Raw genomic sequence first — 57,671 nt, 5'->3', positions numbered from 1 at the left:
CGGGTTCGAATCCCGCCAGGTCCATCCCTTCAAGCCTTATTTTCACTCAAACTCATACAATACCTTGGCATTTACCAGGGAATCGTCAATAAGGCTATCAACATCCAGTTTTGCTTCCTCTTCAACTACCGCATCATACATGGCCCTTACCTCCGGACGTCAGGAACTGCTCCACACTCTGCAGAACTCAGAGTAGAAATATCAAAAGTACCTATTTTTCTGGCCAGATCGATTATTTCAGTTTTGTCAAAACTTATGAGGGGATGATATATCGGAAATCCCAGACCATAAATTTCAGCATGCAGGTTGAAGTTGTCTGGGAAGCCACCTGACCCAGGGATGACCCGGTAATAATACCTGATGCTTTTTCTTTTTCCATAACTTCAAAAGCAATCCTGTACATCATCCTCTTGCATAATATACAGGTATTTTTGAGAGAACAGTTGTCCTGAATTGCCTGTAAATTTTTTCCGTTGGGAACTTCATACATTTTCATGGGGTTGCCGGCAGACCACTCGTTAAGCACTTTCACACATTTGATGGCTTTCTTTCGGGTTGCTTCATCAGAAAAGGGTGCATTATTGCAGAATACAGGAATGATTTTTACACCCCTTCTCATCAGCAACCAGGCAGCAACCGGGGAATCTATTCCTCCAGATACCAGAACTACCATTTTACCCTGAGTACCCACTGGCAGACCACCCACACCTTTGGAAATTCCCGTAAACACATAAGCGGCGTTTTGCCTCATTTCCACAAATATCTCTTTATCAGGATTATCAAGATTCACCGAAGGATTCCTTCCCAGGGACTCAAGTTTCTCATACACCGCATCGCCACAAATCCTTCCTAAATCCGCGGAGGTAAAAGAGTGATTCCCCGAGCGACGTGGACGGATTGCAAACGATTCGGATTCTGCGATGAAATCACCAGCGATTGCAGCACATTCCTCTGCGGCTGATTTCAAATTTGGATCGACTTACGGGCAAAAGAGGTAGATACCACCCCGAAAACATTCGAACACACTTCTGCAGCTGCCGGGTCATCGGATTCGATAAAAATACGCCCCCTGTCCCTAATAACTTCATTATATGAAACTGCCTGCTGCTCAAGCATTGCTTTAAGATTATTAACCAGTGTACGTTCGAAAAAATTACGCACACCCGGACTTTTCAGGGACAGTTCGCCGTATCTTACAATGACTATATTGTTCATGGGAAGAAATATTCACATTTGTTAATTAAACCTATTCCACAAAATATAACAATACATATTTAATAAGGAAAATGCAAAAACGGGTTGATGCTAAAAAAGGTTCGCAGATATCTGGAAATTCTCAGGATTTCTACAAAATATAATCTTTTCAGTCTTCTATATAAAGAAATAAATCGCAACTACATACCCGGTAGACGTGGTACCTGTTATCTCGATGTTGAGAACCAGCACAATGCCCGCAGAATGCGACTTGCTTTTTAGGAATTGGGACCTACTTTTGTTAAATTGGGCCAAATAATGAGTAAAAGGTCCGATATCCTGCCCCCAGAGTTACATAAGGGAACTGGCAAATCTGCAGGACCGCGTAAAACCCCTTGAGTTTGAACAGATGCTGCCTTCCTTTTCAAGCCTGCAATGTGCAATACCGGGCACCCAGAACGGTGAACCTGAAATATCAATGGAACAGGTGCTGGGATATTTTGATGAAATTGATACAAAGCCTATAGCAAGTGCATCAATTGCCCAGGTATACATGGAAATAACAATTGAGGAAAAACAAGTTGAATTGTTCCACTACATTTAAATACAAAAATAATCCTATAAGTACAAACGGGATTTACTAAAAAGTGGGGTACGAATAATTTACTTTTAGCACTAATCCTATTTCAAAGATATCTGGGGAGAATAATATGACAAGACTGAAAAGATGTCCGGAATGCCATTCCGAAATGGAAGTCAACGAAAATGGAATAGAATACTGCAATGTGTGCGATTACTGGACAGTAGAGGGAACAGCACGCCTTGATTCCATAACTATGCTTGCTTGAGGGGTAGTATGATGCAAGCATCCTCCTGTAAGATATGCACTCAATGCAGGGAAAAGTTAAAAGTAATGAAGATGAAATCCAATGTCCTTTACTACTGCCGCAAGTGTGGCAGGACAACTTCCCGAGAATTACTTCAATAATACTGTTGTAAAACAGTATGTTTCATTTTTTTCATGTGACTAACAAGACTTTCTACATCTTTTATCTCTTTTTGAACAAGAGACACCAATCTATTTCTGATAGAAGTATCCACATCGACATCCATATATTCCAGATCGGTAGAAATTTTGTCTGCAAGTATGTTTCCCCTTCTGTCCCAATCAGTCAGAACAATAACACAGCGATCCATTTCCCGCAGTTTTTCGGATAGATCAAGCAGAGGAATATGAGTTACTTTTTTAATAATACCATGTATACCGAGACTGCGCAATGAAGAAACATCCCTTTTTCCTTCAACCAGAATAATGTCACCTTCATCAGAACATTTGATGAGCTCTTTCAGCAATTCATCAAGCAGTCCATATCTTCTCTTAATTTCATACATAGAAGAAGGGGTCAAGGAACTATTGTTCAAAAAAGAAGACATCAATAGCCATAGAAAGGGAGAACTTATAAAAATAACCCTTCTGTTAAGGGTCGAAAGTAATATATACAAATCTTTTCAAATATAATAAGAAGGAGGGGGTTTCTTGAGCTGTATATTTTGTGGAAAAGAATGTATGGATTACGATATTGAGGGCGGATCCGAAAAAGATGCAGAACCGGGAAAAATAATAGGGAAAGTCCATATATGTATGGACTGTATCGAAGAATTGCGAGATGTACTGGGAATCACCTCTCTTGAGAGGGAAGTTTCTTCCGTAGAATATGAGATAGTTGAAGAAACTATCCGTTGATAAATAAGGAGGACGATTTATCCCTTATTTTAACCCGGAAATGGAAAATCTCGGAAGAGAAGAACTGGATAACCTTGTTGATGAAAGGATTAAATCCTGAAAGGGAAGCCGAGACATTCTGGGTGGAAGGAACACCCTTCAACCGTGTGAATGTTGAAAAAGGAGTCTTCCAGAGAGATAACATGGAATACCTGACCGGTGAATATGAGGCATTCCTTTACGGCGAAACCGGAAACACCACTTTACGGGTAAGTCTTGAATGTGAAGAACCTGAAAAATGTGACCGCGAGATGGTTCAGGAAAACTTCCTGAAGAGTTTCCTGCAATACAAACCTGGCCTGCAGGATGCCTATAATGAGGAAGCCTTTGAGATATTATTCAATTTCCTTCCTGAAGGAGATATGGAATTCTATAAAGTCAAGGGACGCCCCAAAAGAGTAGTTGACAGGAGATGAATTATCTCCTGATACTGAAATCATTAAATTCGCCTGTTGGTGACTCCCAAACTATTTCGACATCTCTGACCTGGGATGCCGGAGGGCCCTATTTGAGAGCATTCAACAGGGCATCTATTTTTCCCTTGCTACCTTCGACAACAGCTTTAACCCTGCCGTCCGTGAGGTTTACCACATAACCGGTAAGTCCGATGTCGGATGCTTTCTGCATGGTAAAGGAGCGAAAGAAAACACCTTGCACAACACCGGATACATGTATTATTGCGCGTTCCATATCCATAAATTAATTTTCGAGATGATATTATATGAATCTTGGTCTCATGCTAAGTTTTTGTGCAAGAGGCAGGTGACCCTGAGGCATCCCGGCAGTCTCTGCAAGAATGCGGCTGTTGAGTTCATCCACGGACATCTCAATCTTGGAAGGCTTCTTTGGTTTAGATTCTTCCCTCACAGTGACATTGACATTACCGCTTTCGACTTCCCTGTCCCCGACAACTACCACATAGGGAACCCATTCCTGTCCTGCATTACGTATCTTCTTGCCAACTGTTTCTTCCCTGTCATCTATATCCGCCCGACACTGAAGACGTGATGCAATCTCTTCGGCAAATTCCATATGTCGCTCTGCAATGGGTATGATCCTGACCTGTGTGGGTGATAACCAGACCGGAAGCATCGGGACTTCTCCACCTTCAGCCTTCATCGAGGCTTTTTCCAGCAGGGCATAAATACAGCGTTCAATTGCTCCGCTGGGTGAACAATGCAATACGACAGGTCTTTTAGCTTCCCCTGCCTGGTCGATATACTTAATGTCGTATCGTTCTGCATTTTCCACATCTATCTGGACTGTGGAAAGCGCACTTGCCTTTTTCAGGGCATCCACAAAATTGAACTCGAACTTGAGCACAAAGTAGAAGAAACGTTTCTCCCACATTTCCACAAGAACAGGTTTATTGACTTTCTTTGCAAGAGCAGTGATAAATTCCTTGTTCTCCTCATAAAAGTCCCGGGTTAGCCTGATTGCAACTTCATAATCGGAAACATCGATTCCGACATCTTTCAACACATCTATTGACATCTGGTACTGACGACCGAACTGTTCAACAGCCTGGTCCATATCGCCACACATTGTATGCATATCCGGCATGGTAAAAGCCCGCAACCTGCGCAGGCCCACCAGTTCACCCCTCTGTTCCTTACGGAAACTGTAACGTGTAAGTTCCACCATTTTCATCGGGAGGTTGTGGTGGGAGATGGTCATATCATGACTCATCAGGAACTGGCCAAAGCATGCAGCAAATCTCAAAAACATCTGGCGTTTGTCGGATTCGATTGAATACTGACGTGCAGGGAACCTGTCCAGGTATTTTTTGAGTGTAGGGTGGTTCATATCGTACATCAAAGGTGTTTCTACTTCCATTGCTCCTTCCCTGGCAGAAGAATCCAGCACATACCGCTCAAGCAGGGATTTGATCAGCCTGCCTTTGGGATAATAACGCATGTTACCGGAGTCAGACCCGGGTTCATAATCAGCAATCTCAAGCCTGCGCATCAATTCAACATGAGGAGGAACCTTTTCCACAGCCCTGCTTTTGGAGATTTCATGATCTACAAAGGTACCTAAATTCTCATGATCATTGAAATTGAAATCATCAACATCATGTAGAACACCGTCCGGAGACAGGACCTTCCAGTAAGATTTGGCCGTACTTTCGGCTTTCAGGGCTTCAGATACAACTTCTTCCTCTGTATCTACGCCTTCGCCACATGATTCGCTTTCCGGGTTGATAGTTCGGGAAAGTTCTGAGAGAGGATGCCCTTTGCAACTGATTTTGAATGCTTTGTACCACCCAAAAGGAGCACGTTTGACATTAAATGAATCAATAAGGCTATTTTCAATATCCTTCATTACAGAAACCGCCATCTTAGGGGAAGAAAGGTCGGAACTTAAATGGGCATAAGGATACAGCATTACATTGTCTGTATTTACCTGGGATGCAGTCTTTTTGATCTCAGCAACTGCCTTTTCAGCCACATCTTTCGGGTTTGCTTCATCAGTACTTTCCACCGCTATAAAAACGGTCAAAGCTTCATCTAGTCTACCTTTTTTGAATGAATCCTCTATTTGCTCTGCAACAGGAGTACTTTTTTTTCACTTCGTATTCAATATAATCGGAATGGATAAGCAATAATTGCATGAACTCACCTCGGGTCTTCTGGATAAATTGGAACAATCCTTATTAACCTTTTTCAAATGGAATCATCCTTAAGACACGCTTCATCCAAATCATTGCCGGAATCTTCGGTATCCTGACTGTTCGAATTGTCAATATATACCCGGTAAGCCGCCACCAAAGCCCCCAGGAGTACCGGTGCGGCAAAGAATCCCGCTATTCCCCCTACAAAACCTCCACCCAGAAATACAACGACAAGTACTACCGGATGTATCTGGGATTTCATGCTCACAAAATATGGACGCAGGAAAAGCTCAGGCGGGACGTAGATTACTATAGATGACACAATGAAAAAGACAATTGCAGCCTCTGCACCCATTTCTATGTACCTGATAACAGACAGTGCCAGAAGTACCATATAACCGGCAAAAAGGGGTATCACAGAAGCAATAAATATCAGGGTCGCAAGTGCCGGTATATGAGATAAACCAAAGGCATAAAACACAATTACTGAAATCGTACTTACAGTAAGAGCAGCGTAGGCATTACCTATAAATATACCACTCAAAATCCGGTCCAGCTCCCGCAGGTAGCGGCCTGCATTTAATTGGGTTCCCGTTGGAGCGATACATACCGCGGAAGCATACAGTTTCTCACCTTCAAGCAGCAGGAAATAGCAAACAAAGATTGCCACAATCAGATTGATCATAAACATACCCAGACTTTTGGCATACGAAACAAAACCCAGGCTACCTGCAAAAGAAAGAATCGAAAGCGATGAGTCCCAAACAAGCTGGTTGATATGTTCAAAATATGTACCCGGCACTATTGCCCTTATAAAATCAAATATGATCTCCAGGACCTGTGACTGGTTTTCGAGAACCCAGATAAGCTGTCTGAATATCTCTACAAAACCTGTGCCTATTATGATAACGAGAGGCGTTACGATAAACATCGTCGCAATGAATGCCCCATAATGGTTTTTCCTGTTTATCTTGTCATATATAGGCCTGCAGATATAGGCAAAAACCAGACCCAACACGATACCGTCTGCAAGAGGAAGAAGAATTTTCACAAGAGCCAGGAATACAATGAAAAAAGCAATAAAAGCAAGTATTTTCCACCTGTTTTCGATAATTACGGATACACCGTCTATATCTTTTAACTCCATGAAACTCCCTTACATTACTGACAATATTCTCTCAATAAACTACCTCATATTACTATTTCATTATATTAAAAGCAGCGCATCAAAGGTCAGGAATGATTCGATCAGCATAGCGGACTACCACACAGGATTCATTGCATTTTCCACAGCCTGAGCATGAGTCATGTATTTTTATTTTCCCGTTTTTCAATTCAATGGAACCTCTGGCACATGCATTGAGACATACCCCACAGCCACTGCAACGGGCAATACGTAGCAACTGCAAACATGTATTCCTGTACATCCTGTCTGCAATCTTCCTGTCAGAAGCTGTTACTTTCAAGTTACCCGATGCAAAGAATTTAACCGTATATGAGCGGCCCTTTGCGAGGACAACACCTATCTCAGGGGAATATACGACATTACCCAGCATTCTCATTACATCCGCTGCTTCTAAAAGTGACACCCCACGTATCCGGGCCTCAACGGAAAAATCGCCTCCACTACAGACAGAATGTCCGGAAACTGCACTTATGCTGAAATCTTCTGTTTCAACAGGTGTGATAGATATTCCCAGCTGTTTTGCCAGGGCAAGCATTTTAGGAGGATGTTGCTGCCAGCGCCAGAAACCATATTCAGCATATTCCGAGGACAGACCCTTTGAAGCCGTCCAATTTTGAAGGTATGCAATCCATCTTTCATACAAGTCGGGAAACAATTGCCTGACCCTCTCAAATTCACATTCAGGGGCCGAAGGGCAAAGATAGCAACCCACCCTTTCAAAACCCATGTCATAAAGGGGATTATAAGCAAGTTTTTTCCAGTAGATGTACAGCCAGACCTCAATAGCCCTCCACTGCCTGATTGGAAAAACGTTCAGCTGGCCCGGCACAAAGGGATTGGCCTCGGTTGCGGCAGTCTCCTGCCTGGAAAAAGACTCATATTTGCGTTTACCGTCAACTGCAAGACAGGGATTCTTCGCACTGCAGGATTCAAAAGCCGAATTCGCAGGACCCAGTTTACAGACTTTGCAACACCAGCGGAAATCCTTTCCGGGTGGACCGAAACTCTCCACATTATCCCAGAAAGCATTCTCTGCCCTTTTTTCAATAAGTTCTATACCATTGGCATTGCAAAACTCATGTGCAAATTGCACTGTCTCAGGAAATTCTATCCCCGTATTGAGGAAAATTGCCCTGAGACGGCTGGCATCCAGTGCCCTTCGGGCAAGGTCCAGCACAACCAGACTATCCTTGCCCCCACTGAATGATACATTGACGGGAAAAGAAGAATAGGCAGGATCATTGCCAATCCCTTTTATCATGTTTATCGCATTGGATTCTATTCTTTTGAGAGAAGATTGGTTGGCCCTAATGACAGAATCCATGGAAGGCGCTGATTGTTTCAGATTTGCAGAAACCTTTTTGATTTTTTTGACCCGAAGCAACGGTTTGCCCGGCCTGTAATTAGCTGAATCCTCAAGAGATATGCCAATACCCACCAGTTTTCCACATCGCAGCAATACCGGGTCGCCTTTTTCGATATCCGGTGAAAAATGATCGATACCTTCCAGAGAGATTTTTTTACCGTTCAGATGGCGACCGGTATAATGAAGATGTGCCGTTTTTGAATGTGTATGGTTTAGCAGGACGCTGGCACCAATGTCAGTGGGTTCAAACCTGAATTGTTTTTGCAGGATATCAAAATACATATGCCCGATACATATGCCATCAACCAGCACCTCATCATTGCGGTCATCCCCTGCAACCTTGTTCAACAGTATGACTCTGTCAACAAAAGGATTACAATCATAAAGTTGCCGTAGCAGGCCATCAAGTAAGTCTCTTTCATAAACAGAAGCAAATCTCACATCACAAGGAGAGGTCAGGGGTAATTTCGTACCTTCACTGCCACAAATATCACAGACAGGATCTATTAAAGGTAAATTGCAGGAAGCACACCAGAAAATATGGTCGGCTAACACCTGTTTATCGGATTGTTTTCGGGCCTTCCTGGCCTTGGGACGATTCTTTTTGCCTGCAGAAGCAAAAGTAAATGTAGAGCGTTTTTTTTGCATTTTATAGTGATATGAATCCTTTCTTCAATTAACCTTTTGTCAGGACTGATTACCCAGATACCGGCTAATGGTTGAAGCTGCCTGTTTCCCTGCACCCATTGCACTGATTACGGTTGCAGCACCGGTAACCACATCGCCCCCTGCGCATAATCCTGCCAGGGATGACATCGCATCCTCATCGACAACTATTGTGCCCTTCGAAGTGGTTTCAAGTTCTTCAGAGCCTGCAAAGATGACCGGATTTGGAGATGTTCCGATAGCAACTATTACTATATCCGCATCAATCACATGCTCAGAACCCTCAATTGGTATAGGGCGCCTTCTGCCGGATTCATCGGGTTCACCGAGTTCCATATTTACGCATTCCACACCTGTAGCAGTCTTATTTTCACCTTCAAGGATACGGACCGGATTGGTAAGCAGGTTGAAAATCACACCTTCTTCCTTTGCATGTTCAACCTCTTCAATACGGGCAGACATCTCCGCCTCGCTGCGCCGGTACACAACTGTTACTTCTTCTGCACCCAGCCGGAGGGCACAGCGGGCAGCATCCATCGCAACGTTGCCGGCCCCTACCACAACAATCTTATTTCCGCATTTGATGGGTGTGTCATAATCCGGGAAACGATAGGCTTTCATCAGATTGACCCTTGTAAGGAACTCATTTGCAGAATAAACACCGTTGAGGTTCTCCCCTTCAATACGCATAAATCTGGGAAGACCGGCACCTGTACCTACAAAGACCGCATCGAATTCATCGCGGAGTTCATCAAGGGTTTTTATCCTTCCTATAACATAATCCACTTTTATGTCAACACCAAGGTTACGGATATAATCTACTTCTTGCCTGACAATGTCCTTGGGTAGCCTGAATTCGGGTATACCGTAGGTCAAGACCCCTCCCGGTTCATGGAGGGCTTCATAAATAGTTACACCATGCCCTGCTTTTGCAAGTTCTGCTGCTGCAGTAAGTCCAGCAGGACCTGCACCAATGACAGCCACATTTTTCCCGCTGGATTTTGCTTTTGCAGGGGATTTTACTCCTGCATCCCTTTCATAATCCGCACAGAAACGCTCAAGCCTTCCGATAGCAAGCGGTTCACCCTTTTTGCCAAGTACACAGAGTTTCTCACACTGCTCTTCCTGAGGACAAACACGTCCACAGATTGCCGGCAGGGCATTGGATTTCTTGAGTATACCTATAGCCTTATCAAAGTCTTTGTTCTTGATCCTTGAAACAAACCCGGGGATATCAATATTAACAGGACATCCTGCCACACATTGGGGATCACTGCACTCAAGACAGCGTTCCGCCTCAATTACAGCCTGCTGTTCTGTGTACCCCAATGCGACTTCATCGAAGTTTCCAATTCTTTCCTCTGGCTTTTGCTCAGACATTTGCTGTTTCAGTGACACTTGCAATCCCCTCCGCATTTTTTGCTGTAACTTTCAAGGGCTTCCTTTTCCTGCGGCCTGTAAAAGGATAGCCTGCTCATCATAAGGTCAAAATCCACACCGGAGGCATCAAACTCCGGCCCATCCACACATGCAAATTTGGTTTCCCCGCCAACAGATACACGACAACCACCACACATCCCGGTACCATCGATCATAATTGGATTGAGGCTTACAAGGGTTTCCACGCCATAGGGGGCAGTTACACCGGCCCCTACTTTCATCATTATAGGCGGACCGATTATGACAATACGGTCAACCTGCTGGTCACTATCAAGAATATCTTTGACAATATCTGTTACAAAACCGTGATGACCTTTGCTCCCATCATCTGTTGCCACATAGAGTTCATCACTCACCTCTGCCATTTCATCTTCAAGAATGAGCATTTCTTCATTGCGGGCACCGATTATAGATATTACATGGTTACCTGCCTCGCGATAGGCACGTGCCTGTGGGTACACAGGAGCCACACCGATACCCCCCCCAACCATTACTACTGTACCAAGTTTGCGGATATCCGAGGGAGTGCCCAGAGGACCGACAAAATCCTGCAGTGTGTCACCTGTTTTGAGGGTTGTTAATTGTTTGGTAGTCTTGCCCATTACCTGATAGATTACAGTTATAGAACCCTCTTCAACATCAAAGTCGGCTATTGTAAGAGGAATGCGTTCACCACTTTCATCAATACGTAATATCACAAATTGGCCTGCTTTTGCTGCTTTTGCTATATCCGGAGCTTCGACCTTCATGAGATCCACATCCGGAACAAGATTGCGTGTTTCAATTATATTGTAAGACATATGATCACATCAACGATTATTGGATAAGAGGGAGAGATGTACGTATAAAAGTCTATCCGATGGTTTCAATTTACTAATGATATTTGTAGCTTTTCAATTGTTCTAAAAGCCAGAAATTACAATATTATTAATTTTGCGACGAAGCAATAGTAAACCCACTATTGCAAAAGCAAAAAGAGGACTGGCAAAACCAACAAATAAAGACCCTGAAGGTGATTCTGATCGTGGGATGTAGGAATTTAAAGAGAGAGGATAATTATCATCCCATATCCCATCTTCAACATATTCATCCGTGATGCGGGGAGTTACAACAATAGAAGATTGCTCAATAGTTAAATCTGAAGAGTTTGCCGGGTTGATTGAATAGTTGAATCCAACCGGAACCGCACCACATGCCGTATTTGCTGCCTCCCTGATTACCCACTTATAGGTAAATGTTTCATTGGGGGCAAACTCACGTGAATGAGTTGAATTGAATGCACATGGCCCTTTCTGTATTTCCAGAGATGTGCCAGGATCCAAAATATGTTGGTCGATAGTGACATCGACAACACTTGCCTGTTTTACTGTCATATCAACCGCCAATGTGAAAGACTCATTTGCATCCAGAACAGGAGAAGGGGTGAAATGTTCCGGATATAATTCACCATTACAATAGACCTCAGTCACTGCATAGGAATCATTGGCAAGCACGCCTGTAGAAAAACATACTGTGAAAATGAAAAAGACACAGAGCAATCTGAGTATGTAGCGATCTGTGTTCCTGATCCGTGGTAATATTTTATCCGACATTCTGAAACAAATAAGGATGAAAACTATATAAAAATTATCTTCTTATACCTAATTAATTGTATATACACATTTGCAGGCGTGGTTTTAAAACAGCAAAGATACTACTCTGTGACAACATTATAGAAAACAAAATTAGATGTGAGTTTCGACCCCGGCAAAACCGGGGCCATTCGGAAAAGTTTTGTACGCCCGAACCGGGATTCGAACCCGGGTCGGGGCCTCGACAGGGCCCCATGATAGGCCTCTACACTATTCGGACAATGTCCGGGCACACTTTTCCGCTCACAAGAGCAGCACCCAAATACATTTAATTGTATATAAGGGTTTTGTTTGCACCCCTTTAGAAGAGGTGTTTGGTCCCGCCTCCCAGACTCGAACCGGGGGCATCGCGGTAACCGCGCGGTATGTGGATAAACCACACAAACCATACTACAGCCGCGCACTCTACCAACTGAGTTAAGGCGGGACATTACTCAGCGAGATATTTCCATCCTCACAATCTTATATAGACTTTTCGCCGATTTCCCATTTCAAAGTCATATAAATCCAATGTCCGCAGGAAATTTCACCAGCGCTTAAAAGCAAAAATAAAAAAGACAGAATTGAAAACCACTGAAAAGAATAAAAAGAGGGAGATTCCCTCAGAAAGTGTCAATTGCGCCGTTGATAACAAGATCGGTAATTTTGGTAATATTACCAAGCCATTCATCGGCAACCGCCTCGGCATCATCCTGAACCGTAGCAAAATTTGCCCCATCTTCGGGAATTACCTGGATACTGGCAGCCATGGGCTGATCAATAGGTTTACCTATCTGAGACAGTAACCTCACGTATACTTCATCCACTTGCGGCACGGCTTCCACGATATCCCAGGCCATCTGAGTGGAAAGCAAATTGTAGATCTTACCTACATGATTGATAGGGTTCTTACCGCTTGTAGCCTCCATACTCATGGGCCTGTTCGGGGTTATCAAACCATTACACCGGTTACCCCGACCAACAGAACCATCATCACCCATTTCCGCAGAGGTGCCTGTTACAGTCAGGAATATACAGCCACAACCACCCTCGGTATTATCGGCAGCATTGATATATGCGTTCACATCCCTGTCAGTGTATTTGCCCGCAAGATCCAGAATATAATCCTTCATCTGTTCCTTGAAACTAACATAAGCATCCATATCATCAACATATTTGTCAACCATTCCACAGCAAACAGTCAGGGAAATATCATCTTTCTCCCGCAATCCCATGACCTTGATATCCTCACCGATTGCAGGCATTTTTTCCTTCAGGTCACCTATAAGCTGCTTCTCGGTATCATACACGATACGCTCAAGTTCGGAAAAGGGCGCATGCCCTACCCCAAAGGACGTGTCATTAGCAGTAGGAATTTTTTCCCTTCCAAAAACATCCCTCAGATCAGAAGAACCCGTACCGAGTTTGCAGTCAAGAATAATATCCCTCTCAAGATCAAGATTTACAATATTCTTCCTCAGGTAATCACGTGCTGCTGAAAGAGCCACTGTTTCAGCCGGGATTTCCACACCGTTAAATTCCTTTGTAGCCCGCCCCACAAGAAGAGTATAGATTGGCTTGAGGACTTGCCCACCTCCAAAAGCAGGGGAGGAACGACCTGCAACAATCTGGGTCTCGTCCGTATTATGATGAAGTACTGCACCGCATTTTTCGATATATTCAGCACAAAGGGCACGGCTTACAGCCTCTGCAATTCCATCAGATATACTATCAGGATGTCCCACACCCTTACGTTCAACAAGCTCTATCTCCTGATTTTCCACAGGTGTCTGGACAAGTTGTTCAACTTTTATATTCCGCATAACCAAACCTCATGAAAACACTGAAATATGAATTAAATAAGGCTCCAGTATCAAATCTGTATTGATATGAAAAATCCATTCTATATAAATTGGGTACTATATGAAGATGAATTAATTACTAGAGGTAATAGATATCATGGGTACTTTTTCTTCATCAAACCTTTATATGCAATGAAAGTATTGGAAATGTTGACCCAGATTCCAGAGGTAACCAGGATGATACGCATTGCAATACCAAATAAAGGCAGACTCCACGATCCGACCGTGAAACTCTTCAAAGAAGCAGGTCTCCCGGTACATGAAGGATCAAGCCGGAAACTTTTTGCAAAAACAACAGACCCAGAAATGACCTTTTTATTCGCAAGAGCGGCGGATATTCCCGAATATGTGCAGGACGGAGCTGCAGACGTGGGAATTACCGGGCTTGATCTTATAGATGAAACTGATTCAGAAGTTGAAGTTATGCTGGACCTGCAGTTTGGGAGGGCAAAACTGGTACTTGCAGTCCCTGAAGAATCAGGAATTAAAACTCCTGAAGACCTGAAAAACATGCGGGTTGCTACTGAGTTCCCAAATATTACAGAGAAATATTTTGAAAATATTGACATCCCAATTGAAGTAATCAAAGTAAGTGGTGCCTGCGAGATGACACCCCATGTGGGAATTGCGGATGCGATTGTTGATATATCCAGTTCCGGCACAACTCTTGTGACAAACCATCTCAGGAAAATTGCAGATGTGTTCAGCTCATCTGTTTACCTTATTTCAAATGCCGAAAGTTCCCAAAGAGAAGAAAAAATCCAGCACATCAAAACAGCCCTTGAAAGCGTACTCCATGCAAAACAAAAGCGCTACCTTATGATGAATGTGCCATCGGGCAAACTGGAAACTATCAAAGACATCCTGCCCGGTCTTGCGGGCCCGACTGTAATGAAAGTAGAATCAAAAAATTCCACCCATGCAGTACATGCCGTTATTGATGCAGACCAGGTCTTTGCAATAGTCAGCGAACTGAAAAAAGCAGGTGCATCAGACATACTGGTTGTACCCATTGAAAGAATGATACCCTGAGGAGAACAAAGAATGGAATTTGAGGTCATCCCCGCTGTAGATATGAAAAACGGGAAATGTGTCCAGTTAATACAGGGACTACCAGATAAGGAACGTATTTCACTTGATGATCCCGAAGCAGTTGCGATTAAGTGGATCGGACAGGGAGCAAAAACCCTGCATCTGATAGACCTTGACGGGGCCATCGAAGGTAAAAGGAAGAACGCCCCGATTATAGAAAAAATCATTATGCAATGTGAAAAGGAAGGAGTCGAAGTACAGGTAGGCGGTGGAATTCGCTCTTTTGAGGATGCTGCAAATCTCCTGCACATGGGGGCTGACAGGGTGATACTAAGCACCGCAGCTGTCCAAAATCCGGACCTGGTTGAAAAACTTGCCAGAGAATTCAAGCCCGAAAATATTAATGTTGCCCTGGACTCAAAAAATGGGAAAGTTTCTACAAAGGGATGGACCGAGCAATCCGAATATACTGCAGTACAACTCGGGAAAATGTTCGAAGAAAAAGGTGCAGGAAGCATCCTGTTCACCAACATCGACAAAGAAGGATTAATGGAAGGTGTGGACACAGAACCCACAACAGAGCTGGTTAATGAACTTACAATACCGGTGATTGCTTCAGGAGGAGTTACCACCCTGGAAGACATAATGACCCTGAAAATGACCGGTGCCTGCGGTGTTGTGGTGGGGAGTGCTCTTTATGCAGGAAATTTTACCCTTACAGAAGCAATAAATACGATCAGAGAGGAAACTTCTGGTGGAGAGTAAGTATGCCAAGAACTTCCACTGTATCCCGGACTACCAGAGAAACCAGCATAGAACTTACGATTAACATCGATGGCAAAGGGGATTCACAGATAAATACAGGCATCGGTTTTTTTGACCACATGCTGGTATGTTTTGCACGACATTCAGGTTTTGACCTTACAATCGATGCTAAAGGTGATCTGGAAGTAGACGGTCACCACCTGATTGAGGACATTGGGATCGTAATGGGGCAGGCATTTGATCGGATAATGGCAGAAAAGTCAGGAATTGCCCGTTTCGGAGAAGCAAGAATACCAATGGATGAAGCCCTTGCCAGTGTAGTAGTGGATATAGGAGGGCGCAGTTATCTCGTGATGGACACTACTTTTGAATCCGAAAAGTAGGGGAATTCAACACCCAGCTTACAAGGCACTTTTTTGAATCATTCGTCTCCAATGCAAAAATTACCCTACATGCAACTGTATATGGTTACAATGACCATCACAAAATCGAAGCCCTTTTCAAGGCATTTGCTCATGCAATGGAAAAAGCAACGGTTATCGAGGGTAAAGAGGTCAAAAGTACAAAGGGATGCCTCTGATTAGCATCCTTTTTCGAATTTATTTTTCAAACGTCTGTAAAACTCCCTTTCAACTTCCCCCCCACTTCTGAAAAGACGCTCCACGATTAACTCCGGAGTACTCTTTGCAATATGATTGTAAATCGGATTGCGATCAACAATCAGGTTCAATTCATTATCAAGTCCTTTTGCTTCAATTCCATCTACCCTGATGGAGGCATCGGTATTTTCCAGTATCTGGTCGGCAAGATGGGAAACAAAAATAGCCATTGTATTGGATTCTTCAGAAAGGGTCTCAAGGATCCCGGCTATGATTTTTGCAGAAGCTCCAGGTTCGGTAATGGATTCAAGTTCATCGACAAGCACAAGTTTGGATCCCGCCCCTGCCAGAGCTGAAAATGAGCGTAAGGTTGTTTCAAAGGCCCCCGCATCAAGAGTACCCCTGGATTTGCTGAAATAATACAAACTATCAACCGGCCCGATCTTTAATTCATCTGCCGGCACAGGGAAACCCATATTGGAAAGAATTGTACATTGAGCCACTAACTCCAGCATGGATGTTTTTCCTCCGGAATTCACACCGCTCAACAGGACTACCGCAGAAGTGGGAACTTGCGAAGGAGACATTATCGAGCCCAGGGAATAATCTATAGGTTCCACATCAACGCCCTTTTCGCAAAGGAAAATATTTCTTCCATTCTTGATTCCCATACCACATTCATCTTCAAAGCCGGCAAGTTGCATCTTCAGAGAATGACCAAAACGGGCCACTGCCAAACCCACATCCAGATCAAGTAACCTCATAACAAGTTGTTTCAGGTGTTGCCTGAATTCGTGTAGCTCATATGCAATATCCCTTTTATGAGTCACTTCCCTGCGGAATATCTGCTGTTTGATCTGTTCTTTGAATTTTTGTAACTGGGACGTGTCGGCTTCTACAGGATAACAAAGTTCAGAGGGGAAAAAATAATCCACAAATAGGCATTCATTTTGCTTCAGTGAAAGGGTTTCGATGAATTCTTTCCTGGCATCATTAATTATCTGGCTGAAAGATGCCGATATATTGCGTGAAAGAATATCCTTTAACTCCACCTCATCCCTGATAACACCCAACATATCATTCCCGCTGAGTGTAATACTACTTTTCTGGAGGAGATCATTTATTTCCCGGTTGCACTGGTCTACATATTTTGTAAGTTCCGAATCCACATTGTCCAGAATATGATGTAAGCGGTCTATTTCCCCGTCCCTGCCCTCAACAATATTTCCTTCAGGATTAATGGCAGCCATGAGATTGCAAAGAGCCGAAAGATCCGCATTGACTATTGAAGGTATGCCCGCTTTATCCAGTGTTATTGCAAGATCCAATGCATTCATTATCCGTTCATGATTGAAAGCAAAGAAAGAAATTTGTTTTTCGGGTAAAATATGCCATTCCTCAATTTCCCGGGCATTTGTTATTATTTCGGGATTCGTGCCCTCTGGAAAATCATACTCCAGGAAGGGTTCTCCTATGGCAATTACATGGGGATAACTGCGTGCAACATCTGCAAATTCCAGAGGATCTTCCACCAGCTGGACCTCAATGCTTTTACCATATTTTTCCTTTAAAGTGCTGTAATCATCGGTATTTGAAGTGACAATTGCCCTATCCCTGATCCGGGGAATTGAAGGAGAGTTTTTCAGGGGTTTTATTCTGGAAAGACTTGCTGAAACCCCATTCATATCATCGAGCATGGAGAGATATTCCATATGGTTTTCAACCCAGTCCCGGTTTATGCCAATAAGGTCTTTCCTGCTTGAAGGATATGGGATATAGGTGTGCAACTTATCCCTTGCATAAGGAGTAGAAGCATAATTTTTGATAGAATCGATTACCCGCTCATAAATATCGACTGAATCCCGGGTTTTCAAAAAAGAGGAGATATCAATACCATCCTGTGTAGACCTCACATCGTGTACGAGGGATATGGCATATCTTCTACCTACTCCTTCGATCTCCGATATACTGGCTATATCACCTCTGAGAATTGCCGCCATGGCATCCTCTTCACATCCAAAATGAGATATAAAGCGCTGTGCCATCTTTTCCCCTATACGCGGAGCATCAACCAGTGACTGCATATTATTGACCACCTTGTTTCTCATTCACAAAATCAAGTAGTGTAGATGTGGGAATACCCCGCTCTACAAAATACCGGTCTTTTTTAGACATTGTACTATAGCCGGAATCCCCGCGGGGCTGTAATTTTATTGAAAGTGAATGGTTGCGTCTGTTGTCTATCATCTGGCTTTTGTAGTAAGTATCCCACAATTCTTCCAGATTAGCAGAATCTTCAGAAGGAATCAAATGTTGTATTAAATCCACAGATGTTTTCAGGAAGTGCTGCATCTTCAGGATTTCACCATTGCATACATAAGCAAACATTCCATCAACAACAATTACCGCCCTATCTGGATTGCGTACTGCAAGCCACCTGCAAAGCATATCAGACACACGGTTTTTGGGAGTTACATTTGCATAAAGGACTGTTTCTCCGCAAACTGGCCGCACAAACATGCAAGTCTGTGATAATTGTTCTTGACCTCACGCATGTACCGGTAATATCGCTTGCAAAGTCTTTCTTTACCACAATAAAGACCATCTACCACCCCTTCACACCCATGCAATAGCCTCACAAACTCTGCAGGATTGCATTTCCTGTGCCTGAGCACCAATTCTATATAATTTAATGGAGGGGAATCAAAATTGGTTATTCTGTGCCACCCATCGGGAAAAACTCTTTCGACCAACTGCTGCTTATCAACCTTACTATTGAATCCAACCCGAATTACTTCAGCTGCCGGGTTGGACATTTTCAATTTCGTTTCCCCTTCTCCGGGATCACAGGCAAAAACCAGATCTGCCTCAGGCCTTTTCCTCAATTCCAGACAGGCCAGTAAGACACCTGTCACAGTGGCCTCAAAAAGAATAATCATGTGCATTCTCCTGCAAACTGTATAAGGTTAGTTTGCCCGGAACCACCAATTTTGATAAAGGAGCGTGCACGACCTATAACAACACCCACACGTGCAAGTTCATCCTCCCCATAAATTGGCCTGGATATCAGGATACGGGAAGCACTTATAGGCCCTATACCCGGCACCCTGAGCAAAGTAGAGTAATCGGCACTGTTTATTTCTACAGGAAACATTTCCGGGTTAAGCCGGGCAAGTTCTAGTTTTGGATCCTCATTCAAAAGGAAACCATCATCATTATAGATTTGATCAATATGCCCGGAATCCAGGCCATAATCCTTCAAAAGATAGGATACCTGATAGAGCCTCTGTTCCCTCCATTTCGGAGATGTTGAACCATTCTCAAGCGGCGTATCAGGAACCGGGTCAAAACTCATAAAATAAGGCCTGCGCAACTGGAATTTTTCCATGAAATCATGCACGGTATTCACAATATCCCTGTCGGGTTCGTCAAGGGCACCCACCACAAACTGGGTATCGTTGGCACCTATGATCTTACTATCATATCTGTGCAATTTCCTCTGTTTTCTTATCAATTTACAGGTCCAGTTCAAACGCTGAAGGACATCATTCTTGTAATCGAAATTGGGACATATTTCCGAATAGTTCACAGAACCCGCTGTTTCTGCATTTACCCCGAATTTGTTGACAACCCCGGCTACCTCCTGCAGCAAATGCAAAGGTGTACCGGGCATGAGTCGAAGGTGGATATAGCCATTAAACCCCTGACTTCTCAATAGACGGGCCACATGAAGTTGTTTTTCGGTTGTTGTTTCAGGATCCCCGATAACACCGGAGGAAAGGAACAGGCCTTCAATCGCATTTTTCCTGTAAAAATCCCAGGTAATCTTCACAATTTCTTCCGGGGACAGGGAAACCCTGCGCACATCCCTATGGCAGCGATTCGGGCAATAGGTACATTCTCCGGCACAGTAGTTGGTCAGCAATGTCTTGTATAATTGTATACAGCGCCCGTCAGGCCCGAAAGCGTGGCATACTGCACTCTGGTTACAGCTGTCATACTTTGTACCCGAGGAAAGGTATCGCATTCTCTCATGCAAAGTGAAATGATAGCCGTCTGAAGGAATACTCATTACATGTAACTAAGTTCATCGCCTATATAAGAGACAAGAAAGTGGATTGAAAGTATTCATTGGGCACCTTCATTCCCTGACATGAATGTCCAGCCGAATCCTTGTGACCGGTTCCAGCTTTTTCCAGTCCACGATTGTATTATCTTCCAGCACGCAGTCATTCACGTTTTTATCCCCGAACTGGCCATCAATCTCATAAACAAAAAGACCTTCCTCCCCATCAGTAGAAACAATCATCTCCCTATCTCCCTTTTTCCTGACATCAATATCTGCCACATTGCGCAGGGCTTCCATAAGGGAGGCACCTTTCTCGACTTCCACATGCCTGGTGGGAGCAAACGAATCAACGGCCAGATGAATATTTTTCCTGTTGGGTTTTAATACATGGGATTTACCGAAAATATGTCTTTCAAGGAGTTCGGATTCTTCAAGTACCTTTACATGCTTGGAAATTACCGGTACTGAAATATCCAGCTCCCGGGCAATTTCAGATATATGCATTTCGTTGCTGCTTAAGAGTTCCAGTATTTTAATCCGGGTTTCACTACCAAGTGCATGAAAAATCCTGCATCCCATCGAACTCATACATAAGTCAAGTGAATTGTAAATATATAAATTTAACTGGATTTGTTTATTTGACACCCATATTTTTCAGAGCAAAAATACTCTGAAGGGCATCTTCAGCTGATTTGTTCTCAATTATCTTAATAGAGTTGTTTTGGCGGAGTAATCCCTGTATGGCCGAAAAATCAATGTTTCCCTCACCAGGAGGCAAATGTTCATCGTTATTCCCGTGGTTATCATGAATATGAAAATGGGAAATCTCACGTTCAAGAAAAGCCTCCAGATTGCCCATTGTGTTGGCATGACCAATATCCAGTACAAAATCATTTGCCCCTATCTCAAATCCGGTTCCCTGAAAAGGAAACATTCCCATTTGGGCATATTTTCCACACATATCCGTACACCGGCATCCTCACCAATCCTTTCCAGTACAGGCAACGATTTTTGGAATGCATTAAATGCAAAATCCCTATCATAAGCAAAGGGGAAATAACCAGGATGGACAACCATGACTTCAGCATCAATTTCATTACAAATATCTGCCATGTCTTCCACAAGTTGAAGAGCTGCATTCCTTATAGGCTCACGAATACTTGCAAGATTGAGGTCTGTACTGGGAGCATGAACCGTATATTCCAGGTCATAGGAAAAAGCGATTTCATCCTGCCTGAAGAGGTCATGTTTTCCTTCGGAAAAGATTTCTGCACAATTGACAACGTGTTCAATATTTTGTAAAGCTTCACCAAGAGATAAGTCGTGATAAGCAAACGAAGAGATACCGATCATAAGAAAATACTCCTGAGTTACAAATAAGAACCCTAATTATTTTAACTTATGGCAAGTGTACTTGAGACTATATTAAACTTATCTCGAATCCAATAAAACTAATATGAGAATCTAACACAGAAGGAATAGTCTAAAATTTTAGGTGTTGTTGCGTAATTCAAGCAAGCGTAGAAAAGAAGATGCAGTAAATGTATCTCCCAATCCAACTGTCACTGCCGGCTCATTGACCACAAGTGTGGGAATTGCACAAAAATAATACTCATTGAAGATACCATAGATTCCAAAACCGTAATGCTTGGCTCCAGTAATAGACTTTATTCTCTTGACCTGCAGGCTACCATATTCACTGCGCTTGAATTGGCTGCACTTTTCCTCCAGATTGGACCTGTCAGGCAATGAGCCTGAAGAAGCAAAGTATGCCGCACACTTCAAACCAAAATCAATAGCATCTATTTTCTTTCCATCCAGGTTATCTGAAGCAGAGAGGCAAAAGACAAAATCCCTGGTATGGACTACAAGGGCCCTGGCCAAACAACTTTTAATGCAATTGTGGGCCGCTTGAAACATTGCAGAAATATCCATTTCATGTATGCCTTCAATCCTAAAACCCATCTTCTGCGCTAGGGTTGCAAGTTCGTCTTCATTCAAACCCATAGAATCAACCCTTCCTGCAAGTTCAACGAAGACATGTTTGGCTATATCCGATGTCGCAAAATGACCCAACTCAGCATGGATGAACATATCAGACATCAAATTCCATTCATCGATCTGTGCAAGGACAGGAGATAACTTTTCCTCGAAAGAAGAGCCATCCGGATAGGAGGGTTGGAGCATATGAAAACCGGATACAACTGCACCATCCATTTCCCCAATATGTGCGGTTGCATATTGCTTGAAGAAGGAAGAAATCGTCATTTGAGGGTTGAATTCATCAAATGTCGCAATGAACCTGTTTTCCCGGGATACAGTTATCCTGCGGCCGTATAAGTCGAAACTGTCTCCCTGACGGAAATCAAAAACAAAATGTACCGGTTCCTCATCGCCACTCTGGCTTTCGAATTTTGGAGGCAGCACCATTCCCTTTTTTGAAAAAAGAGCCTCCTGTGTCCCGGAAAGATAAACAACATTGGGAAGAATCATATCTACATTGAGCCCGGAGAGGACATTGGCCATTATACCCATATTCCCCCCTATCCTTATCTCTGCCTCTTCAAAAAAACGTTTTTGAGAAAATCAAGAACATCCCGGGAATAAATGAACCATTCTGCACCCCTGCCATATTCCATACAATGGATAAGTCCGGCAAGGAAATCTTCGAGGGAATTGATGATATGCGGTTGGTTTTCGATCTTCATCAGCAGTTCATTTTTATCCACCTCATCAAGGATGGATTCCACCTCCCTGCCGGTTATCCTGTAAACTGCATCGATATTAGCGTTGTAACCGCAAAGGATATTCATTCAATCCTCCCGCAGACTGCACATACCTGCCAGCACAGCTGCAAAGGCACTTGCTGAAATAGTATCTCCTATACCTACCGTATCAACGGGATGATCCACCACCCTGGCCGGAATGATCAATACATCATGATTGCGGGTGCAGATACAACCTTTTTCAAAATATTCCAGATTACATTTTCCCTGCCTGACAAGATAGGCACCCAGTTTGTCAATTTGGTCCATTCCCTGTGTGGATATAGGTACATCAAGACCTGCTTTTATGTCCTCAAAATCTTTTATCCCTCCCTGAAGGGCCCTGGAAGCGGCTGTAGTGGATGCAAAAAGCAGGGAATCAAGATGTTGTTCAACATCAATAGGACAATCTTTGGAAACAACACATATATAAAAGCCCAAAGAGTGTACATGAATCCTCTGCAACTTGAGCTCATGAAGCAGCCGGACAGCTCCTTCATAAAGGGCTACTATAGCATCTTCTTCCTTTTTGATTACCGAATATGCAAGTTCTTCATAACCTAAAACATTCAATGCATTGGCAACTTCCACAGTATCAAGACCCAGTGATTGGACATGATTGCGCACAATATCATTCAGAATTGCTGAGCGAATGAATTTATTCTGTATGGAAGTGAATTCCACATGTATGCAAATATCAGGATTGGCTTTTTTTAACTGGCCTATTGCCCCCACCGCACGTTCTACATAATCCCTGTAAGTCTTGCCATCCTCATATTCTTCTTTTATCATCTGGTAACCAGAGAGAATTGCCCCATCAACGGTTTTACCCATCTCGGGAAGATGCTCATAGACATCATCAGACATATCTATACGGATCCAGGGCGGACGTGATGAAATGATCAGGCGGTTATTGCGAGGAACTATTATCCTGTCCTCGGCATATTTAACAGAAAGTCCTTTATTGAATTCAATAATCCAGTTGACCTTGGCTTTATAATCGGGATTAGAGGCCTCTGCAGGAGAAAGCAATTCCATCCTGCCTTCCCTGACAAAAGGATGTAAAAGATTAGGTGAAGATACAAAATAATCCGCCTGTTCAGGGGAAAGCCAGGGGATATAAGCAATTACTTTATTCAGGTCCATGTTGGCAAGCAGATTGGATATTATCCCGGCTTGCCCCCCCATCCTGGCTTCATCAAAAACAAGATTATCGGTCAACCATTCATGGATATCAGTTGAATAGGTGGGAATTTCCGCAGCTTTACCGTCCTTCATAGCAATCAGGAGTCGTGCAAGGAAATCTACAGGAGAATCTATATGTCGGGGATAGGAAAATATTCTCTGCTGGACAGTATCCACATCCACTTTTCTCAGCAGGTTTTCCACATCACCGGGGCCAATATGCTTGATGGCGTCCACATTACTGTTATAGGCAACAAATATTCCGTTTACACAGGAAATATTTCGTGCAACCGACTCATAACCTTCAATGTATCTCTTATCCCACTCAGATATATCCATTAAAATTCCCCTGAAACAATATCATGTAGTATATTCCGCATTAATACGCACATAATCATAGGTAAGATCACAACCCCAGGCAACCGCAAAAGCTTCACCAAGTGAAAGGTCCACTGAAATTATGACAGTATCGCTTTCCATTATGGATTTTAGTTGTTTGTTGGCAGAGGTATCCGCCACCTGACCGTGATCCACCAGAGTAACTGCATTTTCCCCATCCGAAAATTTCAGGGAAATTGTATCCTGATCAAGAGAGGCACCTGAGTATCCAGCTGCGGCAACAACCCTACCCCAGTTGGGATCATGCCCGTATATCGCGGATTTCACAAGAGGTGATCGTACAATGGTTTTGGCAGCCTTGCGTGCATCGGCCAGGTCAGAAGCACCATTTACCTGTACTTCAATAAGTTTGGTAGCACCTTCCCCATCGCGGGCGATTTTCTTTGCAAGTTCCACAAGGACATAATCAAGTCCTCTCTGGAAATTTGCTACATCAGGAGCTATTGAAGAAGCACCTGTTGCGGTTAACAGAGCCATGTCATTGGTACTGGTATCACCATCGACTACCATCATATTGAAACTGGAATCGTTGGCTTTTACAAGACATGCTTTCAGTGTATCGGCAGAAAGAATAGCATCAGTATAGATAAAAGCAAGCATTGTTCCCATGTTGGGCTCGATCATACCGGAACCCTTGGTAATGCCTCCGATACGTACACCACATTCCAGTTCTACAGCCACTTCCTTTTCGATCAGGTCAGTGGTCATGATGGCTTTTGTAGCATTGCGACAGCCCTGGGGATCTGCAGAAAGTGTCCCGTAAACTTCATCCAGATGGTCTTTTATCCAACCTACATCAAGAAAACGGCCAATCACACCGGTAGATGCAACTGCGATGTGGGACTCCTGAACTCCCAGTTTATCGGCAGCAAGCCTTGCCATCTCACGGGCATCAGCCATTCCCTGTTCACCGGTGAAGGCATTGGCATTTCCGCTGTTTATAATTGTGCCTGCAACATATTTATGATTCTCAAGATTGTCCCTGGTAAACACCACCGGCGCCGCTACAACCTTATTGCGTGTAAAAACACCTGCGCAAGGACCTGCACCTTCAATCAGAGCAAGGCCCATGTAATCATCCTTCAAACCGGCAGCATGGACACCACGTACTGCACATATACCACCGTCAATTGATCTCATGAACGTAAACCTCACTGACTACCTAAACCCCTGATGATATCTCCCCTGGTAATGATGCCTGTAAGCTTATCATTTTCAACAACTGGCAGGCGGTTTATCTTGTGTCTGGACATCAGGTGGGAAGCATCCTCAATTGAATCTTCAGGAGAGACAGTGAATACACCGGAGCGCATTATTTTGCTAACCGGCATTGAACCTACATCAGAAAGCATTTTTTTGGTATCTTCCCAGCTGATAAATTCCCGGATAGGAATTTCTATTACCTCAAAGGGACTGGGGAGCCAGAAATCACCATGTTTGGGAGATTCAAGCAAAGCAAGCAAATCAACCTCTGAAAGTATACCTACAATCTTGCCGTTTTCCACTACAGGCATACCACTTATGTCATTATCCTTCAACGACCTGGCAGCATCACTTACTTTGTCTTCGGGACTGCAATAAATCACATCACTGTTCATAATTTCTTTTACAAGCATAAATCCACCTCCAAATAAATCAGGGCGCAAGCCCTGCGTTCCATAGACCATCGGTTTCCCTGAAACCACACATGAGATTCATGTTCTGTATAGCCTGTCCTGAAGCTCCTTTTACGAGATTGTCAATTGCCGAGATAACTACAAGCCTGTTACTGTTTGCGTCAATCTCAAAACCAATATCACAGAAATTGGAGCCACGTACATTACCCAGCGCAGGTATATCATCGACCAGTCTTACAAAGGGACAGTCAGAGTAAAAAGAATCGTATAGTTGCCGGATATCTTCTTCTGAGCATTCTTCATTAAGAAAGAGATGAGCTGTAGTCAGTATCCCGCGGATAGCAGGGATTACATGAGGAGTGAAATTAACACTATCAAGGCCACCAAGGCCATTCAATTCCTGCCAGATCTCCGCCTGGTGGCGATGGGTTGTGAGCTTGTAGGGCTGGATGTTTTCCGCCATGTTGGGGTAATGGGATGCCTGGCTTGGATTCACACCGGCGCCTGTTATGCCGGATTTGGAATCAAAAACTGCAATATCTGCAAGCCCTGCATTAACAACAGGAGCAGCCGCCAGGGTAGCTCCTGTGGGATAACAACCCGGATTGGCAACAAAAGTTTCCCCCTTTACCTCGGGATGCAGCTCCACCAAGCCAAATACTGCTTTGCGGGGGTCATGGTGTTTAATGCCATAGACCTTTTCAAATTCGTCCACACCCAGACGATAATCCGCACTCAAATCCACAATACGCAGGCCACTGTCAATAAGTTGAGGTACAATATCCATCGCACTGCCATGAGGTACCGCCAGGAATACCACGTCACACCTCTGCCTTACAGCAACCGGATCAAGTTCTTCAAATTCAAGATCTGTCAAACCGGCCAGATGAGCATGTTTTTTGGATACATTTTGTCCGGCAAGTTTTCTTGAAGTTGCCATTTCAAGATTTACATGAGGATGATTGAGAAGAAGGCGCATCAATTCTCCCCCGGTATAGCCGGTGGCACCGATTATGCCTGCATTAACCTTATCTTTCATGCCTTAGTGTTATGTTTTACCACTAATTAAAGTTATTACCATACAGGCAGGCAAGGGACACAATGAATTACGAAAAAATATACCTGGCGGGCCCTCTTTTTTCCGAGGCTGAGAAGAATTTCAATGAACAACTCACAGAGAGAATCGAAAGTGCAGGATATGACGTGTTCCTGCCACAAAGGGATTCAGCAGATACGAAAAATATGCGCAAAGAACAGGATGCTGCAGAATTGTTCCGGAAAAATTCAGAAGCTATAGATAGAGCCGATCTTATAATTGCTATACTGGATGGAGGCAGCGATGTGGATTCCGGTACAGCCTGGGAAATCGGCTATGCTTATGCTAAAAACATCCCGGTAATGGGGCTGAGGACTGATTTCCGCACACTTGGAATCGAAGGTACGGTCAACCTGATGATAGAAAAAACCCTAATTAAACTCGTGTATTCAACCGATAAGCTGCTTACAGAACTTGAAAATATGAAAAGATAAGCAGTTTAGAACTGCTTTTCCACGATTTGCCCCTCAGGAGATTCTTCGGAAAAGACCTGTCCTTCAAACCAGTACACTTCGGCACCTGTAAGCCATGCATCCGGTGCAAGTCCGGCTTTTATGCAGGTATGACTCAAAAAATCCAAAGAATTAAATCCCTGCTCAGGGGCCACCTGTGGCAGGAGTAAACCCTGATAGAAACCCTGTTTGACTATAAGCCCATGCCTGCCTATCTCTATAAGACCGGGCAAATCTTCAGGAGCCGCATCAATCTTTTCAGGCGGGGTCAGGACGGTAACTTCGACCGTGATTACAGACATCTCCTGTAACTTTACAGGAGGAAAACGCGGATCCCTTGTTGATGCTGAGATGGCAGAATCAACAATTGCATCCTTCAGGGATGAATCTGGATAGGGATGACCAATACAGCCTCTCAAATCTCCTTCCATGGAGAGGGTTACGAAAACGCCGCGCTCCTCTTCAAAGACCGGAGAGAGGGTTATAGAATTCGGGTCCATCTTAGTACCGCTCTCAAGAAATTCAGTGATCGTATTGCGGGCAAGGTTTACCGCCATCTTGCCTTCATCCAGGCCAAGCATAATATTACCTCCACTTAATCGTGTTTTGAAATTAGGACAGCAGCTTTTTTAAGGGCTTCGATTGCCGGCAGGGGGGTTCCTGCAAGATAGTCGATACATGAGCCGCCTCCTGTACTTATATGGGAAAAACTGTGATCGAAACCCATATCCCGCACCTCGGCAGAAATATGGCCACCTCCTGCAATGGAATAATCGGCTTCTGTGGCAGCTTTTACAATTTCATAGGTCCCCAGTTCAAATCCATCCTGTTCGGAAACCCCGGCGGGTCCATTGAGAATCACAGTGCCTGCCTGACTGATTTCTCTGGAATAAGCAACAATCGTTTCAATTCCTATATCATTGATTGGTAGTATCGAATCCCCAACTTCTTCGACCGATACTTCGATCCTGCTGCCGTTATCATTCAATGCTACATCTACGGGTAAACCCACTTTTCCGTCAAAATCGTCAAGAATTTTCTTTGACCTATCTATCTGTTCAAGATAGCCCTGGGATTCAATGAGATCCTTATTTGCTTTCCCGATATCAAAACCTGATGCAGCCAGCATTACATTTGCAACAACACCTGTCACAAGTACGCGGTCAGCGCCACCATTTGAAAGTACATTTTCAGCAACCGTAAGGGAATCGTCAACCTTGGCACCACCCAGTACGAAAATACAGGGTCTTCCCCCTCCCTTTATCCCTCTGTCCAGTGAGGTAATCTCTTTTTCCATTAAACGGCCTGCACCACAGGGAAGGAGATGTGTAAACCCCATTAAAGAAAGATGAGAACGATGGGATACGGCAAAAGCATCATTCAAAAAGATGTCCGCAAGGGGAGCCAGGTTTTTCACCATATGTGTGCTTGCATGCTCTTTGGCAGATCGTGAAATGGTTTCCTCAGAATAGAAACGTACATTTTCCAGCAAAAGCACATCCCCTTTTTCCATTGCTGCAATCCTTGAACGTGCATGAGAGCCGAAAATATCATCTACGTATTCCACTTCCCTACCCAGATAGTAACTTAGTATTTCTGCATGAGGCTGCATAGTTGTGAAATCACTTTTTCCCGCCCGGCTTTGATGGGCAAGCAATACTACCCGTGAATCTTCAAGATCCTTTATTGTGGGAATGTGGCTGCTTATCCTCAGGTCATCCAGAATACTGCCCTCGGGGTCCATCGGGGTATTGATATCAACTCGCACCAGAATTGTTTTGTCGTCAACATCAAAATCATCAATAGTGAAATAATCCTTGTCCTGCACGGTATCCATCACCAGTCAACCTTTCCATTAACATAGGCTACTTCAGCCAGGCCCCTATATACATATCCATATTATATATGTTCTCACAAACCTGCTGAATCCAGTATAGAGTCAACATCCACATTCTCTTCAATCAGTCTAACGATTGTTTCAATCTTGGTCTTCTGCTGAATCCGGGAGTGTCCGATTAGGTTCTCCATTCTTTCTATCGTGGAAAGAGTGTCACCCCTTACAAGCACAACAACCACGCCTGCTTCATCAGCACTTCCAAGTACAGCTTCGCTGGGACGGAGATTGCCCGTCAGGATCAATGCCTTTGCTCCGACCTCTATAGCCGCCATCTGTATATCCGCGCGTCCCCCCCTGTCACTACAACATTGTTTGGAGAGCGCCGGAAATACTTGATCGCCGAATTAACTTCCATAGCACCCACAAGATAATGTTCAACAAGATTGCCCATTTCCTGTCTACCTGTCAGGACATCTCCTCTCAAATCTTCCACAATTTCTGCTATAGAAACCGCTCCAAGAGTATGATCGCGGGGAATTACACCAAATACCTTCACCCCCTTCTTTTCAAGGAAGGGTACAACCATGTCCCTTACCATTCCTATTTTGTCTTCTTCAACTTCGTTGAGAATAACACCTGAAAGCATATTCCTGTCAGCTATTAATTCGATGTCACAGAGAATCCTGTCCACTGCACTAACCGAATCAAAACGGGTAATCAGCAGGATCTTACTGTCCAGTATGGAAGCTACCTGGGGATCTGACAAATTGTACATGGCCCCGCTTCCGATACCTCCTTCCCCCTCTATGATCACCATATCTTTATCCCTGGAAACTTCCGAATAAGCCTGTTTCAGGGTTTCGTCCAGATGTTTTTCCACTCCCAGTAGAGCATCATTGGTAAGATTCTCGGTAAGCATAATTGGAGTGATGCAACTGCGTGGGGTTTCAAGAGCCAGCAGATCCCGCATTTGTTCTGCATCCTCATCGGAGAGAACACCATCAACATCAACCAGCAGGTTACCCACCGGTTTCATGTAGCCCACACTTTTCCCACGTTCTTTAAGTATCAGGCCAAGGCCACTGCATATCGAACTTTTCCCGGAATAATTTTCAGAAGAACTTACAAGTATTGAAGCCATACAAACCCTCCCTGTTATCAATTTGATTCTTTCAATGTAAGACGCATATCCATAGCAAAACAACCTTCACCTTCCGGAAGGACCATCAACGGATTTATTTCAAACTCAAGGACCTGCGGGAAATCTTCCACAAGCCTGGAAACACGCACGAGAACATCCGCCACCGCATTCACATCATATGCTTTTTCTCCCCTCACACCTGTAAGTAAAGGATAGGAACGGATGGAAGAAATCATTGAGTGAGCATCCTTTTCATTGAGGGGAGCGAGCCTGAAAGACACATCTTTAAGGATCTCTACATATGTCCCCCCCAGACCAAATATAAGAAGCGGGCCGAACTGCACATCCCTGTTCATACCTATTATCACTTCCCGGCCACCTTCAATCATTCTCTGCAATTGCACACCTGTAATTCGTGCAGAAGGCATGTAGCGGCCTACATCCGACATCATTGTATGATAGGCACGCCTGATATCCTCTTTACTCATCAGTGAAAGCCGGATACCTCCGACATCGGTCTTATGTGAAATGTCAGGGGAAAGGACTTTCATAACTACAGGGTAACCAATCCTTTCGCTTTCCTCCACCGCTTCTTCCACAGTGGAAGCCTTCCCGATTTCCACAACTGGAATGCCATAGGCTTTCAGAAGATCAAATGATTCAAGCCCCAGGATTTTTTTATCCTTTGCTGCTGCTTCATCGAGCAGTGCAGATGCCATTTTCCTGTCCGAATGAACCGGTTTGGGTAAAGGATAAACCATGTTTCGCCTTTTTCCGTAATCACACAGGGCACCCATACTGGCCACTGCTCTTTCGGGGAAGGTGTAATTGGGCACTCCCCCCGCTACAAGAATGGAATTGCCTTCCATAACCCGTGTACCCCCCACAAAACTGCAAAGTACCGGTTTATCAGAATTTTCCATTTTTTGAATTACAATCCTTGCGATGCTTCCCACATCAGTCATAGCCTGGGGAGAAGTCAACAGGATAACACCATCCACATTAGGATCTTTTAACACAATTTCAAGGGCATCACCGTAGAGTTTTGCACTTGCATCCCCCAGTACATCCACAGGATTGTAAAAACTGGCAGCACCGGGTAGAAACTCACGTAACCCTTCAATTGTTTCAGCAGAGAACGAAGCCAGCTCCAGACCTTCATAATAACATGCATCTGCCGTAAGAATTCCCAGGCCCCCGGCATTGGTGAGTATGGCTATCCGCCTGCCTGCAGGGATTGGCTGGGTTGAAAAAGCCCTTATGTAATCCAGCATGTCTTCCAGTGTATCCGCACGTACCACACCGGATTTATCAAAAGCGGCATTATAGGCCTGGTCCGAGCCGGCAAGTGTACCGGTGTGAGAGGATACGGCCCGGGAACCGGCAGCAGTACGGCCTGATTTGACCAAAACCACAGGTTTTTTCCTGGAAACATCCCTGGCAATTTCAATGAATTGTGACCCATTTTTGATACCTTCCAGATAGGCTGCAATAACCGAGGTTGACGAATCGTCCCGGAATTCGGCCAGGAATTCGTTTTCCCCCAGATCAGCCTTATTCCCAAGGCTTACGAATTTGGAAAAACCCATTCCATTGGCTTCTGCCCAATCAAGGGTAGAAGTACATATGGCACCGGACTGTGACATCATTGCAATATTGCCCTCATATGCCATCGATGCGGCAAAAGAGGCGTTCAGACCTGCAACCGGATCCATGATTCCCAGACAGTTGGGACCTACCATGTGCATTCCGTATTCCTTACAAATCTCCATGGACCTGCGTTCAAGTTTAGCTCCCTCAACACCTGCCTCCTTGAAACCCGCAGAGATTACCACCACGTACTTCACCCCTGCCCTGCCGCATTCTTCCAGCGTAGGAGGCACTACTTTTGCAGGTACGACTACAACAGCAAGATCCACTTCATCAGCCACATCAAGAATGGAGGCATAGCATGTAAGGTCCTCAATCTTTTCCTCGCCGGGATTGACAGGGTAGATATTTCCTCTGAAATCCTTTACCAGGTTGGACAGGACTGCATTTCCCACTTTACCTTTTTTCCTTGATGCACCGATCACAGCCACTGAATCAGGATTAAAAAGACTGGATAACATGAGTATTCCCGGCTCCCTCTTTACAATAAGGAGAAGGGCCTATGATTAATAAATTTATACCAAAGTCACCCAAAAGCTAATATTAACATAAACCTATACGGCAGACAGGTGATCTTATGAAAATTCTGGGCATATCAGGCAGTCCTAAAAAGAACGGAAACAGTGAACAGATGATAAACAGGGCCCTCGCAATGGCTGAAAAAAGAGGATTTACCACCGACAGCGTATTCCTCTCAGAGATGGAAGTCAAACCCTGTATTGCATGCGGCAATTGCAGGGAAAGCGAGGAATGTCCTATCAAAGACGATATGGAAATGATCTATCCAAAACTGGATGAAGCGGATGCAATTATCGTGGCTTCACCGGTCTATTTCGGAAGTCCAACTGCCCAGCTGAAGGCCCTATTTGACAGAAGCGTCCTGCTCAGGAGACATAATTTCAAGCTCAGTAATAAGATTGGTGCAGGTATTGCTATTGGTGGCTCCAGGAACGGAGGACAGGAAAAGACCATACAGGTAATCCAGGACTGGATGCACATTCATGGAATGGTTGTTGTGGGAGATGGCGGACACTTCGGCGGGATTGTGAAAAAGCCCTTTGAAGAAGATAAGACCGGGACCAAGACGCTGGACGATACTATTGAAAAGGTGTGTGACTTACTAGAAATGATGAAGAAAAAATAAATGAGGACTTCTTTCCTCATTACTTTTTTATTTATGAAGGCGACCTTTTTTGAATATTTCCAAAAACGAGTTAAAGAATCGGTATTACACCGAAGGGTTCATTTCTAATTTCCTTGCCATAATAATAGGAATAATAACAGGCCTGGCTTTTGTAGCCTATGATCAGGTTACCTTTTACTTTACAACCCTTTTTTTCAATGCCCCGGATAGTAACCTTCCTAAATATATCATCCTCCTTCCGGCTGCAGGAGGATTATGCGTTGGCCTGATATCCCATAAATTTATGAGAAAAAGTCGTTGTGGAGTTGCAGAGGTAATGGAAGCAACAGCTCTTCAGGGCGGGAAGATAAAGAGTAAATTTGCTTTTTATGAAGTATTCCTTTCAATGATCTCAATCTGTACAGGAGGATCGGTGGGCAAAGAAGCTCCCGGTATTCTCGCGGGAGCCGGTGTGGGAGCCACGGTAGGCAGCCGGCTGAAAAGTCCGGATCACCGTTTCAGGACATTGATTGCCTGCGGGGCTTCTGGAGGAATTGCAGCGGCATTTCATGCCCCTCTTGCCGGGGTGGTTTTTGTAGTAGAGGTAATTCTCGGGGAATTACAGGCCAAGACACTTATACCGATAGTTCTTTCTTCAGTGTTCTCTACCCTTGTAACGGACATCGTTTTTGGTATCCAGCCCATACAGGTTTCCTATTACGGTATGGAGAGCCCGTTTCACGAGCCAGCACTATACATCATCCTGGGCGTTCTTTCAGGAATTGCTGCTGCAATATTCATAAAATTTACATACCTTACCCGGGATTCATTTGAAAAAGTTCCTGTCAAACCCTACGTGAAACCTGCACTTGGAGGACTTGTAGTCGGGTGTATCGGTTATTTCTATCCGCAGATATTCGGAATCGGCTACGATGTTATCAAGCAATCCCTCAACAACGAACTTGCCCTGCAGATGCTGTTGATACTGCTTGTCCTTAAAATTGTGGCATTTGCCTTCACAGTTGGTTCCGGAGGTTCGGGGGGAGTTATAGTCCCGTCCCTTTTTGCAGGTTCTATGCTGGGAGGGGGTTTTGGAAATCTGGTGAATTATATTTTTCCTTTTTATACAGCACCTGCGGGAGCATATGCCCTTGTAGGTATGGGGGCAGTCTTTGCGGGAGTGGTACGTGCACCCCTGACTGCCATGCTTATTCTTTTTGAACTTACCCGTGATTACAACCTTATCCTGCCCCTCATGTTGGCCTGTGTGATCAGCAATGTAATATCAACTCACCTTCATGAAGAATCGATATTTACAGAATTGCTCAGGAGAAGAGGGCACGTCATCAGGGCCGGCACCGAGGTAAATGTTATGGAATCACTGAATGTCAGGGATAATATGGTAAGAGATGTGTTATTCCTTAATGTAAAAGATACAACTGCCAATCTTCTAAATCTAATGCAAAAAAGCAAACATGCAGGTTTCCCGGTACTTGACAACTAGGGAAAAATTGCAGGAATTGTCACCCTGCATGACATGCGCGATAAAGTAGAGCAGGGGGAACTGGAAAAACCGGTCACTCAAATAATGACTAAAAATGTTGCTACTGCGTATCCTGATGAATCTCTTGACATAGTACTAAAAAGACTGGCAGCACATGATGTGGGCAGATTACCTGTTGTCTCCAGAAATGATGGAATAAGCCTGATCGGAATAATAACCCGCAGTGATATCGTGAAATCCTATGACCGGGAAATAGTTAACAGAATGCAAACCGGTGAAGATGATAATCTTAAACAGGGTGGCCGATAAAGTAACCAGGGGTTGCTTCCTCTATCTTCACCCTGCAACGTTGACCCGGACAAAATTCACCTGCTTCAGGGATCACAACAGGTTTATAAGAATCGGTGCGGGACATCAATCCTTTTACCTTTGCCTGTTGTGAGATGAATACATCAACTTCCCTTCCTACCATATCTTCCTTTTTTCCGAGTTTGATTTGATTACAGAGACGATGGAGTTTGCCCGAACGCTCCACAACGATACGTGTATCTATATTTCTGAATTGCAATGCTTCAGTGTGCGGCCTTGGTGTGTAACGTGAAATATTTACCTTATCAGGGCGATAGGTTCGAATCCAGTCCAGCGTAAGTTCGAAATCCTCCTCATCCTCCCCGGGAAAACCCACAATAATATCTGTGAAAAGGGTACTTTCGGGAAACGCACCCCTGAACTTTTCGACTATAATGTTTGCCTGTTCCATTGTATGTTTGCGTTTCATCCTGTCAAGCACTTTGTCCGAAGCTGACTGGATGGGAAGGTGTAAAACTTTGTAGATCTTTTCACTTGAATAAGCCTCTAACAAGTCATCCAGAATTTCAAGTGTTGAAGCAGGATTCATCATACCCACACGTAGCCTGAAATCTCCAGGAATTGCAGTAATCCTCTCAAGCAGTGCAGGCAGATAAATACCTTTATCCAAACCATACTGAGCATTGTCCTGGGATGTTAGCCAGATCTCACTGCATCCTTCGTAAACAGCCTGCTCGATGTCGGTAACGATTGAATCGGCATCAAAGGAGTAAAGGGGACCCCTGGCAAGTGTAACAATACAATAGGAACAACGGTTATTGCAACCCTGTGATATCTGGCAGATATGGATATTCGGACTGGACCTGTTGCGGGGCACATTGAGTAAACCTTCAGGAGAATCATCAAAGACACTCATGGGCCTCAATGAGAGTCCCCCCAGCCTTTCATGAACCCGGTTGAGAATTACTCCGAGCTTAAGAAGGGAATTCATGCCCAGGACATGAACCTCGGGATTATTTTCTAATATTTCGTCCATTTGAACCTGAGGCATGCAACCTGTGACAATTACTTCCCTGCCCTGAAGACCCCATTCCTTGATCTTGTGCAATATCTTCTGCTCTGTAGTATCCTTGACTGTACAGGTGTTGCATATGATCACATCAGCTTCTCTTTCAGATACAAGCCTGTGGCCCAGATCCACCGCTTTAGCCTCAAGGATCTCGGAAGAGGACTGGTTGGCCGTACAGCCAAAGGTTGCAACATGTATATTTAACAGGACAAAATCTCCATATTATAGCCTGAGAGGCGTTTTTTCCTTGTCGTGTATATATACTGAATCTGAAAATTTGACAATACCTGAACTACCCATTGATATACTGTGTACCCTTGCGTCCCCATAACCAAAAAGGTTGGTGCCCTTGAGGAAATGCCCGGAGGTCACACCGGTTGCAGCAAAGATTACGTCTTTACCGGGTACAAGTTTTTCAGTATCAAGAACATCATGCATGTTGTCTTCAGTTATGCCCATCTTTTTAAGCCGGGGCATCTTTTCCTCTACCTCCCGTGCAATTACATCATCGGGTTTGCGATTGGCAACTGAAGGTAAAACCAGGCGTGCAAGCACCTTTCCACCCAGTATCTTCATTGCAGAGGCTGTAAGTACAGCTTCACCCGAACCACCCGAACCCATTACCACATGGATACCTGAGCCACGTATAGCCGTTGATACGCCGGGCATAAGATCACCGTCGGAAACCAGATTTACCCTAGCACCGGTTTTCCGGATTTCCTCGATTTTATCCTTATGACGCTCACGGTCCAGAATCACAACCACAAGTTCCTCTACACTGCGGTTTAAGGCACGGGCCACTATCTCAAGATTGTCAATTGCCGGGGCGTCCAGATCAATTTCCTCTCCGGGGTGTTCTCGTCCATACTTTACGACTTCTGGACCGACTACGATTTTATCCATATAGACATCTGGACCGTGGAACAAACCATTGGGTTCTGACATGGCCATAACTGAGATGGAACCCGGTACACCGTCTGCACAGAGGTTGGTACCTTCCAGCGGATCAACGGCAATATTTACCTTAAGATCACCTTTACCTGTACCGACTTCTTCACCAATATAGAGCATTGGTGCCTCGTCCCTTTCACCTTCACCGATCTGGATGACACCACTGATATCCAGGCAATTGAGAATCCTGCGCATTGCTTCCACCGATACCTGATCGGCATAATTCTTGTCACCCTTGCCGATCTGATGGGCAGCAGCAATCGCAGCAGCTTCTGTGACATGGATCAGTTTGGGGAGTAAGGCACTTTCTATCGGACCGGCATTTTTCATAATATTCTCTGCAGTCTTGGGGTGTGGCATTAATAATCCTCTCATTTGATAGATATATAGATGAATAATCTGTATGTACTTATTAATAAGTTTACCAATGGTCTTATTTCAGGATGTCCACCAGTGACACCCGCTCCAGCACGATGTCAGGTATCCGCGATACCCCGATTGCAGCTGTCTCTGCATAACCAATTCCGAAATGAGCCCTTATATTCTCTTCCTTTTGGCCTGAATAATCGATCACTTCACTCTTGCAGACCATTGAATCAAGTGCAGGTAAAACAGCATCTACTTTATTTTTTTCGCCCAGGACAAGAAAAACAACAGAAATATCCCCTTCCTTCATACCCATAGAAAAAGCTTCAACAATCTGTCGTTTTCCGGAAGCATACCGGAGAATTTCAACCCCGGGGTCCCTGGCCACATTGCTGCCGGATTCAAATGCTCTTCTGGCTTTTTTTATTGCAAGTTCGATATGGGCCATACCTGCTATTTTACCTGCATCCATTGCCTGTATGGTAACATCATACTCATCTGCAAGAACATTCAGTTTTTGCAAAAAGGCATTCAGGTCATCAATAAAAAGAGTACCCTGAACTGTCTTCCAATACATGGTGGATGGATGGGGCTTCCCTACAATAAAGATAACGGTGGTCTTTCAACAGATTTAATAACAATTACATAATAGAACGGGTCAGGCGCCATTTCCGAGTACTTTATTTATATTGGAATTGATTAGGTTATAAGATTCACCCTATTAAAGCTTTAAAACTACCAGGAGAACTCCAATGTACTATTTAAAATGCATCGAATGCGGTAAGGAATATCCTAAAACAGAGGTCCTGTATACCTGTGAATGCGGCGGTTTGCTTGATGTAATTTATGATTATTCTCAAATTGATATAAAAAAGGAAGATTTAGAGGGAATTGCACTTTCTGTATGGAAATATGCAAAACTTCTTCCTGTTGATAGAAAACCCATAACAATACAGGAAGGTGGCACACCTCTCTATAAATGTGACAGGTTAGCCGAAAAGATCGGTGTCAGGGAACTATATGTCAAACATGAAGGCATGAATCCTACCGGTTCCTTCAAGGACAGGGGTATGACCGTAGGTGTCAGCAAAGCCCTGGAATTAGGGATGAAAACAATTGCATGTGCATCTACAGGTAATACTTCCGCAGCCCTTTCCATCTACGGTGCAAAAGCGGCAGTTCCTGCCGTTGTACTGTTACCGGAAGGGAAAGTTGCACTGGGCAAGGTTGCGCAGGCCCTGATGCATGGCGCAAAGGTGCTTAGTATACGCGGCAATTTTGATGATGCTCTGGAACTTGTAAGAGAACTCTGCGATGAGGAAAAGATCTACCTCTTAAACTCCATTAATCCCTACAGGCTGGAAGGACAGAAAACAATAGGTTTTGAGATAGCAGACCAGCTGGATTTCCAAATGCCTGACCGACTGGTACTTCCGGTAGGTAATGCAGGAAACATTACTGCCATCCATAAAGGCTTCAAAGAATTCAAGAAACTGGGAATTACAGATAAAGTCCCACAGATGATGGGAATACAGACTGAAGGTTCCTGTCCAATAGTAAAAGCCGTAAGGGAAGGAAAAACTGACATTACCCCCGAAAAAGACCCCGAAACAATTGCAACAGCAATCCGGATAGGGAATCCGGTTAATGCCAGAAAGGCCCTTATAGCCATTTCCGAATCAAATGGTGGTGCTGAAAGTGTTACTGACGAGGAATTGGTGGAAGCCCAGATAGACCTGGCACAACTTGAAGGAATCGGCGTTGAACCTGCAAGTGCCACCTCAGTTGCCGGCCTGAAAAAACTTGTAGGGACCGGAGTAATAGGTGCAAACGAATCCGTGGTCTGTGTGACCACAGGACACCTTCTCAAGGATCCGGAAGAAGTAATATCTGTTGCACCAAAACCCATTGTAGTTGATGCCACAATGGAGGCTATCAGAAAGGTCCTGTACTGAGGGGATATGATAATGGAACAGAACTACAACCCTGCCACCATTGAAAAAAGGTGGCAAAATATCTGGTCTCAGGACAAAGTTTTCGAGGCCGAACCTGACAGCAGGGATAAATATTTCATAACAATTCCCTACCCATATCTAAATGGGAACCTGCATGCAGGCCATACCAGGACCTTCACCATCGGGGACGTTATTGCAAGGCACAAGAGGATGCAGGGATACAATGTACTCTACCCTATGGGATTCCACGTAACCGGTACACCCATTGTAGGACTTGCCGAACTAATCGCCAACAGGGAACCTCAGACGATGGAAGTCTATTCTAAGTTCCACGGCATCCCGAAGGATATCCTCGAAGGACTTGATTCCCCGGAAAAAATCGTGGAATATTTCAGTGTGGAAGCAGAAAAAGCCATGCGATCCATTGGATATTCCATTGATTGGAGAAGAAAGTTCACTACAACCGATGAAACATATAAAAAATTCATCGAATGGCAATACAATCTGCTTTACGAAAAGGGACTGATTGTAAAAGGCTCACATCCTGTCAAATGGTGCCCCAATGATGACAATCCTGTGGAAGACCATGACATCCTCAGGGGAGAAGAAGCCACTATCGTGGATTATACACTGATCAAATTCACATATGATGGCATGGTATTACCCTGTGCTACCCTGCGTCCGGAAACCACATTCGGGGTCACCAACCTCTGGATAAACCCTGATGTGGAATATGTCAAGGCGAAGGTGAAAACCGACGAGTATGAAGAGACCTGGATTGTAAGTGAAGAAGCATACAACAAACTTACCTACACCGACCGTAAAGTCGAATTCATAGGAAAAATAAGTGGTCTGGACATCATCGGGATAAAGGTCAAAAACCCGTTGACAGACTCGGAAGTAATCACCCTGCCGGCATCTTTTGTCAGGGGAGGTAACGGAAGCGGAGTTGTGATGAGTGTGCCCGCACATGCGCCTTATGATTATCTGGCCCTGAAGGACCTTTATGATAAAGATCTTTCAGAATACGGTATTACAGAAAATCTCCAGAATATCCAGCTCATACCTCTTATCGATGTTCCTGAGTACGGAGAGTATCCGGCAGTTGAAGCGGTAGAGGAATTTGGAGTACAGGACCAGGATGATCCAAAGGCCGAATCTGCAACAAAGATGGTATATCGGCGGGAATTCCACGGAGGTACCCTGAAAGAGAATACCGGGAAATATGCAGGCACGAAGGTCTCAAAGATAAAGGATCTTCTTACACAGGATTTGATCGATGAGAAAATCGGTGAGATATTCTATGAATTCAGTGAACCTGTGGTCTGCCGCTGTGGAACTCCATGTGTAGTAAACATGGTTAAGGGCCAGTGGTTCCTCAATTATTCCAATCCTGAATGGAAGGATAAAGTATACCGCTGCATAGAGAATATGGATATAATTCCCGAAGAACTGAGGGTAGAGTTCAATAATAAGGTTGACTGGCTAAAAGACAAGGCCTGCGCCCGTAAAAAAGGACTCGGAACACGCCTGCCCTTTGATAAGGACTGGTTGATCGAATCCCTGGGAGATTCCACGGTATACATGTCTTACTACATCGTTGCAAAGTTTCTCAGTGAAGATATTAAGACCGAGCAACTGGTTCCCGAACTCTTTGATCATGTGCTTCTTGGAAAGGGAAGTGTGCAGGATGCAGCAGGAAAAAGTGGAATTGATGCCTCTGTAATTGAAAGCATGCGAGAGGAGTTCAATTACTGGTATCCCGTCAATCTCAGGTCCTCAGGAAAAGATCTCATACCCAACCACCTCCTGTTCTTCCTTTTCCATCATGTTGCGATGTTCGGAGAAGAGAACTGGCCTCGTGCCATTGCAATCAATGGTTTTGTATCTCTTGAAGGACAGAAAATGAGTAAGTCCAAGGGACCACTGCTAACACTCAGTGAAGCAGTGAAAGATTATGGTGCGGATATTTCCAGGATGTATATCCTGTCCAGTGCAGAACAGACACAGGATGCTGACTGGAAGAACAGTGGTATCGAGTCCGCCAGGAGACAGGTGGACAGGTTCTACCATTTTGCAAAAGATACTATCGATACCAAATGTACCTCTGGAGCCTGTAAGGAAAAACAATTGATAGATAGGTGGATACAGAGCCGCCTGCAGCAACGTATCAGTGAGACAAACGAGGCACTTAAAAGCATACGTACCCGGCAGGCCCTACAGAATTCTTTCTTCCTGCTTCTTAATGATGTGAAATGGTATCAGAGGAGAGGAGGAAAGACCCTCCAGTATGATATACTCGATACATGGGTGCGCCTGATGGCACCTTTCACTCCCCACATATGTGAGGAAATCTGGAGTGAAATGGAAGAAACGCAAGGTTATGTGTCCCTGGAAAAATATCCAGAGTATGACCCGCAATTTATAGACAGGGATGCCGAAGCTGGCGAAGAGCTGATCAGCAACACTTTTCAGATGTAGAGGAAATAATAAAAGTCACCGGTATAAAGCCGCAAAAACTTGTCCTCTACACAGCCTCCCAATGGAAATCAGAGGCTTTTAAACAGGCTCTTGAACTCCAGCAACAGGGAGATCTCAACCCGGGAATTCTCATAAAGAAGCTCATGCAGGACCCCGAGATGAGACCTTATGGAAAAGAAGTACCAAAGTTTGCAAAGAAAGTTGTTGATGACATAAAGGCCATGAAAGAAGAGAAATTCGAGATGGTATGCGGTTTCAACCTGGACGAAAAAGAAACACTGCAAGAAGCAAAAAATTTCTTTGAAAAGGAAATTGGTTGTGAAGTGCAGATCGCCAGGGAAGGAGAAGAGACGTATGATCCCGAAAAGAAAGCCCGCTTTGCAGCACCAATGAGGCCGGCTATCTATCTTGAATGAAGGGGATTAAACCCTTTCTTTTCTCTACTCTTCTTTTTTTTTTAAGTTGCCAGTTTTGTTTGTTTAGTCTTGGGTACAAGGCCTTCCAGATTCATAAGCGCCTTGAGTACCGGCAGAAGGACTATACCTACATACCGGAGATTATCATTATCTTCACCAGTTATTTCATAAGCTGGGTCTACTGAAGGTATTGTGATTCGTGTTATGGAATTACGAAAAGGCCTAATATCTTTTTCAGGCACTTCTATTATAGGATTGCCCTGTTGCACCGCATCCATGATAGTATTTTCATGAAAACCCATTGATTTTAACTCAGCTCTGAAAACTGGCCTTTCCAACAGATAAGAAAATACATAGATTGCTACATAGATGCGTTTAGATGCAGGAACATCTTTCAGATGGTGGCCTATAAGAGAATAAATATTATCTTCTTCTTTCTCAACGTTATCTGAAAGTTTATAGGTCTTTGATGGAGGCACCTCTATTTCATCAAGTTTTTTCAGATCTCTCAGTGCCCTCAAATAACCGGTCATGATCAAACGATGCTCATCAATACCTTCTGATTTGAGGTCTCTCGTGATGCTACTGATCGAAAGCTGTCGGTTATCAAGTAACCTGAAAATTTTAGAATACAGTGCCTCTGTCATAATAACTGAACAGTATTGTTAACAGGATTGAATAAATGTAACGGTATAGATGTATGACGAAAAACTGCGATAAGTATCAACACAAATACTACAACACATTTATTAATCTTAAGACCATATTAGTATAGCTGTATTAGCCTTTTCTAAATCGAATCAATAACCTACATATGAGGTTTTGTGATGCCCAGGAGAACCCGAATAATAAACGACCCATCTGAAATGGTACCCCTCCTACAAACATTCAGGTCAAAGGAGCATAAACATGTCTTCAATGCACTCAGTTCAGAGTGGATGACAAAAGGCCAGCTTGACGAAAAAATGGGAATTGACACAGAGGAAAGTATCGATATACTCCAGAAATGCGGGTTACTGGAAAGCCAGTGGCGCATGCCCAAACCTGGAGAGAAACCGGATAAGGAATATCACTCATCGTATTCAAAAGTACAGGCGAATTTCCAGTGTTCTTTTGACGACCTCAGTGAAATAATTACTTTAACATTCACTCCTTACGAAGAGATAAAAGATCTGATAGGAGAACTTGAAAAGGAAGTAGAAAGTGGCAACCATTCTATGAGTGCTCTTACACGTAAGCTCAACAGAAGTGCATTATACATAAGATCCCTTGCCAGAAGAGCAAAGGGGTTAACGGTTATGGGCCAGAGATTGAAAATAAATGAGGAAAAGAAATGATTGACATTCTCCAGAGTAAAAGCGGCATTACCAAATTCCAGATACTTATCGAAGTTGCCGCCCATCAACCCAATGTCAGACAGAAAGAAATAGCAGAGAAAGTCGGAGTGACCCCCCAGGCAGTTTCAGAATATATCAAGGAACTTACATCTGAAGGATATATTTATTCTGATGGAAGGGTACGCTACAGGATTACAAAAAATGGAGTAGAGTGGGTTCTGGAAAATGCTGCTGACATGAAAAGATATGCCAAATTCGTAATGAGTGATATCATAAGCCATGTATCTACCTGGACTGCTATTGCCGATGAAAATCTGGATAAAGGCGAAGATGTCTATCTTCATATGAGAAACGGTTTGCTATATGTTGACACTAAAGAAGAAGCAGATGCCCGGGGCGTCACCGTATCTGATGCAGAAGAAGGAGAAGATGTAGGTGTCACCAACCTTACCGGGATGATCGATCTGGAAACGGCAAGTATTACAGTCTGCAAGATTCCCCGCAGCGAAAGGCAGGGCTCCAGAAATGTAGATTTGGAACGATTGAAAAAACTCACCGAATCAAAGGACTATATAGCGGTGATTGGAGTTGAATCGCTCGTGGCACTCAAAAAAATAGGAAGTCAACCCGATGTTATGTATGGGGCAAAGGAATCAGTTGTAGAAGCTGCATTCCATGGGCTTTCGTCCCTAGTGCTTGCAATCGATGAGCAGGTTCCCACCATAATGAGTAAACTTGAGATGGAAAACCTGGAATACGAACTTGTAGACCTGAGTTTTCATTAAGGTAAAAACATGAAGGTACTTGTTATTTCAGATACACATCTCAAAAGTGGAGAAATTCCTCCCGGCTTGAAAGGCCTGATTGATAGATATGACATGGTAATACACGCCGGAGATTTTACTACACTTGAATGTTATAAGGCTTTCAACGATACAGGGAAACTCAAATCAGTATATGGTAATTCCGATACATACGAATTAAAAGAGATACTTCCCGAAACCCTGCAACTTGACATTGAAGGCGTAAGTGTAGGCGTTGTCCACGAAGCCGCCCTATCAATAAATGATACAACTGCCCTGCGCTACAAAGCCCTTGAAATGAGTGTTAATGTGCTGATATTCGGCCATATTCACAGGCCAATACTGGAAAAAACAGATGTACTGGTATTGTGTCCCGGCTCCCCGACATCACCCCGCATGTCAGACCCTATGGCCGCCGAACTAAATATTGAAAAGGGTGAAGTAAAAGCAAGATTTATAGAAATAAAAGGACAATCCTGTGGATTTGTCGGATTTTCAAGAGAACTGGAAAAAGCGGACAATTAATCCGTTTCCTTTTTCCCATCAATCGTTTCTATTTTAAATATAACTCCAAGCCCATTGAGGCTTAGGTGTACTTTATCTCCAAACTGGAGGATTTCCTCAACATGAACATTGTTGCCCCATTCATAGACATAGTCATAATATCCCTGAATTGGTTTAAACCCCAGAGACAGAAGGCGACGGTTAACTTCAGAGGGACTTGCACCTTCACTGTTAAACCACACCAGCAGATAAGTTTTCACAAATATCACCCGAATAAAAATAGATTTACTCATTTATTATACTTATGCAAAAAAGTGTGCATAAAGCACACATCAAATCTGTTCTTTAAGGGATTTCAGAGCATCCAGTACCATGGATGAATAACTTCCCTTATCGGTATTGTAATGTTCTTTAGCACGAATCACATATGTATCCGAACCATCCAGGTTATGTAATCGATTAATTGTCTGAATGGCAGTATCGACAACCCACATATCCCGTGTGTTACCATCAACTATACTTATGGATTCTGGTCTTATGGAAGTAATAGTGTCCCCATCAGGAGTCTCATAAACACTGGGTTTGCCTGCAACAGCTACAAATGCGGGAGTTTCACATTCTGACAGCAGTTGTGCTGCTTCCGGTTGATACTGACCTGCATATATTGTGAAGGTACCTGTAGGATCTGTAACCCGACCTCTCCAGTATTCCGCTTCATTACCTATATTTTCCTTCTCGATAAGAGTCCCTACAATAAAAAGGCGATTTACCCTGGCCCCGGTTGGTGTTAACAGATACTGAGGAGAATAAACATCGTCACCTTCCCTGAATGAGAGATCCGAATTCCTAAACTCTTTTGCAAACATTCTTTTTGCTACTTCACGTACATAGGTAGACATTCAGGCCACCTCCAGATCTGCAATAAGCTCATCAACCTTTTCCATATCAACAGTGGATAATGGTTCAATGGATTTTGCTATTAAGTAACGATCAGCAAGCGATCCTTCCACACAATAATATTTTCCCACAAGGTCCTCACGCATTTTACTTACCACTACCGTTTGATCAAGGGCATCCGCTGCAAGATTAATTGCTTCCTCAAGAGTGATACCGGTCAATTCTTCGGTAATTTCCCTGTTCAGAAGAACATCCTGCACCGTTTCCCCATTATCAAGCACAGCTTTGATACGCAGGTCATAATTCCCATCAACCTTGCCGTGCTCCATACAGGCTCCTTTTGTAAGTGCCCTGTTACATTCAGGACAGCGTTTAATAAGCCCGGAACCGTCCTGGATATCAATCATTGCACCCTGGAAACTATTAGCTCCCACCTCTATTTCTTCAGAGAGAGGTTCAATTGTAGTAGTGCGGTTGAGAATTACCTCATAGTTTCCATTCCACTCATTGACAACAATGTTATTGAAGCGATAAACCCGTCCTTCTTCTACATCAGGCAGATCATCACGAGACCATTTGATGAATTTGATAGTGCCTGTTTTGTCACCAAGAATCCCTACCTGGGATATCGCATCATTGGAATTGTCCCATAATTGGACAACCTTGGCTTCAATGTTGGCCCACATATTTTCCTGACGTAATTCTGAAAGTAAACGGTCTTCAGCCGACCCCTGTGGCTGGAAGGATGTCTCAATATCTTCTTCCAGAGGCTCAATGCTACTGGTGCGGTTTAGGGTAACTTCATACTTACCATTCCATTCATTGACAACCACATTATTGAAAAGGTAAGATTTGCCTTCTTCTACATCAGGCAGATCATCACGAGACCATTTGATGAATTTGATAGTGCCGGATTCATCCCCAAGAATTCCAACCTGGGAAACCGCTTCATTGGAATTGTCCCATAACTGGACAACCTTGGCTTTGAGATTGGCCCACATGTTTTCCTGGTTAAGATCTGAAACCTGACATTCTTCAGGAGAACCCGCAGAAGTTGAACCGGCATCAATATCTGTTGCAAGCGGTTCTATAGAACTGGTACGATTCAGGGTTAATTCCAGTTTACCATTCCATTCATTAACAACCACATTACTAAAACGGTATGATTTGCCTTCTTCAACATCAGGAAGATTATCCCTGGCCCATTTGATAAATTTTATTCGACCGGTAGAGTCGCCTACGAGACCTACCTGGGAAATTGAACTGTTTGAATTATCCCATAATTGTAATACTTTAATGTCAACATTTACCCATTGATCTGCTTTCACATCCGCAATATTAGACATTGTTGCGGGTTTTGATTGGTTGAAAAATTCATTCTTGTCGACATTATACTGTTTCAGTAAAACATTTACAGTATTTTTTCGTGCCTCATTGGCGGGAACTTTGAACTTGTTAATAAGTTTATCAAGCCGTTCTTCAATTTCTTCCAGAGGAACTTCTATTCCCATATCCTTAAATTGGGTCTGTATACCCTTTGCAATATCTTCCATGAAATCACCTTGACCTCTTGTTTTTCCTTCTAGAGAGGCAAAGGTGAATATGGTGTTTGGGTATATATAGATGTTTGAAGTGGACTGAAAGTAATCAACGCTCAAAAAGGTCTGCAACCTTCTGTGCTGAATCGCCTTCACCAATTACAGTTACAATGTCGTCATATTCGAGTACAACATTTCCATTGGCGATAAAGGACTCCTCACCTCTCCTTACCATCAGCAGAAGACTGCTTTCAGGCAAGTTAAGTTCACTTATAGCTTTGCCTACAACTTTGGGATTACTTACATGTGCCTCTATGATGTCGGCTCCTTCCCCAACTTCACACATGGAGAACATATGAGGACGGCCGACCATATTGTCCAGCACAAGAGCAGTTGTCATTGCAGGACTCATGGCTCTTATTTCAAGGTCCCAGAAAGCATGAAGGTTTTCAATATTATTTACACGTGCAACGATCTGGTCCTTATCAAAATTAAACTTGGTCTTGGCAATCTGGCAAATTAAAAGATTAGTATTGTCCTTGTCAGTAGTTGCAACCACATATTTAGCATGATCAATTCCTGCTTCCATAAGGACATTAATATCTTCCGCATCACCATGTACAACTCTTATATCAGATTTCATCAATTTCTGGCAATTTTCTTCGGAAGGGTCTACAACCACTACATTTTCCCCTCTCTTTTCAAAACGCTCGGCGAGAATCTTTCCAACCTCACCGCCACCTACAACAAGTATCTCCATTGGAATCACTCCTAAGAATTTAGCAACACGATTGGCAAGGGAACCGGTCATTAAAACCGTAATAATGATGGTAATAAATATAAGTCCTACAAGGGCATCACCGCCTACCATCCCCATTGAATTCAACTTTACTGCAAAATAGGTTGCAATCGAAGCTGGAACCACGCCCCTTGGACCAACAAAGGAAACGAATAATTTCTCATTCCGATTAAAAGATGTACCCCTGGTAGAAAGAAATACAGAAATTGGCCTGGCTACAAAAATCAAAACCATTACAACCGCTACACCTACAAGCCCAATCTGTATAATATAATCAAAACGCAATAATGCTGCAAGTAACAGGAAGATCAAAGACAACATCATCAATACAAGATCAGCCTTGAACTCTTTTAGTGCAGATTTATAGGGAACTTTGGATGAACCTACCATAATACCAAAAATTGCAACGGCAAGAATTCCCGATTCATTGGCAAAAGACTCAGCAATCACAAAGGTGGCAATCACCATTGTAAAGGTAATGAACCGTACGGTTTGTTCAGTAAGAAGCATTTTGCCAAGGATATTTCGCAGCAAAAAGCCACTGGCCAACCCAAAAATCAGTCCCATTCCTATTCGTTGTATGAAAAAACCGACAAGTTCCAAGCCGGAAAGAGGCGAGACAATCAATTCAAAAATAAGTGCTGCCAATATGACACTTGCAGCATCATTGAGAACACCTTCAAGTTCAAGTATCTTGCTGACTTTATGGGGAACATTGACATTCCTTACAAGCGGAGTTATTACAGTTGGGCCGGTAGCTGTTACAAGTGCACCAAAAAGGGCAGCAATATTCAAAGGTAGCCCTGCAATATAGTAACTGGCAGCAGTGGCTAGTATAAATGTTATAACAACGCCAAATATAACAAGTCTTAGTACACTTTTTTGGATACTACGTATAGAACGAAGGTCAATGTGAAGGCCACCATCAAAAACAATGACAGACACACAGAGGGCAACAATTGCTGTGAGGCCTTCACCCAAGATCTTGGGATCCAATATATTAAGAATCTCTGGGCCTGCGATTATTCCTTCAATCAGAAGGATAATCAATATAGGAATACGAAAGCGCATACTCAGCAGATGAGCTATAATAGTCATAAGAAGCACAGCAAGTGCAACCTGTAAGAAATATATTGAATCCACCCTGTCATCTCCGGTGAGGTTAATACAATAACCAGAAAAAGGTTTTCATATATAAATCTTTTATGAAAAATATGAATTCATAAAAGATAGTATTATCTATTTCAAAAAAGAAGAAAGAAGTCCTATCTGCAAGAAGCAGACAGAACATTGTTTTATTTAGCCTGTGATTTCCCTGAATTTATCGCAGCAGTTGATTTCAATATCGAGAAGTTTCTCAATATTCATCTTGGATGCGATACCCTTGGCACATCCTGGAACGGATGTAAGTACACCAATATCAAGTTCTTCACGGATTTCCCTCATGACATATTCGTCACCCAGGTCAATTGCTTCAACACCGAGTTTCTTGGAAACATAGTCCTTGGCTTCATTTATACGCATGTCCTCGGAGAACTGCATCCTAGCAACAAGGTCACCGGCTGCACGCATACCTGTAAGACCGGAAGCCATGATGTGTGAGATTGGCATACCGATTGGGTCGCCAACTCCGATCTATATACCATCGACACCTGCAATCTCGACCATTGCCTTGCTGGCACGAGTTACTGCATCGATTGGTGGAGTCTCGAACATTGGAATACCGCCGACACCCATACCCATGTCAACATGACAGGGGATGTTTGAAGCTTCAACTGCTGCCTTGGTGAAGGTTACTGAACGGGCAAGGTTCCATGCGGAGGACTTGCTGGTGTTGGTGTTGCAGACCGGACCGAACATGTTTGCACCGGCTTCTTCAGCAAGTGGCACCTGTTCATGTGGCCACAGACCTGCAAGAACATTACCTTCAAACTCAAGTTCACCGTGCATACCAAGGGTACATTCTCCGGCCATTCCTGCTTCGATGTAGATGTTAGGGAATTCTTCCCTGAGTGCTTTCATTGCGTACAGGGATGCATATACGTCTCCGTCACCTGCTGCACCGATGGTATCGAAGTTGACACCGTCACAGCCTACTTTCTGCAGGTGCTGCATGATCCAGGTGATGTCACGGGTTGCATGATCACCGGCATGCTCGATGGATTCACGGGCCTCATTGATCTTGAAAGCCTTCATGAGGTCACCAGGGTTTTCGAATGGACCATCTGGTGTATAATAGAGACCCAGATTTGGCATTGCGCCGTAGAGAAGAGGAACAGTCATGTTCTGCTGGCAAGATTCCATGGTCTGGCATTCCTGGGCAATAACCGGTTTGACTGGTTTGAAACTGTAGTCGATATGACCCAATTCCATTGTGTCTGCACCGAAACCTCTTTCGTGCATCATACAGCCAACAAGACGACTGGCAGGAATTCCTACACCACTGTTACCCTGGTCACCATCGATCCTGATAGAACCAATGTCGTGGGTTACCGGGATTTCCATGCCTGGTTCGACACTGACAATACGGTTGGAATCCATAATGATATCTGCGAGCTTGTCAAGTTCATCCCCGGAAAGTTCAGGAATGTCACCAAGGTCTGCTGCATCTGCACTACCTTCCTGAAGGTCTGCAATGATCTGTTCCTTGGTCATGGAGATGCGCTCACCGTCTCCCATCCTTACAAAATACTCATTTGCCATTAATAATCACCTTATAAGAGAAGCTCTTTTGCTTTGTTGACAGCTTCAGTTGCATTTTCTGCATAGCAGTCTGCACCGATCTTGTTGGCCCATGCATTGGTTGCAGGGGCACCGCCTACCATGACTTTTACCTTGTCACGGAGACCTTCTTCTTCGAGGGCTTCGATTACTTCCTTCTGGCCCGGGAGAGTGGTGGTCATAAGTGCGGAAATGCCAACCATGTTTGCATTGGTTTCCTTGATCTTGGCAATGAAATCTGCTACAGGTGCATCACGACCAATGTCATAGACTTCGAATCCTGATGTCTGGAGCATGGTGGATACAATAGCCTTACCGATGTCATGGACATCTCCCTCTACTGTACCATTGACAATTACACTAGCAGCTTTATTGGATGATTCAGGCATATCGTCTTTAAGTTCATCCACACCGGCCTGCATGGCTTCTGCAGCCATCATGACATGTGGAAGGAATAATTTACCCCTTTCAAAAAGGGTACCTACTTCGTTCATACCTGCTGCAAGACCATTCTCAATGATGTCGGGAGCCTCGAGTTCACCACGGGCTTTTTCGACAGCAGCAAGAACCTGATCTTTCTTGCAACTTACAATTGCATCAGACAGTTCTTTGTATAATTCTTCTTTTGTCGTTGTTACAACCTCCTTAAAAAGTTCTATAGTGGAACTATAGAAAAAACACAATCAGCGATGGATATTGGCATGTGAATACCCACCTGCCAACTCCATCAACTGCTTAATATCTATATATATTTTACGTTTTAAAGTTTAGAATTTAAATACCCAAGTCCTTGCCTGCCAGATTGCCAGGAAGGCAATAGCCAGTACAACAAATAACCACACATATTCCCCTGCAGGGACATATGCGGATTCAAAGAATGCTGTATATGCTTCCATTTGTGTCATTTACAAAGCCTCCTTAGATTGCGTACATACATGCATCGGAAAGTCTGGCTTTTCCAGCTTCAGTGATTACATACTTGTGCAGAAGGAAACCCTTCTTGTAAACACCTTCATCATCGACCTTGAGATCAACTTCCTTGATGAAAGCTACTGCTGCCAGTTCAATCAGGTCCATGTTCAAAGTGTCGCGAGAGAAGTCACTCTGAAAACCATAGTCCTGCATTGCCTGCTTGATGACATCATAATTCCAGTATTCATTGCCATCCTGCATGATTTCCATCAACCTAATTTTTCGTGGTAAGTTAGACATTCTTGTATACCTCCTGATCACTTTAGTTCCTTAGTGTTTCGAGTTCCAGACTCTCTTCGGAGAACATTATGAAACTACCAACGATACAGAGAGCACCACCAACCAGCACAGTCCACTGTGGTACATCACCGAAGAACAAAATTGTGGAAATCACAGCAAACATACCGTACAGATTTGCAATACCCTGACCACGTCCGACACCGATAAGTGGGAAGGACTTATACCAGGACACATAACAGAATCCGAAAGTGATTCCTGCAAATACGAACATGAGTATTGTCAGAGGCTGGAATATCTGGAATGCATATGTGAAGACCGGGTAACCCATGATTGCGAGCAAAGGCAGCGCAATGATTATCCAAATAGCAAGTTCCGCGATGAATCTCAGGTGAAGACCGACATCGGCATTTGCAACGTCAAGTCCCTTGTCAGCAACAGCACCTTCGATACCCCATCCAGTTGCAGCCATAAGACCACCGAGATATCCCATCCAGCCAACACTTCCTGCCTGGAGTTCAGTAATTACACCGCCACCAAAGATGGTAATTCCACCGGCGATGATAACAAAAATACCCATTGCTGCCCTCTTACTGATCTTCTCACCATGCCATACGTTGGCAAGTGCGGCACCTATAACAGGATAAAGCAAAGCGGCAACCGCTGCAAAAGCTCCTCCGACAAATCCCATTGCCATAAAGGAACCAAGAATTGCAACCGGTCCACCAAATACAGATGCTAATAAGAACCACTTGGAACAGGGGTGGAAAGACTTGGCTGTCCTTATCATTTCACCATAATTACCAAGCACACCATTCCATACGAATAGTGCGAGTACAACTGTAACAGCATTTAATGCAGTAATCAATACTGCAGTAACTATCAATGCCATACCGTCGCCGCTTGTTGATGCGACTTCAGTGTACATTTCAACGAAGGGTGTAAGACCCCATACAACAGTACCTGGTATATACCAGATACCCCAAAGTACAGCACAGAAAAGTGCCCACATATATCCATTGCGGATACGTCTTCCATGTTCTGCTTGTCTTAATGCTTGTAGATCTACCAAACAAAATCCTCCAGTTCATTTACAAATATTTATAGTTGATATAGCAAATATATATAGATATTAGAGAGGTTATAAATTTGTGGGTGTATTAAACAATACACCCACGCACATCAACGGAATTATTCCATTGCTGCCTTGCATTTGACGACTACGTCGGATGCGTTCTCTCCATAGATGTCTGCGCCAATTTTGTCAGCCCAGTCCTGGGTTACAGGAGCTCCTCCTACCATGGTTTTGACACCATCACGTACACCAGCTTCCTTGAGCTGTTCTTCAATCTGTGTCTGAAGGACCATTGTGGTGGTCATCAGAGCAGAGGAACCAATGATGTCTGGGTTGTTTTCTTTAACAGCAGTAACGTAATCAGCAATTGGTACATCTCTTCCGAGATCGATTACATTGAAACCAGCGATCTTGAGCATGGTTGCAACGATATCCTTACCGATGGTGTGAATGTCACCTTCTACAGTACCAATTGCAATTGTACCTTTGTCTTCCATTTTTGAGCTGAGTTTCTCAAGTTCGGGAGTGAGAACCTCAACGCCTGCGCTCATTGCTTCGGATGCAGCAATAACGTGTGGAAGGAAAAGGGTTCCCTGCTCGAACTGGTCCCCAATCTCGTTCATTCCGATTGTGAAACCGTCCTGAATGAGTGCAACCGGGTCAAGTCCTGCAGAGATACATTCTTCTGCAATTTCTACAACTGCATCTTCATCAAAGTCCATGACTGCAGCTTTTCCTTTCTCTTGCAACTCTTCCTGTGTAGCCATTTTTATTCTCCTAAAATTTAAATTGAAATTAAATTACATTGCGTTCCTGACATCTTCGTCTGCTCTGTCCATGACAGCCTTCATATCTTTCATGAGGTCAGCATCGACAGGTGTAACTTCATGGTTCTTCATGACGTCAACCACCTTTTCGTGAGCAACGGTTGCAAGTTCTTTAGAACCTGCTGCTTCCCAGTCACCGAACATATCCCTGTTGATGAGTTTTGGATCAGATACTCTGTCGATGTAGTTCCTTGTCTGTTTGTGTGCAAGGAAGTTCTTACCAATTCCTACCTTCTGGATGGATTCTACACCAAGGGTAAGTTCGTCAACAGGAATTCCACGCATGGCGGATTTGGTCATCTCGATCATGTCATTGTCGAATACGAGCTGCTCAAGAGAGAAGGTCATACCGAGTTCAAGCATACCTGCACCATAAAGGGTGTTACATCCGGAGAATGCAGGAAGCAGGGTAGTCATTGTCTTCTCGTGACCTGCCTGGCCATCTGGGACCTTGGCATCTGACTAGGTACCTGCAACAAAGGACGGGAGGCCATAGAACTGTGCAAGTTTACCGACTGCCGCACTGATAAGACCAAGTTCAGGTGCACCTACTGGAGCAGTACCCCTCTTCAGGTCGAAGGTTGTAGTTGAACTACCATACCATACTGAAGTACCTGGTACTACAAGCTGCGCAAGTACGATACCTGCAAGGACCTCTGCATTGTGTGTAACGAGAGTACCAGCACGGAATACAGGAGATGAACCGCCGGACATAGCCATACTCAGGACATTTACAGGGATACCAAAGCGTGAACCCTTTATGATAACCTGACATGCGTTGCTGCTGAGTTCAAGTGGGCTGGTTGGACAGAGAAGCATGGAGAAAATTGGTTTCTTACGGGCTTCTTCTTCGTCTCCACCGTAGTAGGCATGGACCATGTCCCTGTAATATTCGACACTTTCGCCTACAGGGTCAATGTGGTGGAAGTGCTTTGAGGTGTTGGTCAATGGTGTGAATGTTTCGTGAACATCCTGTGCACCCTTACCTGCCCAGTCTCTGGCAGATACTGCGAGGGAGTAGTAGTCAATGTTGTCTGCCCAGTCACAAACTTTGGCAGTGTCTGCTACATCTTGCTCAACGGAATCGACAGTCTTGTACTTGCCTGGTGCTTCATAGTTGCACATCTTGACACCAGTACCGAAGCAAGTCCAATTGACCTTACCCTTATGCTCCTGTACAGTATTGTTTTTCTTTTCCCGTCCCCAGAGAGTAAACTTTGAGGGAGAATCCATGAGAGCTCTGTTTACAAGGAATTCAGGAATCTTTACGACCTGATTCTTTTCATCGACTTCACAGCCGGCTTCCTTGAAAATCTGTCTTGCTTCAGCATCAGAAACCTGAATACCAGGGTTCATGAAACATTCCATTGTTGCATAATGGATCTTTCTTAAATCATCTTCGGAGAAGAGATTAAGTTCGACACCTTCCAATGGGCGTGCGCCTGGATAGTAGTGTTCTTTCATTTCCTTTCACTCCTATATTTATTCAATATCGTGGTTTGGTGGATAGCCACCAGCACAGGTTTACATCGGATCAGGAGATGGGTAATCCGCATCCCATGCAATTTTTTAGCCAACAAATTACGGGAAGGAAAACCAACCCTTATCCATTGGCAAACTTACAACCTCCATAAATAAACATAACAAACTTTGCCGAATATCCGTCAAATTTGTAGTGCTGTAAGTTCCATCTCCATTACTAGCTGTCATAATCTAATTTTTAATACGCCCATATATATTTGTCGGTGAATAGCAGACCGAGGTGTCCCCATTAATTATCACAAAAGGGAAAGAATAGTAGATATTAATCGATTTGTGATCTGGAAATCAACTAAAAATCAATTCTATTTGTCATCGGCCCAATGTTATCAATGTTGAATTATCGATGATAATGGGCACCGTTTATATCAAATATATTTTGCAACAAAATTACATTACAAAAACAAGGCAATTTGCTCCAAAACCCCCAATAACACACAAGTATTATCCAACATATTAATATTGATTATACAGACAATGTTGTTTCTAAATATCAATACAGAGTAACAATAGGAATACAGAATTATAAGTGACACAAACGGAAATTATAAATAAGAAGAAAAGCGCGCTCCACACGCGCCCGCTAAAAAATAGAGATATCAGATTGTTTTGATATCAATGTCTATGTAATGAATTGCGTCCACCGGACAAATTGCAACACAGCGATGGCAGGAAGTTCCAAGGCATTTTTCACTATCATAATGCACATATTTCTTACCGCCTTCTTCCAGCGCTATAATGGCATCTTCGGGGCATTCCTCCTCACACTTACGGCAAAGAATGCAATCCGGAGCCTCCTCTTCTATTACTATTCCCAGATTGCTCACAACTTCGAGGCCTTCTTTGCCTACTTCATCAATATCCTTTATGGTCCTTTTTTCAATTACAGGATCCTTATAAGGTTCAGGTAATGTTGGAAGACCATACATTTCAAGCATCTGATTATATGTTTCAATGGGCATTCCCTGTGTCCAGTAGGAAAGTTCACAAACATAGAAGTTCGAGAACGTTTTGCTTTCGGCCATCATCAAATGGTCAGCCTTAATTCTGTTGGCTACTTCCTTAACATCCTCAAGGCGACCTCCATCAAATACAAGTTCCCTTGCAAGGGAGATTGAAGTGTTACCAAATTGCACTATTGATTTGGAAAAGTTTGGGCAGGACCCCAGTATTCTGGCTTTGTCCGCGTCAATATATGCACCTGTTGCACCGGACATATACATATAATCAAGGTCTTCATAGGCAAGACCTGCTTCAACAAGTAAAGTCAGGTGTGCAGCACGTATCGCACCAATAGCTTTGCCTGCTTCTTCAATATCCCTGTCATAAATTTCCACACCATCGGCCAGGATAATTTTACCGTTGGGTAGATTTGGAAGTTTCTTGATTAATCCAGTATCCAGGGCAACAGAAATTGACGCAATTACACCCGTACCTGTAATCCCTTTTGCAATCAGGTCACTGGCTTCTTTTATGTCACCGGTAGTCGGGTCAATCAGATGGGCTTTACGGGGAGACATATCTTCATCCAAAATCGTAATTCTCCAATAATCACCCTCAGGATTTACGTCGGATATTGCACCGGGACTTGCAAGCATACCACAGGATATACCCTGCCCCTCAATTGCAGGACCCGCAGCTGCACTGCCAGTAATGATCTTTTCCCCTATTTTAAGTGCCATTTCGGCATTGGTACCATAATCCGTTACAAGAGAAGGTTTTTCCTGTTCATAGAAATCGGTCTTAATCATCATTGCCAGTGCATCGGCACCAATTTCATGTTTGATTGCGGGGGGGACTATGATTTCGCAATTTGGAAGGGGAATCACACCATCAAATATCTCAGAGGCATCGAAAACCCGAGCATCACGCACCACATTTTCGACACCAAGCTTTTTTTGTTTGTTTTCACCTGCATAAG

Annotated in this window: 51 protein-coding genes, 3 tRNA genes and 8 pseudogenes (2 of these 62 only partly in view); 18 read left to right on the top strand and 44 right to left on the bottom strand. The window is 43.8% G+C overall.

The window, feature by feature from the left end; translation table 11 throughout:
* Positions 1-24: transfer RNA gene (locus C9889_RS07905), tRNA-Ala, on the top strand (it extends 48 nt beyond the left edge of the window).
* An 18-nt stretch (positions 25-42) separates the two neighbouring features.
* On the opposite strand, the pseudogene thiI reads toward C9889_RS07905, so the two are convergent.
* Positions 43-1,215 (bottom strand): annotated as a pseudogene (gene thiI, locus C9889_RS07900) (tRNA uracil 4-sulfurtransferase ThiI).
* Between the two features lie 87 nt (positions 1,216-1,302).
* Here thiI and C9889_RS10135 point away from each other — a divergent pair.
* From C9889_RS10135 to C9889_RS10130, 3 genes are all read left to right on the top strand, one after another.
* Entirely contained in the window at positions 1,303-1,476 is a 174-nt protein-coding gene (locus C9889_RS10135) for a hypothetical protein (protein ID WP_164999315.1), read from the top strand.
* A gap of 127 nt (positions 1,477-1,603) precedes the next feature.
* Entirely contained in the window at positions 1,604-1,798 is a 195-nt protein-coding gene (locus C9889_RS07895; RefSeq protein ID WP_129598496.1) for an AarF/UbiB family protein, read from the top strand.
* Positions 1,799-1,904: 106 nt separating this feature from the next.
* Positions 1,905-2,042, top strand: a complete 138-nt coding sequence (locus C9889_RS10130; RefSeq protein WP_164999314.1) for a hypothetical protein — start codon at positions 1,905-1,907, stop codon at positions 2,040-2,042.
* A gap of 133 nt (positions 2,043-2,175) precedes the next feature.
* Here the strand turns inward: C9889_RS10130 and C9889_RS07890 are convergent, their stop codons facing one another.
* Positions 2,176-2,628 carry a toprim domain-containing protein gene (locus C9889_RS07890; RefSeq protein WP_225420036.1) on the bottom strand — a complete coding sequence of 151 codons (453 nt, stop codon included), beginning with the start codon at positions 2,626-2,628 and terminating at the stop codon, positions 2,176-2,178.
* 103 nt (positions 2,629-2,731) lie between these two features.
* On the opposite strand from C9889_RS07890, the gene C9889_RS07885 reads away from it, so the two are divergent.
* Both C9889_RS07885 and C9889_RS07880 read left to right on the top strand, forming a co-directional pair.
* Positions 2,732-2,938 (top strand): hypothetical protein, encoded by a 207-nt coding sequence (locus C9889_RS07885; RefSeq protein ID WP_123137127.1) that lies wholly within the window; start codon positions 2,732-2,734, stop codon positions 2,936-2,938.
* Positions 2,939-3,018: 80 nt separating this feature from the next.
* Entirely contained in the window at positions 3,019-3,393 is a 375-nt protein-coding gene (locus C9889_RS07880) for a phenylacetate--CoA ligase family protein (protein ID WP_191985830.1), read from the top strand.
* A gap of 88 nt (positions 3,394-3,481) precedes the next feature.
* Here C9889_RS07880 and C9889_RS07875 read toward each other — a convergent pair whose 3' ends face one another.
* The 10 genes and pseudogenes from C9889_RS07875 to C9889_RS07830 all read right to left on the bottom strand — a co-directional run bounded on the left by C9889_RS07875 (position 3,482) and on the right by C9889_RS07830 (position 13,682).
* The gene (locus tag C9889_RS07875) at positions 3,482-3,673 is read right to left on the bottom strand and encodes an acylphosphatase (RefSeq protein ID WP_225420035.1); all 192 of its coding nucleotides are present in this window, start codon (positions 3,671-3,673) and stop codon (positions 3,482-3,484) included.
* Positions 3,674-3,694: 21 nt separating this feature from the next.
* Positions 3,695-5,591: pseudogene (locus tag C9889_RS07870) on the bottom strand (threonine--tRNA ligase).
* 52 nt (positions 5,592-5,643) lie between these two features.
* Entirely contained in the window at positions 5,644-6,738 is a 1,095-nt protein-coding gene (locus C9889_RS07865; RefSeq protein WP_129598494.1) for an AI-2E family transporter, read from the bottom strand.
* A gap of 79 nt (positions 6,739-6,817) precedes the next feature.
* Positions 6,818-8,791 (bottom strand): phosphoadenosine phosphosulfate reductase domain-containing protein, encoded by a 1,974-nt coding sequence (locus C9889_RS07860; protein ID WP_129598492.1) that lies wholly within the window; start codon positions 8,789-8,791, stop codon positions 6,818-6,820.
* A gap of 39 nt (positions 8,792-8,830) precedes the next feature.
* Positions 8,831-10,225: an NADPH-dependent glutamate synthase gene (gltA, locus tag C9889_RS07855; protein ID WP_129598490.1), complete on the bottom strand. Its 1,395-nt coding sequence runs from the start codon at positions 10,223-10,225 to the stop codon at positions 8,831-8,833.
* Positions 10,198-11,049, bottom strand: a complete 852-nt coding sequence (locus C9889_RS07850) for a sulfide/dihydroorotate dehydrogenase-like FAD/NAD-binding protein (RefSeq protein ID WP_129598488.1) — start codon at positions 11,047-11,049, stop codon at positions 10,198-10,200. The genes gltA and C9889_RS07850 overlap by 28 nt, the downstream gene beginning before the upstream one ends.
* A 102-nt stretch (positions 11,050-11,151) precedes the next feature.
* Positions 11,152-11,841 (bottom strand): sarcinarray family MAST domain-containing protein, encoded by a 690-nt coding sequence (locus C9889_RS07845; protein ID WP_129598486.1) that lies wholly within the window; start codon positions 11,839-11,841, stop codon positions 11,152-11,154.
* Positions 11,842-12,027: 186 nt separating this feature from the next.
* Positions 12,028-12,100 (bottom strand) — tRNA-Asp (locus C9889_RS07840).
* 95 nt (positions 12,101-12,195) lie between these two features.
* Positions 12,196-12,307 (bottom strand) — tRNA-Tyr (locus tag C9889_RS07835).
* Between the two features lie 175 nt (positions 12,308-12,482).
* Complete coding sequence (locus tag C9889_RS07830; protein ID WP_129598484.1) at positions 12,483-13,682, bottom strand: methionine adenosyltransferase; 1,200 nt, start codon at positions 13,680-13,682, stop codon at positions 12,483-12,485.
* A gap of 216 nt (positions 13,683-13,898) precedes the next feature.
* Here C9889_RS07830 and hisG point away from each other — a divergent pair, with 216 nt between their 5' ends.
* The 3 genes and pseudogenes from hisG to hisB all read left to right on the top strand — a co-directional run bounded on the left by hisG (position 13,899) and on the right by hisB (position 16,098).
* The gene (gene hisG, locus C9889_RS07825; RefSeq protein WP_129599507.1) at positions 13,899-14,753 is read left to right on the top strand and encodes an ATP phosphoribosyltransferase; all 855 of its coding nucleotides are present in this window, start codon (positions 13,899-13,901) and stop codon (positions 14,751-14,753) included.
* 12 nt (positions 14,754-14,765) lie between these two features.
* The gene (gene hisA / locus C9889_RS07820; RefSeq protein WP_129598482.1) at positions 14,766-15,518 is read left to right on the top strand and encodes a 1-(5-phosphoribosyl)-5-[(5-phosphoribosylamino)methylideneamino]imidazole-4-carboxamide isomerase; all 753 of its coding nucleotides are present in this window, start codon (positions 14,766-14,768) and stop codon (positions 15,516-15,518) included.
* A 2-nt stretch (positions 15,519-15,520) separates the two neighbouring features.
* Positions 15,521-16,098, top strand: a pseudogene (hisB, locus tag C9889_RS07815) (imidazoleglycerol-phosphate dehydratase HisB).
* Here the strand turns inward: hisB and C9889_RS07810 are convergent.
* The 12 genes and pseudogenes from C9889_RS07810 to argC form a co-directional block, all read right to left on the bottom strand.
* Complete coding sequence (locus C9889_RS07810; RefSeq protein WP_164999313.1) at positions 16,099-18,201, bottom strand: MutS-related protein; 2,103 nt, start codon at positions 18,199-18,201, stop codon at positions 16,099-16,101.
* A 1-nt stretch (position 18,202) separates the two neighbouring features.
* Positions 18,203-18,565, bottom strand: a complete 363-nt coding sequence (locus tag C9889_RS07805; RefSeq protein ID WP_263854022.1) for a hypothetical protein — start codon at positions 18,563-18,565, stop codon at positions 18,203-18,205.
* A gap of 23 nt (positions 18,566-18,588) precedes the next feature.
* Positions 18,589-19,056 carry a hypothetical protein gene (locus C9889_RS07800; protein WP_129598476.1) on the bottom strand — a complete coding sequence of 156 codons (468 nt, stop codon included), beginning with the start codon at positions 19,054-19,056 and terminating at the stop codon, positions 18,589-18,591.
* Positions 19,053-20,189: a radical SAM protein gene (locus C9889_RS07795; protein ID WP_129598474.1), complete on the bottom strand. Its 1,137-nt coding sequence runs from the start codon at positions 20,187-20,189 to the stop codon at positions 19,053-19,055. The genes C9889_RS07800 and C9889_RS07795 overlap by 4 nt, the downstream gene beginning before the upstream one ends.
* A 69-nt stretch (positions 20,190-20,258) precedes the next feature.
* Positions 20,259-20,774 carry an ArsR/SmtB family transcription factor gene (locus C9889_RS07790; RefSeq protein ID WP_129598472.1) on the bottom strand — a complete coding sequence of 172 codons (516 nt, stop codon included), beginning with the start codon at positions 20,772-20,774 and terminating at the stop codon, positions 20,259-20,261.
* Between the two features lie 46 nt (positions 20,775-20,820).
* Entirely contained in the window at positions 20,821-21,126 is a 306-nt protein-coding gene (locus C9889_RS10850) for a sugar phosphate isomerase/epimerase family protein (RefSeq protein WP_263853996.1), read from the bottom strand.
* The gene (locus tag C9889_RS10845) at positions 21,087-21,539 is read right to left on the bottom strand and encodes a sugar phosphate isomerase/epimerase (protein WP_263853995.1); all 453 of its coding nucleotides are present in this window, start codon (positions 21,537-21,539) and stop codon (positions 21,087-21,089) included. The genes C9889_RS10850 and C9889_RS10845 overlap by 40 nt, the downstream gene beginning before the upstream one ends.
* 138 nt (positions 21,540-21,677) lie before the next feature.
* Positions 21,678-22,999: pseudogene (locus C9889_RS07780) on the bottom strand (ADP-dependent glucokinase/phosphofructokinase).
* Entirely contained in the window at positions 23,000-24,475 is a 1,476-nt protein-coding gene (gene pfkC / locus C9889_RS07770) for an ADP-specific phosphofructokinase (RefSeq protein ID WP_129598466.1), read from the bottom strand. It abuts the pseudogene before it with no gap.
* Between the two features lie 21 nt (positions 24,476-24,496).
* Positions 24,497-25,675, bottom strand: coding sequence for a bifunctional ornithine acetyltransferase/N-acetylglutamate synthase (argJ, locus tag C9889_RS07765; protein ID WP_129598464.1), 1,179 nt, complete (start codon positions 25,673-25,675; stop codon positions 24,497-24,499).
* An 11-nt stretch (positions 25,676-25,686) separates the two neighbouring features.
* On the bottom strand, positions 25,687-26,151 hold the full coding sequence (locus tag C9889_RS07760; protein ID WP_129598462.1) for a CBS domain-containing protein: 465 nt from the start codon (positions 26,149-26,151) through the stop codon (positions 25,687-25,689).
* A gap of 19 nt (positions 26,152-26,170) precedes the next feature.
* Positions 26,171-27,190: an N-acetyl-gamma-glutamyl-phosphate reductase gene (gene argC, locus C9889_RS07755; RefSeq protein WP_129598460.1), complete on the bottom strand. Its 1,020-nt coding sequence runs from the start codon at positions 27,188-27,190 to the stop codon at positions 26,171-26,173.
* Between the two features lie 62 nt (positions 27,191-27,252).
* Here argC and C9889_RS07750 point away from each other — a divergent pair, with 62 nt between their 5' ends.
* On the top strand, positions 27,253-27,681 hold the full coding sequence (locus tag C9889_RS07750; RefSeq protein WP_129598458.1) for a nucleoside 2-deoxyribosyltransferase: 429 nt from the start codon (positions 27,253-27,255) through the stop codon (positions 27,679-27,681).
* Positions 27,682-27,686: 5 nt separating this feature from the next.
* On the opposite strand, the gene C9889_RS07745 is transcribed toward C9889_RS07750, so the two are convergent.
* From C9889_RS07745 to acs, 4 genes and pseudogenes are all read right to left on the bottom strand, one after another.
* Complete coding sequence (locus C9889_RS07745) at positions 27,687-28,280, bottom strand: TIGR00296 family protein (RefSeq protein ID WP_129598456.1); 594 nt, start codon at positions 28,278-28,280, stop codon at positions 27,687-27,689.
* Positions 28,281-28,294: 14 nt separating this feature from the next.
* A complete protein-coding gene (locus tag C9889_RS07740) occupies positions 28,295-29,539 on the bottom strand; it encodes a phosphoglycerate kinase (RefSeq protein ID WP_394342236.1) in 1,245 nt (414 codons plus the stop codon).
* A gap of 71 nt (positions 29,540-29,610) precedes the next feature.
* Positions 29,611-30,677 (bottom strand): annotated as a pseudogene (locus tag C9889_RS07735) (phosphotransacetylase family protein).
* Positions 30,678-30,694: 17 nt separating this feature from the next.
* On the bottom strand, positions 30,695-32,788 hold the full coding sequence (acs, locus tag C9889_RS07730) for an acetate--CoA ligase alpha subunit (protein ID WP_129598452.1): 2,094 nt from the start codon (positions 32,786-32,788) through the stop codon (positions 30,695-30,697).
* A gap of 116 nt (positions 32,789-32,904) precedes the next feature.
* Here acs and C9889_RS07725 point away from each other — a divergent pair, with 116 nt between their 5' ends.
* Genes C9889_RS07725 through C9889_RS10490 form a run of 3 tightly spaced genes read left to right on the top strand, consistent with a single transcriptional unit; the run spans position 32,905 to position 35,263 of the window.
* Positions 32,905-33,471, top strand: a complete 567-nt coding sequence (locus C9889_RS07725; RefSeq protein WP_129598450.1) for a flavodoxin family protein — start codon at positions 32,905-32,907, stop codon at positions 33,469-33,471.
* A 49-nt stretch (positions 33,472-33,520) separates the two neighbouring features.
* Positions 33,521-34,954 (top strand): chloride channel protein, encoded by a 1,434-nt coding sequence (locus C9889_RS07720; protein ID WP_225420033.1) that lies wholly within the window; start codon positions 33,521-33,523, stop codon positions 34,952-34,954.
* A gap of 33 nt (positions 34,955-34,987) precedes the next feature.
* Positions 34,988-35,263: a CBS domain-containing protein gene (locus C9889_RS10490; protein ID WP_225420032.1), complete on the top strand. Its 276-nt coding sequence runs from the start codon at positions 34,988-34,990 to the stop codon at positions 35,261-35,263.
* On the opposite strand, the gene C9889_RS07715 is transcribed toward C9889_RS10490, so the two are convergent.
* The 3 genes from C9889_RS07715 to cgi121 form a co-directional block, all read right to left on the bottom strand.
* Positions 35,244-36,530, bottom strand: coding sequence for a tRNA (N(6)-L-threonylcarbamoyladenosine(37)-C(2))-methylthiotransferase (locus C9889_RS07715; protein WP_318531598.1), 1,287 nt, complete (start codon positions 36,528-36,530; stop codon positions 35,244-35,246). The two genes, C9889_RS10490 and C9889_RS07715, sit on opposite strands and share 20 nt — an antisense overlap.
* A gap of 24 nt (positions 36,531-36,554) precedes the next feature.
* A complete protein-coding gene (gene glpX / locus C9889_RS07710) occupies positions 36,555-37,643 on the bottom strand; it encodes a class II fructose-bisphosphatase (protein WP_129598446.1) in 1,089 nt (362 codons plus the stop codon).
* 73 nt (positions 37,644-37,716) lie between these two features.
* Positions 37,717-38,226 (bottom strand): KEOPS complex subunit Cgi121, encoded by a 510-nt coding sequence (cgi121, locus tag C9889_RS07705; RefSeq protein WP_129598444.1) that lies wholly within the window; start codon positions 38,224-38,226, stop codon positions 37,717-37,719.
* A gap of 175 nt (positions 38,227-38,401) precedes the next feature.
* Here cgi121 and thrC point away from each other — a divergent pair, with 175 nt between their 5' ends.
* Together thrC and leuS are read left to right on the top strand one after the other, a co-directional pair.
* Positions 38,402-39,604: a threonine synthase gene (gene thrC, locus C9889_RS07700; protein ID WP_129598442.1), complete on the top strand. Its 1,203-nt coding sequence runs from the start codon at positions 38,402-38,404 to the stop codon at positions 39,602-39,604.
* A gap of 12 nt (positions 39,605-39,616) precedes the next feature.
* Positions 39,617-42,501 (top strand): annotated as a pseudogene (gene leuS / locus C9889_RS07695) (leucine--tRNA ligase).
* Between the two features lie 41 nt (positions 42,502-42,542).
* Here the strand turns inward: leuS and C9889_RS07690 are convergent.
* Positions 42,543-43,148, bottom strand: coding sequence for a hypothetical protein (locus C9889_RS07690; protein WP_129598440.1), 606 nt, complete (start codon positions 43,146-43,148; stop codon positions 42,543-42,545).
* 180 nt (positions 43,149-43,328) lie between these two features.
* Between C9889_RS07690 and C9889_RS07685 the strand changes: the two genes are divergently transcribed.
* Genes C9889_RS07685 through C9889_RS07675 form a run of 3 tightly spaced genes read left to right on the top strand, consistent with a single transcriptional unit; the run spans position 43,329 to position 45,166 of the window.
* Positions 43,329-43,838: an ArsR family transcriptional regulator gene (locus C9889_RS07685; RefSeq protein ID WP_129598438.1), complete on the top strand. Its 510-nt coding sequence runs from the start codon at positions 43,329-43,331 to the stop codon at positions 43,836-43,838.
* Entirely contained in the window at positions 43,835-44,623 is a 789-nt protein-coding gene (locus C9889_RS07680) for a DUF7839 domain-containing protein (RefSeq protein ID WP_129598436.1), read from the top strand. Before C9889_RS07685 ends, C9889_RS07680 begins: the two co-directional genes overlap by 4 nt.
* A gap of 9 nt (positions 44,624-44,632) precedes the next feature.
* Positions 44,633-45,166: a metallophosphoesterase gene (locus C9889_RS07675; protein ID WP_129598434.1), complete on the top strand. Its 534-nt coding sequence runs from the start codon at positions 44,633-44,635 to the stop codon at positions 45,164-45,166.
* Here C9889_RS07675 and C9889_RS07670 read toward each other — a convergent pair.
* The 12 genes and pseudogenes from C9889_RS07670 to C9889_RS07620 all read right to left on the bottom strand — a co-directional run.
* Positions 45,163-45,405: a hypothetical protein gene (locus C9889_RS07670; RefSeq protein ID WP_129598432.1), complete on the bottom strand. Its 243-nt coding sequence runs from the start codon at positions 45,403-45,405 to the stop codon at positions 45,163-45,165. The genes C9889_RS07675 and C9889_RS07670 overlap by 4 nt on opposite strands.
* A gap of 72 nt (positions 45,406-45,477) precedes the next feature.
* Positions 45,478-46,044 carry an RPA family protein gene (locus C9889_RS07665; RefSeq protein ID WP_129598430.1) on the bottom strand — a complete coding sequence of 189 codons (567 nt, stop codon included), beginning with the start codon at positions 46,042-46,044 and terminating at the stop codon, positions 45,478-45,480.
* On the bottom strand, positions 46,045-47,595 hold the full coding sequence (locus C9889_RS07660; protein ID WP_129598428.1) for a replication protein A: 1,551 nt from the start codon (positions 47,593-47,595) through the stop codon (positions 46,045-46,047). It lies immediately after the preceding gene.
* A 94-nt stretch (positions 47,596-47,689) separates the two neighbouring features.
* Positions 47,690-49,522, bottom strand: coding sequence for a cation:proton antiporter domain-containing protein (locus C9889_RS07655; protein ID WP_129598426.1), 1,833 nt, complete (start codon positions 49,520-49,522; stop codon positions 47,690-47,692).
* A gap of 156 nt (positions 49,523-49,678) precedes the next feature.
* A pseudogene (gene mtbB / locus C9889_RS07650) lies at positions 49,679-51,082 on the bottom strand ([dimethylamine--corrinoid protein] Co-methyltransferase).
* A gap of 11 nt (positions 51,083-51,093) precedes the next feature.
* Entirely contained in the window at positions 51,094-51,783 is a 690-nt protein-coding gene (gene mtbC / locus C9889_RS07645; protein ID WP_449405481.1) for a dimethylamine corrinoid protein MtbC, read from the bottom strand.
* An 84-nt stretch (positions 51,784-51,867) separates the two neighbouring features.
* Positions 51,868-52,005 (bottom strand): hypothetical protein, encoded by a 138-nt coding sequence (locus tag C9889_RS10125; protein ID WP_164999312.1) that lies wholly within the window; start codon positions 52,003-52,005, stop codon positions 51,868-51,870.
* Positions 52,006-52,018: 13 nt separating this feature from the next.
* On the bottom strand, positions 52,019-52,312 hold the full coding sequence (locus tag C9889_RS07640; protein WP_129598424.1) for a hypothetical protein: 294 nt from the start codon (positions 52,310-52,312) through the stop codon (positions 52,019-52,021).
* A gap of 22 nt (positions 52,313-52,334) precedes the next feature.
* Positions 52,335-53,321, bottom strand: a complete 987-nt coding sequence (locus C9889_RS07635) for an EamA family transporter (protein WP_129599501.1) — start codon at positions 53,319-53,321, stop codon at positions 52,335-52,337.
* A 179-nt stretch (positions 53,322-53,500) separates the two neighbouring features.
* Positions 53,501-54,151: a cobalamin B12-binding domain-containing protein gene (locus C9889_RS07630; RefSeq protein ID WP_129598422.1), complete on the bottom strand. Its 651-nt coding sequence runs from the start codon at positions 54,149-54,151 to the stop codon at positions 53,501-53,503.
* A 33-nt stretch (positions 54,152-54,184) separates the two neighbouring features.
* A pseudogene (gene mttB, locus C9889_RS07625) lies at positions 54,185-55,675 on the bottom strand ([trimethylamine--corrinoid protein] Co-methyltransferase).
* Positions 55,676-56,349: 674 nt separating this feature from the next.
* Positions 56,350-57,671 carry the 3' portion of a methylamine methyltransferase corrinoid protein reductive activase gene (locus tag C9889_RS07620; protein ID WP_129598420.1) on the bottom strand. 304 nt of this gene lie beyond the right edge of the window, so 1,322 of the gene's 1,626 nt are visible here — the last part of the coding sequence; the start codon falls outside the window, past its right edge; it ends in the stop codon at positions 56,350-56,352.

It is taken from the genome of Methanohalophilus profundi (assembly GCF_004137855.1).
GTDB classification, from domain to species: Archaea; Halobacteriota; Methanosarcinia; order Methanosarcinales; family Methanosarcinaceae; genus Methanohalophilus; species Methanohalophilus profundi.
The sequence above is the reverse complement of the archived record's forward strand: the minus strand, read 5'-3'. Positions and strand labels throughout refer to the sequence as shown.

What these genes read in the sequence shown, in the direction of transcription:
- C9889_RS10135 (WP_164999315.1), top strand. Translation starts at nt 1,303, where the DNA reads ATGCTAAAAAAGGTTCGCAGATATCTGGAAATTCTCAGGATTTCTACA.
- argJ (WP_129598464.1), bottom strand. Translation starts at nt 25,675, where the DNA reads ATGAGATCAATTGACGGTGGTATATGTGCAGTACGTGGTGTCCATGCT.
- C9889_RS07750 (WP_129598458.1), top strand. Translation starts at nt 27,253, where the DNA reads ATGAATTACGAAAAAATATACCTGGCGGGCCCTCTTTTTTCCGAGGCT.
- C9889_RS07890 (WP_225420036.1), bottom strand. Translation starts at nt 2,628, where the DNA reads ATGTCTTCTTTTTTGAACAATAGTTCCTTGACCCCTTCTTCTATGTAT.
- C9889_RS07745 (WP_129598456.1), bottom strand. Translation starts at nt 28,280, where the DNA reads ATGCTTGGCCTGGATGAAGGCAAGATGGCGGTAAACCTTGCCCGCAAT.
- pfkC (WP_129598466.1), bottom strand. Translation starts at nt 24,475, where the DNA reads ATGGATATATCTGAGTGGGATAAGAGATACATTGAAGGTTATGAGTCG.
- C9889_RS07830 (WP_129598484.1), bottom strand. Translation starts at nt 13,682, where the DNA reads ATGCGGAATATAAAAGTTGAACAACTTGTCCAGACACCTGTGGAAAAT.
- C9889_RS07725 (WP_129598450.1), top strand. Translation starts at nt 32,905, where the DNA reads ATGAAAATTCTGGGCATATCAGGCAGTCCTAAAAAGAACGGAAACAGT.
- C9889_RS07660 (WP_129598428.1), bottom strand. Translation starts at nt 47,595, where the DNA reads ATGGAAGATATTGCAAAGGGTATACAGACCCAATTTAAGGATATGGGA.
- hisA (WP_129598482.1), top strand. Translation starts at nt 14,766, where the DNA reads ATGGAATTTGAGGTCATCCCCGCTGTAGATATGAAAAACGGGAAATGT.
- hisG (WP_129599507.1), top strand. Translation starts at nt 13,899, where the DNA reads ATGATACGCATTGCAATACCAAATAAAGGCAGACTCCACGATCCGACC.
- C9889_RS07875 (WP_225420035.1), bottom strand. Translation starts at nt 3,673, where the DNA reads ATGGATATGGAACGCGCAATAATACATGTATCCGGTGTTGTGCAAGGT.
- C9889_RS07680 (WP_129598436.1), top strand. Translation starts at nt 43,835, where the DNA reads ATGATTGACATTCTCCAGAGTAAAAGCGGCATTACCAAATTCCAGATA.
- C9889_RS07675 (WP_129598434.1), top strand. Translation starts at nt 44,633, where the DNA reads ATGAAGGTACTTGTTATTTCAGATACACATCTCAAAAGTGGAGAAATT.
- acs (WP_129598452.1), bottom strand. Translation starts at nt 32,788, where the DNA reads ATGTTATCCAGTCTTTTTAATCCTGATTCAGTGGCTGTGATCGGTGCA.
- C9889_RS10125 (WP_164999312.1), bottom strand. Translation starts at nt 52,005, where the DNA reads ATGACACAAATGGAAGCATATACAGCATTCTTTGAATCCGCATATGTC.
- C9889_RS07790 (WP_129598472.1), bottom strand. Translation starts at nt 20,774, where the DNA reads ATGAGTTCGATGGGATGCAGGATTTTTCATGCACTTGGTAGTGAAACC.
- C9889_RS07810 (WP_164999313.1), bottom strand. Translation starts at nt 18,201, where the DNA reads ATGCAGTCACTGGTTGATGCTCCGCGTATAGGGGAAAAGATGGCACAG.
- C9889_RS07685 (WP_129598438.1), top strand. Translation starts at nt 43,329, where the DNA reads ATGCCCAGGAGAACCCGAATAATAAACGACCCATCTGAAATGGTACCC.
- C9889_RS07635 (WP_129599501.1), bottom strand. Translation starts at nt 53,321, where the DNA reads ATGTGGGCACTTTTCTGTGCTGTACTTTGGGGTATCTGGTATATACCA.
- C9889_RS10130 (WP_164999314.1), top strand. Translation starts at nt 1,905, where the DNA reads ATGACAAGACTGAAAAGATGTCCGGAATGCCATTCCGAAATGGAAGTC.
- C9889_RS07630 (WP_129598422.1), bottom strand. Translation starts at nt 54,151, where the DNA reads ATGGCTACACAGGAAGAGTTGCAAGAGAAAGGAAAAGCTGCAGTCATG.
- gltA (WP_129598490.1), bottom strand. Translation starts at nt 10,225, where the DNA reads ATGCGGAGGGGATTGCAAGTGTCACTGAAACAGCAAATGTCTGAGCAA.
- C9889_RS10490 (WP_225420032.1), top strand. Translation starts at nt 34,988, where the DNA reads ATGCGCGATAAAGTAGAGCAGGGGGAACTGGAAAAACCGGTCACTCAA.
- C9889_RS10850 (WP_263853996.1), bottom strand. Translation starts at nt 21,126, where the DNA reads ATGGGAATGTTTCCTTTTCAGGGAACCGGATTTGAGATAGGGGCAAAT.
- C9889_RS07760 (WP_129598462.1), bottom strand. Translation starts at nt 26,151, where the DNA reads ATGCTTGTAAAAGAAATTATGAACAGTGATGTGATTTATTGCAGTCCC.
- glpX (WP_129598446.1), bottom strand. Translation starts at nt 37,643, where the DNA reads ATGCCACACCCCAAGACTGCAGAGAATATTATGAAAAATGCCGGTCCG.
- C9889_RS07665 (WP_129598430.1), bottom strand. Translation starts at nt 46,044, where the DNA reads ATGTCTACCTATGTACGTGAAGTAGCAAAAAGAATGTTTGCAAAAGAG.
- C9889_RS07845 (WP_129598486.1), bottom strand. Translation starts at nt 11,841, where the DNA reads ATGTCGGATAAAATATTACCACGGATCAGGAACACAGATCGCTACATA.
- C9889_RS07690 (WP_129598440.1), bottom strand. Translation starts at nt 43,148, where the DNA reads ATGACAGAGGCACTGTATTCTAAAATTTTCAGGTTACTTGATAACCGA.
- C9889_RS07865 (WP_129598494.1), bottom strand. Translation starts at nt 6,738, where the DNA reads ATGGAGTTAAAAGATATAGACGGTGTATCCGTAATTATCGAAAACAGG.
- C9889_RS07805 (WP_263854022.1), bottom strand. Translation starts at nt 18,565, where the DNA reads ATGCTTTGCAGGTGGCTTGCAGTACGCAATCCAGATAGGGCGGTAATT.
- C9889_RS07895 (WP_129598496.1), top strand. Translation starts at nt 1,604, where the DNA reads ATGCTGCCTTCCTTTTCAAGCCTGCAATGTGCAATACCGGGCACCCAG.
- argC (WP_129598460.1), bottom strand. Translation starts at nt 27,190, where the DNA reads ATGAAAGATAAGGTTAATGCAGGCATAATCGGTGCCACCGGCTATACC.
- C9889_RS07850 (WP_129598488.1), bottom strand. Translation starts at nt 11,049, where the DNA reads ATGTCTTACAATATAATTGAAACACGCAATCTTGTTCCGGATGTGGAT.
- C9889_RS07795 (WP_129598474.1), bottom strand. Translation starts at nt 20,189, where the DNA reads ATGAGTATTCCTTCAGACGGCTATCATTTCACTTTGCATGAGAGAATG.
- C9889_RS07640 (WP_129598424.1), bottom strand. Translation starts at nt 52,312, where the DNA reads ATGTCTAACTTACCACGAAAAATTAGGTTGATGGAAATCATGCAGGAT.
- C9889_RS07860 (WP_129598492.1), bottom strand. Translation starts at nt 8,791, where the DNA reads ATGCAAAAAAAACGCTCTACATTTACTTTTGCTTCTGCAGGCAAAAAG.
- C9889_RS10845 (WP_263853995.1), bottom strand. Translation starts at nt 21,539, where the DNA reads ATGATCGGTATCTCTTCGTTTGCTTATCACGACTTATCTCTTGGTGAA.
- cgi121 (WP_129598444.1), bottom strand. Translation starts at nt 38,226, where the DNA reads ATGTATTGGAAGACAGTTCAGGGTACTCTTTTTATTGATGACCTGAAT.
- C9889_RS07800 (WP_129598476.1), bottom strand. Translation starts at nt 19,056, where the DNA reads ATGATTATTCTTTTTGAGGCCACTGTGACAGGTGTCTTACTGGCCTGT.
- C9889_RS07880 (WP_191985830.1), top strand. Translation starts at nt 3,019, where the DNA reads ATGAAAGGATTAAATCCTGAAAGGGAAGCCGAGACATTCTGGGTGGAA.
- thrC (WP_129598442.1), top strand. Translation starts at nt 38,402, where the DNA reads ATGTACTATTTAAAATGCATCGAATGCGGTAAGGAATATCCTAAAACA.